General features: G+C 61.9%; 61 protein-coding genes and 1 tRNA gene. 43 read left to right on the forward strand and 19 right to left on the reverse strand.

What is annotated here, in order from left to right; all coding sequences use genetic code 11:
• A partial coding sequence (locus tag AC07ZH_RS02920) for a transposase (protein ID WP_495198487.1) occupies positions 1–269 on the reverse strand: 269 nt, incomplete at its 3' end.
• 96 nt (positions 270–365) lie between these two features.
• On the reverse strand, positions 366–593 hold the full coding sequence (locus AC07ZH_RS02925; RefSeq protein ID WP_495198667.1) for a hypothetical protein: 228 nt from the start codon (positions 591–593) through the stop codon (positions 366–368).
• Between AC07ZH_RS02925 and AC07ZH_RS02930 the strand changes: the two genes are divergently transcribed.
• From AC07ZH_RS02930 to nudB, 11 genes are all read left to right on the forward strand, one after another.
• Positions 575–769 carry a hypothetical protein gene (locus tag AC07ZH_RS02930; RefSeq protein WP_495198488.1) on the forward strand — a complete coding sequence of 65 codons (195 nt, stop codon included), beginning with the start codon at positions 575–577 and terminating at the stop codon, positions 767–769. The two genes, AC07ZH_RS02925 and AC07ZH_RS02930, sit on opposite strands and share 19 nt — an antisense overlap.
• A gap of 180 nt (positions 770–949) precedes the next feature.
• Complete coding sequence (locus tag AC07ZH_RS02935) at positions 950–1,399, forward strand: gamma-butyrobetaine hydroxylase family protein (protein ID WP_495198489.1); 450 nt, start codon at positions 950–952, stop codon at positions 1,397–1,399.
• A gap of 154 nt (positions 1,400–1,553) precedes the next feature.
• On the forward strand, positions 1,554–2,285 hold the full coding sequence (gene ubiE / locus AC07ZH_RS02940; protein ID WP_119109098.1) for a bifunctional demethylmenaquinone methyltransferase/2-methoxy-6-polyprenyl-1,4-benzoquinol methylase UbiE: 732 nt from the start codon (positions 1,554–1,556) through the stop codon (positions 2,283–2,285).
• 14 nt (positions 2,286–2,299) lie between these two features.
• On the forward strand, positions 2,300–3,292 hold the full coding sequence (locus tag AC07ZH_RS02945; protein ID WP_495198490.1) for a Tim44 domain-containing protein: 993 nt from the start codon (positions 2,300–2,302) through the stop codon (positions 3,290–3,292).
• Positions 3,293–3,355: 63 nt separating this feature from the next.
• Positions 3,356–3,928, forward strand: a complete 573-nt coding sequence (locus AC07ZH_RS02950) for a hypothetical protein (RefSeq protein ID WP_119109096.1) — start codon at positions 3,356–3,358, stop codon at positions 3,926–3,928.
• Positions 3,925–5,496, forward strand: coding sequence for a ubiquinone biosynthesis regulatory protein kinase UbiB (gene ubiB, locus AC07ZH_RS02955; RefSeq protein ID WP_495198491.1), 1,572 nt, complete (start codon positions 3,925–3,927; stop codon positions 5,494–5,496). Before AC07ZH_RS02950 ends, ubiB begins: the two co-directional genes overlap by 4 nt.
• Positions 5,497–5,589: 93 nt before the next feature.
• On the forward strand, positions 5,590–7,044 hold the full coding sequence (locus AC07ZH_RS02960; RefSeq protein WP_495198492.1) for a high affinity choline transporter 1: 1,455 nt from the start codon (positions 5,590–5,592) through the stop codon (positions 7,042–7,044).
• A 110-nt stretch (positions 7,045–7,154) separates the two neighbouring features.
• A complete protein-coding gene (locus AC07ZH_RS02965; RefSeq protein ID WP_495198493.1) occupies positions 7,155–7,478 on the forward strand; it encodes an FmdB family zinc ribbon protein in 324 nt (107 codons plus the stop codon).
• An 11-nt stretch (positions 7,479–7,489) separates the two neighbouring features.
• On the forward strand, positions 7,490–8,110 hold the full coding sequence (locus AC07ZH_RS02970; protein ID WP_119109092.1) for a DUF502 domain-containing protein: 621 nt from the start codon (positions 7,490–7,492) through the stop codon (positions 8,108–8,110).
• 40 nt (positions 8,111–8,150) lie between these two features.
• Complete coding sequence (aspS, locus tag AC07ZH_RS02975; protein WP_495198494.1) at positions 8,151–9,965, forward strand: aspartate--tRNA ligase; 1,815 nt, start codon at positions 8,151–8,153, stop codon at positions 9,963–9,965.
• Positions 9,966–10,034: 69 nt separating this feature from the next.
• Complete coding sequence (gene nudB / locus AC07ZH_RS02980) at positions 10,035–10,520, forward strand: dihydroneopterin triphosphate diphosphatase (protein ID WP_495198495.1); 486 nt, start codon at positions 10,035–10,037, stop codon at positions 10,518–10,520.
• Here nudB and AC07ZH_RS02985 read toward each other — a convergent pair.
• Positions 10,489–12,213 carry a response regulator gene (locus tag AC07ZH_RS02985; protein WP_495198496.1) on the reverse strand — a complete coding sequence of 575 codons (1,725 nt, stop codon included), beginning with the start codon at positions 12,211–12,213 and terminating at the stop codon, positions 10,489–10,491. The genes nudB and AC07ZH_RS02985 overlap by 32 nt on opposite strands.
• A 116-nt stretch (positions 12,214–12,329) precedes the next feature.
• On the opposite strand from AC07ZH_RS02985, the gene AC07ZH_RS02990 reads away from it, so the two are divergent.
• The 8 genes from AC07ZH_RS02990 to AC07ZH_RS03025 all read left to right on the forward strand — a co-directional run bounded on the left by AC07ZH_RS02990 (position 12,330) and on the right by AC07ZH_RS03025 (position 18,349).
• Positions 12,330–13,064, forward strand: coding sequence for an endonuclease/exonuclease/phosphatase family protein (locus AC07ZH_RS02990; RefSeq protein ID WP_495198497.1), 735 nt, complete (start codon positions 12,330–12,332; stop codon positions 13,062–13,064).
• Entirely contained in the window at positions 13,065–14,282 is a 1,218-nt protein-coding gene (gene clsB, locus AC07ZH_RS02995; RefSeq protein WP_495198498.1) for a cardiolipin synthase ClsB, read from the forward strand.
• Positions 14,283–14,395: 113 nt separating this feature from the next.
• Complete coding sequence (gene folE, locus AC07ZH_RS03000) at positions 14,396–15,118, forward strand: GTP cyclohydrolase I (RefSeq protein ID WP_495198499.1); 723 nt, start codon at positions 14,396–14,398, stop codon at positions 15,116–15,118.
• Between the two features lie 7 nt (positions 15,119–15,125).
• Positions 15,126–15,548 (forward strand): BLUF domain-containing protein, encoded by a 423-nt coding sequence (locus AC07ZH_RS03005; RefSeq protein WP_119109085.1) that lies wholly within the window; start codon positions 15,126–15,128, stop codon positions 15,546–15,548.
• Positions 15,549–15,556: 8 nt separating this feature from the next.
• Positions 15,557–16,375 carry a DUF429 domain-containing protein gene (locus AC07ZH_RS03010; protein WP_495198500.1) on the forward strand — a complete coding sequence of 273 codons (819 nt, stop codon included), beginning with the start codon at positions 15,557–15,559 and terminating at the stop codon, positions 16,373–16,375.
• 67 nt (positions 16,376–16,442) lie between these two features.
• On the forward strand, positions 16,443–17,405 hold the full coding sequence (locus AC07ZH_RS03015) for an alpha/beta hydrolase (RefSeq protein WP_495198501.1): 963 nt from the start codon (positions 16,443–16,445) through the stop codon (positions 17,403–17,405).
• Positions 17,402–17,620, forward strand: coding sequence for a hypothetical protein (locus tag AC07ZH_RS03020; protein WP_495198502.1), 219 nt, complete (start codon positions 17,402–17,404; stop codon positions 17,618–17,620). The genes AC07ZH_RS03015 and AC07ZH_RS03020 overlap by 4 nt, the downstream gene beginning before the upstream one ends.
• Before the next feature lie 63 nt (positions 17,621–17,683).
• A complete protein-coding gene (locus tag AC07ZH_RS03025; RefSeq protein ID WP_495198503.1) occupies positions 17,684–18,349 on the forward strand; it encodes a LysE family translocator in 666 nt (221 codons plus the stop codon).
• 67 nt (positions 18,350–18,416) lie between these two features.
• Here AC07ZH_RS03025 and AC07ZH_RS03030 read toward each other — a convergent pair whose 3' ends face one another.
• The 6 genes from AC07ZH_RS03030 to AC07ZH_RS03055 are packed head-to-tail and all read right to left on the reverse strand — an operon-like array spanning position 18,417 to position 25,237.
• Positions 18,417–19,820, reverse strand: a complete 1,404-nt coding sequence (locus AC07ZH_RS03030; RefSeq protein ID WP_495198504.1) for an amidase — start codon at positions 19,818–19,820, stop codon at positions 18,417–18,419.
• Positions 19,817–21,304: an ABC transporter substrate-binding protein gene (locus tag AC07ZH_RS03035; RefSeq protein ID WP_495198505.1), complete on the reverse strand. Its 1,488-nt coding sequence runs from the start codon at positions 21,302–21,304 to the stop codon at positions 19,817–19,819. Before AC07ZH_RS03035 ends, AC07ZH_RS03030 begins: the two co-directional genes overlap by 4 nt.
• On the reverse strand, positions 21,301–22,215 hold the full coding sequence (locus AC07ZH_RS03040; protein ID WP_495198506.1) for an ATP-binding cassette domain-containing protein: 915 nt from the start codon (positions 22,213–22,215) through the stop codon (positions 21,301–21,303). The genes AC07ZH_RS03035 and AC07ZH_RS03040 overlap by 4 nt, the downstream gene beginning before the upstream one ends.
• A complete protein-coding gene (locus AC07ZH_RS03045; RefSeq protein ID WP_495198507.1) occupies positions 22,212–23,414 on the reverse strand; it encodes an ABC transporter ATP-binding protein in 1,203 nt (400 codons plus the stop codon). Before AC07ZH_RS03045 ends, AC07ZH_RS03040 begins: the two co-directional genes overlap by 4 nt.
• A gap of 9 nt (positions 23,415–23,423) precedes the next feature.
• Complete coding sequence (locus AC07ZH_RS03050; RefSeq protein ID WP_495198508.1) at positions 23,424–24,278, reverse strand: ABC transporter permease; 855 nt, start codon at positions 24,276–24,278, stop codon at positions 23,424–23,426.
• Entirely contained in the window at positions 24,275–25,237 is a 963-nt protein-coding gene (locus AC07ZH_RS03055; RefSeq protein WP_495198509.1) for an ABC transporter permease, read from the reverse strand. The genes AC07ZH_RS03050 and AC07ZH_RS03055 overlap by 4 nt, the downstream gene beginning before the upstream one ends.
• 142 nt (positions 25,238–25,379) lie before the next feature.
• On the opposite strand from AC07ZH_RS03055, the gene AC07ZH_RS03060 reads away from it, so the two are divergent.
• Complete coding sequence (locus tag AC07ZH_RS03060; RefSeq protein WP_495198510.1) at positions 25,380–25,640, forward strand: YfhL family 4Fe-4S dicluster ferredoxin; 261 nt, start codon at positions 25,380–25,382, stop codon at positions 25,638–25,640.
• 335 nt (positions 25,641–25,975) lie between these two features.
• Here the strand turns inward: AC07ZH_RS03060 and pth are convergent, their stop codons facing one another.
• From pth to AC07ZH_RS03095, 7 genes are all read right to left on the reverse strand, one after another.
• Positions 25,976–26,587 carry an aminoacyl-tRNA hydrolase gene (pth, locus tag AC07ZH_RS03065; protein WP_495198511.1) on the reverse strand — a complete coding sequence of 204 codons (612 nt, stop codon included), beginning with the start codon at positions 26,585–26,587 and terminating at the stop codon, positions 25,976–25,978.
• Between the two features lie 123 nt (positions 26,588–26,710).
• A complete protein-coding gene (locus AC07ZH_RS03070; RefSeq protein WP_495198512.1) occupies positions 26,711–27,349 on the reverse strand; it encodes a 50S ribosomal protein L25/general stress protein Ctc in 639 nt (212 codons plus the stop codon).
• A 113-nt stretch (positions 27,350–27,462) separates the two neighbouring features.
• The gene (locus AC07ZH_RS03075; RefSeq protein ID WP_119109072.1) at positions 27,463–28,437 is read right to left on the reverse strand and encodes a ribose-phosphate pyrophosphokinase; all 975 of its coding nucleotides are present in this window, start codon (positions 28,435–28,437) and stop codon (positions 27,463–27,465) included.
• Between the two features lie 48 nt (positions 28,438–28,485).
• Positions 28,486–28,562 (reverse strand) — tRNA-Gln (locus tag AC07ZH_RS03080).
• Positions 28,563–28,601: 39 nt separating this feature from the next.
• Positions 28,602–29,453 carry a 4-(cytidine 5'-diphospho)-2-C-methyl-D-erythritol kinase gene (ispE, locus tag AC07ZH_RS03085; protein WP_495198513.1) on the reverse strand — a complete coding sequence of 284 codons (852 nt, stop codon included), beginning with the start codon at positions 29,451–29,453 and terminating at the stop codon, positions 28,602–28,604.
• Between the two features lie 7 nt (positions 29,454–29,460).
• Positions 29,461–29,835 carry a lipoprotein insertase outer membrane protein LolB gene (locus AC07ZH_RS03090; protein WP_495198514.1) on the reverse strand — a complete coding sequence of 125 codons (375 nt, stop codon included), beginning with the start codon at positions 29,833–29,835 and terminating at the stop codon, positions 29,461–29,463.
• 140 nt (positions 29,836–29,975) lie between these two features.
• Entirely contained in the window at positions 29,976–31,739 is a 1,764-nt protein-coding gene (locus AC07ZH_RS03095; protein WP_495198515.1) for a heme biosynthesis protein HemY, read from the reverse strand.
• A 47-nt stretch (positions 31,740–31,786) separates the two neighbouring features.
• Between AC07ZH_RS03095 and mutM the strand changes: the two genes are divergently transcribed.
• The 3 genes from mutM to mutY all read left to right on the forward strand — a co-directional run bounded on the left by mutM (position 31,787) and on the right by mutY (position 35,721).
• Positions 31,787–32,602, forward strand: a complete 816-nt coding sequence (gene mutM / locus AC07ZH_RS03100; RefSeq protein ID WP_495198516.1) for a bifunctional DNA-formamidopyrimidine glycosylase/DNA-(apurinic or apyrimidinic site) lyase — start codon at positions 31,787–31,789, stop codon at positions 32,600–32,602.
• Positions 32,603–32,704: 102 nt separating this feature from the next.
• Positions 32,705–34,681: a dynamin family protein gene (locus AC07ZH_RS03105; protein WP_495198517.1), complete on the forward strand. Its 1,977-nt coding sequence runs from the start codon at positions 32,705–32,707 to the stop codon at positions 34,679–34,681.
• Positions 34,678–35,721 carry an A/G-specific adenine glycosylase gene (gene mutY / locus AC07ZH_RS03110; RefSeq protein WP_495198518.1) on the forward strand — a complete coding sequence of 348 codons (1,044 nt, stop codon included), beginning with the start codon at positions 34,678–34,680 and terminating at the stop codon, positions 35,719–35,721. Before AC07ZH_RS03105 ends, mutY begins: the two co-directional genes overlap by 4 nt.
• Before the next feature lie 16 nt (positions 35,722–35,737).
• Here mutY and rapZ read toward each other — a convergent pair whose 3' ends face one another.
• From rapZ to AC07ZH_RS03125, 3 genes are read right to left on the reverse strand one after another with little or no spacing between them, the layout of a single operon-like run.
• The gene (gene rapZ / locus AC07ZH_RS03115; protein ID WP_495198519.1) at positions 35,738–36,607 is read right to left on the reverse strand and encodes an RNase adapter RapZ; all 870 of its coding nucleotides are present in this window, start codon (positions 36,605–36,607) and stop codon (positions 35,738–35,740) included.
• A gap of 4 nt (positions 36,608–36,611) precedes the next feature.
• Positions 36,612–38,279, reverse strand: coding sequence for a DNA repair protein RecN (gene recN, locus AC07ZH_RS03120; RefSeq protein ID WP_495198520.1), 1,668 nt, complete (start codon positions 38,277–38,279; stop codon positions 36,612–36,614).
• A gap of 2 nt (positions 38,280–38,281) precedes the next feature.
• Positions 38,282–39,178 (reverse strand): NAD kinase, encoded by an 897-nt coding sequence (locus AC07ZH_RS03125; protein WP_119109064.1) that lies wholly within the window; start codon positions 39,176–39,178, stop codon positions 38,282–38,284.
• A gap of 395 nt (positions 39,179–39,573) precedes the next feature.
• Between AC07ZH_RS03125 and AC07ZH_RS03130 the strand changes: the two genes are divergently transcribed.
• From AC07ZH_RS03130 to AC07ZH_RS03225, 20 genes are all read left to right on the forward strand, one after another.
• On the forward strand, positions 39,574–39,876 hold the full coding sequence (locus tag AC07ZH_RS03130; protein WP_495198521.1) for a hypothetical protein: 303 nt from the start codon (positions 39,574–39,576) through the stop codon (positions 39,874–39,876).
• A 382-nt stretch (positions 39,877–40,258) separates the two neighbouring features.
• Complete coding sequence (locus AC07ZH_RS03135; protein ID WP_495198522.1) at positions 40,259–41,389, forward strand: replication initiation factor domain-containing protein; 1,131 nt, start codon at positions 40,259–40,261, stop codon at positions 41,387–41,389.
• Between the two features lie 26 nt (positions 41,390–41,415).
• Positions 41,416–41,730 carry a hypothetical protein gene (locus AC07ZH_RS03140; RefSeq protein ID WP_495198523.1) on the forward strand — a complete coding sequence of 105 codons (315 nt, stop codon included), beginning with the start codon at positions 41,416–41,418 and terminating at the stop codon, positions 41,728–41,730.
• The gene (locus AC07ZH_RS03145) at positions 41,730–41,969 is read left to right on the forward strand and encodes a hypothetical protein (protein WP_495198524.1); all 240 of its coding nucleotides are present in this window, start codon (positions 41,730–41,732) and stop codon (positions 41,967–41,969) included. The genes AC07ZH_RS03140 and AC07ZH_RS03145 overlap by 1 nt, the downstream gene beginning before the upstream one ends.
• Positions 41,962–42,165, forward strand: a complete 204-nt coding sequence (locus AC07ZH_RS03150; RefSeq protein ID WP_495198525.1) for a hypothetical protein — start codon at positions 41,962–41,964, stop codon at positions 42,163–42,165. The genes AC07ZH_RS03145 and AC07ZH_RS03150 overlap by 8 nt, the downstream gene beginning before the upstream one ends.
• Positions 42,166–42,167: 2 nt before the next feature.
• The gene (locus AC07ZH_RS03155; RefSeq protein WP_495198526.1) at positions 42,168–42,395 is read left to right on the forward strand and encodes a major capsid protein; all 228 of its coding nucleotides are present in this window, start codon (positions 42,168–42,170) and stop codon (positions 42,393–42,395) included.
• A 123-nt stretch (positions 42,396–42,518) separates the two neighbouring features.
• The gene (locus AC07ZH_RS03160) at positions 42,519–44,078 is read left to right on the forward strand and encodes a hypothetical protein (RefSeq protein ID WP_495198527.1); all 1,560 of its coding nucleotides are present in this window, start codon (positions 42,519–42,521) and stop codon (positions 44,076–44,078) included.
• A gap of 1 nt (position 44,079) precedes the next feature.
• Positions 44,080–44,379, forward strand: a complete 300-nt coding sequence (locus AC07ZH_RS03165) for a DUF2523 domain-containing protein (protein WP_495198528.1) — start codon at positions 44,080–44,082, stop codon at positions 44,377–44,379.
• Entirely contained in the window at positions 44,379–45,569 is a 1,191-nt protein-coding gene (locus AC07ZH_RS03170) for a zonular occludens toxin domain-containing protein (RefSeq protein ID WP_495198529.1), read from the forward strand. The genes AC07ZH_RS03165 and AC07ZH_RS03170 overlap by 1 nt, the downstream gene beginning before the upstream one ends.
• 412 nt (positions 45,570–45,981) lie before the next feature.
• Positions 45,982–46,422, forward strand: a complete 441-nt coding sequence (locus AC07ZH_RS03175; protein WP_495198530.1) for a hypothetical protein — start codon at positions 45,982–45,984, stop codon at positions 46,420–46,422.
• Entirely contained in the window at positions 46,419–47,012 is a 594-nt protein-coding gene (locus AC07ZH_RS03180) for a recombinase family protein (protein WP_495198531.1), read from the forward strand. The genes AC07ZH_RS03175 and AC07ZH_RS03180 overlap by 4 nt, the downstream gene beginning before the upstream one ends.
• Positions 47,013–47,382: 370 nt before the next feature.
• Positions 47,383–47,685, forward strand: coding sequence for a hypothetical protein (locus AC07ZH_RS03185; protein WP_495198521.1), 303 nt, complete (start codon positions 47,383–47,385; stop codon positions 47,683–47,685).
• A 382-nt stretch (positions 47,686–48,067) separates the two neighbouring features.
• Positions 48,068–49,198: a replication initiation factor domain-containing protein gene (locus AC07ZH_RS03190; RefSeq protein ID WP_495198522.1), complete on the forward strand. Its 1,131-nt coding sequence runs from the start codon at positions 48,068–48,070 to the stop codon at positions 49,196–49,198.
• Positions 49,199–49,224: 26 nt separating this feature from the next.
• The gene (locus AC07ZH_RS03195) at positions 49,225–49,539 is read left to right on the forward strand and encodes a hypothetical protein (RefSeq protein WP_495198523.1); all 315 of its coding nucleotides are present in this window, start codon (positions 49,225–49,227) and stop codon (positions 49,537–49,539) included.
• Entirely contained in the window at positions 49,539–49,778 is a 240-nt protein-coding gene (locus tag AC07ZH_RS03200; protein ID WP_495198524.1) for a hypothetical protein, read from the forward strand. Before AC07ZH_RS03195 ends, AC07ZH_RS03200 begins: the two co-directional genes overlap by 1 nt.
• The gene (locus AC07ZH_RS03205; RefSeq protein WP_495198525.1) at positions 49,771–49,974 is read left to right on the forward strand and encodes a hypothetical protein; all 204 of its coding nucleotides are present in this window, start codon (positions 49,771–49,773) and stop codon (positions 49,972–49,974) included. Before AC07ZH_RS03200 ends, AC07ZH_RS03205 begins: the two co-directional genes overlap by 8 nt.
• A gap of 2 nt (positions 49,975–49,976) precedes the next feature.
• On the forward strand, positions 49,977–50,204 hold the full coding sequence (locus tag AC07ZH_RS03210; RefSeq protein ID WP_495198526.1) for a major capsid protein: 228 nt from the start codon (positions 49,977–49,979) through the stop codon (positions 50,202–50,204).
• Between the two features lie 123 nt (positions 50,205–50,327).
• On the forward strand, positions 50,328–51,887 hold the full coding sequence (locus tag AC07ZH_RS03215) for a hypothetical protein (RefSeq protein WP_495198527.1): 1,560 nt from the start codon (positions 50,328–50,330) through the stop codon (positions 51,885–51,887).
• A 1-nt stretch (position 51,888) separates the two neighbouring features.
• Positions 51,889–52,188 carry a DUF2523 domain-containing protein gene (locus AC07ZH_RS03220; protein WP_495198528.1) on the forward strand — a complete coding sequence of 100 codons (300 nt, stop codon included), beginning with the start codon at positions 51,889–51,891 and terminating at the stop codon, positions 52,186–52,188.
• Complete coding sequence (locus tag AC07ZH_RS03225; protein WP_495198529.1) at positions 52,188–53,378, forward strand: zonular occludens toxin domain-containing protein; 1,191 nt, start codon at positions 52,188–52,190, stop codon at positions 53,376–53,378. The genes AC07ZH_RS03220 and AC07ZH_RS03225 overlap by 1 nt, the downstream gene beginning before the upstream one ends.
• Positions 53,379–53,733 lie beyond the last annotated feature (355 nt).

Consider the following 53,733-nt stretch of genomic DNA (forward strand, 5'->3'; position numbering starts at 1 on the left):
GTCAGGCCAGCGAATTCACGGAACAACGGCACGTCGTGCAGTGCCTCTTCCATGGCCGGATCGCTCAGCGTAAACCATTGCTGCATGAAGTGCACCCGCAGCATGGTCTCCACAGCAAACGGCGGGCGTCCGCGATTGCCTTGCGGTGCGTACGGCGTGATCAGAGCAACCAGTTCCGCCCACGGCACCACGCGCTCCATCTCCCCCAGGAACTCACGCTTGCGCGTGCGCTTGGTTGTCAGGTTCAGGCCAAGGTCCGCTTGCTTCATGCCTCAGATTTTCTCAGCTCATCGGCTCGCCGAGCACATCGGAAGCCGATTTATGCAGACTTTCCCTAATGCTAAAAGTAAGCGGCTAGCCGTAGGCTAGTTCGCTTGACCGGGGTTAGATATTTTCATTTTGCGGATTTCTCGTAAATTCCAGGCGGCTTTCAGATTTTTGTTCGAATGCCAAGCTGAGACAAGACCGAACACTGCAATAAGCGAATATACAAAAATAAAACCAACAAGATTTTCGCTCGGATTATGTCGATTGTGCACGGCTGAAGTAGAGGCGGTTTTTAACGCATCTGGCGGTGGGCCGTTACGTTTCACCTTCTACCCAGAATCATGCCAAGGCGGCGATCTTGTATTTGTATAAACAGGTGCTGGGTGTGGATTTGCCTTGGCTAGACGATGTGGTGCGGGCCAAAACACCTAGGCGATTACCCGTTGGGTTGACGGCTACAACATCCGCACGGTGCAGGAGTTGCTGGGGCACTCGGACGTGAGCACCACCATGGTCTAGACCCATGTGCTCAACAAAGGCAGGCGCGGGATTTTGAACCCGTTGGATGCCCTGTAACCACCGGGGCACAAGGGTTCCTGTGGGCCGAAGGGGTGGGCAGCCACGGGACCGATGGGACAATGGCGGCCCGTTTTGACAATTGTTTTCCCATAAGGAAATCTCCATGGCAGGCCTCAAACCCGGCGCCCCCACACCCGATTCCATCACCGTCCACAGCCAGTCCCGCGTGTTGGAAGTGGAGTTTTCCGACGGCGCGCACTTTCGCCTGCCGTTTGAGCTGCTGCGCGTGTACTCGCCCTCGGCCGAGGTCATGGGCCATGGCCATGGGCAGGAGGTGTTGCAGACCGGCAAGCGCGATGTCGTGGTGTTGGAGCTGGCTCCGGTGGGCAATTACGCCGTGCAGCCGAGCTTTTCCGATGGTCACGCCAGTGGCATTTTTTCGTGGGATTACCTCTATGAACTTGGCGCGCGCCAGGCCGAACTGTGGGCCGATTACGAGGCCCGGCTGGCAGCGGCAGGGGTGGACCGCGATGCCCCCATGGCGCCCAAAAGCGCGTCCAAGGGCGTGAGCAAGACGAAAACCAAGAGCGCCCAGGGCTGCGGCGGGCACTGATTCGCGCTCGGTTGGTGGCAGATTTGCCACTTTTTTGCTATCGTTTTAGAAGCTGCTTGCGCAATACCCATAAGCGCTAGAGCGTGGTTTGGCTTAAATATCCGATATCCCACGCATTTAGAGGGTTGCCCTGCAAGCGGCTAGCATTCCCACCATGAGCACTACACATTTTGGTTTCGAGTCGGTGGACGAGCGCGACAAGGCGCGCCGCGTGCGCGGTGTGTTCGATTCGGTGGCGTCCAAATACGACGTGATGAACGACTTGATGTCGGGTGGCCTGCACCGCGCCTGGAAGGCCTACACGGTGTTGGTCGCCAACCTGCAAGAGGGCCAGCGCGTGCTGGATATTGCCGGCGGCACGGGCGATCTGGCGCTGGCTTTTTCCAAGAAGGTGGGCGAGCGCGGCCAGGTGGTGCACACCGACATCAACGAAGCCATGCTGCGCACCGGGCGCGACCGGCTGATCGACGCCGGCGTGGTGCTGCCCACGGTGGTCTGCGATGCGGAGCAACTGCCGTTCCCCGACGCGCATTTCGATCTGGTCAGCGTGGCCTTTGGCCTGCGCAACATGACGCACAAGGACATTGCGCTGGCCGAGATGTGCCGCGTGCTCAAGCCTGGCGGCAAGCTGCTGGTGCTCGAATTTTCCAAGGTGGCCAAGCCGCTGGCCAAGGTGTACGACTGGTATTCGTTCAATGTGCTGCCGCGCATCGGCCAGTTGGTGGCGGGCGATGCCGACAGTTACCGCTATCTGGCCGAATCCATCCGCATGCACCCGGACCAGCAGGCGCTCAAGGCGCTGATGAAGCAGGCCGGGTTCGGCCATGTCGATTGCCACAACATGACGGGCGGCGTCGTCGCCCTGCATGTTGGTATCAAGTGTTGAGCCAAGGAAAAACCATGAAAAGACTCTTCCCGGCCCTGTTGGCCCTGATGTTGGTCGTGGTGCATTTCGAAGCCGAGGCCAAGCGCATGGGCGGTGGCAAGTCTTTTGGCCGCCAGTCCAGCAACGTGACGCAGCGCCAGGCCGCGCCACCTGCCGCCCCGGCAGCGCCTGCGCAGAGCGCCAATGCCGCTCGCCCCGGTACGCCAGCGGGCGCTGTGCCCGCGGCGGCTCCCAAGCGCCCATGGGGCGCCATGCTGGGCGGCTTGGCGGCTGGTCTGGGCCTGGCCTGGCTGGCCAGCTCGCTCGGCCTTGGAGCCGGGTTTGGCCAAGTCCTGATGCTGCTGCTGTTCGGCTTGGTGGCTTTGGCGCTGTTTCGCATGCTGCGCTCGCGCGGCAAGGCGGCGGCCTCGCCCGCATCGCCCTTCGCCTTCCAGGGGGCGGGCGGTGGTGCCCCTGCCAGCGTCCCGGTCGCGCAGCAGTACAGCCCCGACAAGGTGGGCAATGACGCCTCCGCACGCCCCTGGGAGCGCAGTAGCCTGGCTTTTGATGCACAGCGCAGCGCGGGAAATGAGGAGGGCTCCATCATCGGGTCGGCGCTTTCGGGCTCGCAGAACTGGGGCGTGCCCCAGGGGTTCGATACGGCGGGTTTTCTGGAGGCGGCCAAACGCAACTTCATCACCCTGCAGTCGGCCTGGGACCGCTCCGACATCGCCACGCTGCGCTCCATGATGACGGACGCCATGGTTGAAGAGATTCAGAGCCAGCTCACCGAACGCGAATCGCACCGTGGGGACCAGCCCAACCACACCGACGTGGTCATGATCGAAGCCCAATTGCTGGGCATCGAAGAGTTGGGCGATGCCTACATGGCCAGCGTGGAATTCTCCGGGATGATTCGTGAGGAACCCTCGGCCGGCCCGAGCCCCTTCCGCGAGGTCTGGAACATGACCAAACCCCGCAGCGGCGGGAGCGGCTGGCTGGTGGCGGGCGTGCAGGCGCTGCAATAAAGACCGCGCCGCAGCGTGCGGCTGCGCGTTGCGGCCGCTGTCGGCTTGCCATAATCCACCGCTATGGCCACACAGTCTCCCTTCCCCTTTCTCGACGGTCTCTTTGAACGTATCGCACAGGGCCCGCGCCCGCCCGACTGGCTGGTGAACGAGGCGCAGCAGCGCCTGGTGCTCCTTATCAACCACGTGCTGATGCAGGAGCGCGCGGCGACCGAGCGCTTGATCCCGCGCAAGGGCCGCGTGGTGCGGGTTCAATGGCGCCAGTTCTTCGTCGCCTTGCAGGTGACCCCCGCCGGGTTGTTTGATCTGGCAGCGCAAGGGGGTACCCCTGACCTGCGTTTCGAAGTGACCGAAACCTCGCCGCTCGGGCTGGCGCAGGCCGCTCTGCGGGGGGACCGCCCGCCCGTGCGCATCGACGGCGCGGTGGATTTCGCTGGTGATCTGCAGTGGCTGGCCGACAACCTGCGCTGGGACATCGAGGACGACATGGCGCGCGTCATCGGTGACGTGCCGGCGCACACCATTGCCAGCGTAGCGCGCAGCGCGGCGCAGGCGCTGCGCGGCTTTGTGCGCAAAAGCGGCGCGGCCGCCGGCGGCGCGGTGGCGCCCTGGTCGGGCAACGGCCCCTTGCCATGAAGCGCATTTTTCGTGGTGCCACCATTGTCTGGGTGGCGCTGCGCTATGGGCTCGATGGCCTGGTGCTGACGAGCTTCCAGAAACCCTGGCTGCGCTTGTTGGCACGCATGGTTTCGGTGGGGCGCGACCTGCGCGCGCCGCGCGGCCAGCGCCTGCGCGAGGCACTGGAGCGCCTGGGGCCCATTTTCGTCAAGTTTGGCCAGGTGCTCTCCACGCGGCGCGACCTGATGCCACCCGACATTGCCGACGAGCTCGCCCTGCTGCAAGACCGCGTACCACCGTTCAATAGCGCCATCGCCATCGCGACCATAGAGCGTGCCTTTCGCCGCCCTGTGGAAGAGGTCTTTGTCAGCTTTGACCGCGTGCCCGTGGCCAGCGCCTCGATTGCGCAGGTGCACTTCGCCACGCTGCGCGATCGCCAGGGTGCGTTGCACGAGGTGGCGGTCAAGGTGCTGCGCCCCGGCATGCTGGAGGTCATTGAGAAGGACCTAAGCCTGATGCGCATGATGGCCGGCTGGGTCGATGGTTTGTCGGCCGATGGCAAGCGCCTGAAACCACGCGAGGTGGTGGCCGAGTTCGACAACTACCTGCACGACGAGCTCGACCTGGTGCGCGAGGCGGCCAACGCCGCGCAACTGCGGCGCAACATGGAAGGCCTGGGTCTGGTCGAAATCCCGGCCATTTTTTGGGACTTCTGCCACCCGGAAGTCATGGTGATGGAGCGCATGAACGGTGTGCCCATCAGCCAGGTGCAGCGCCTGCGCGATGCGGGGGTCGACATCCCCAAATTGGCGCGCGACGGCGTGACCATTTTTTTCACCCAGGTGTTTCGTGACGGCTTCTTTCACGCCGACATGCACCCGGGCAACATCCAGGTCAGCCTGGAACCGGCCACCTTCGGGCGCTACATCTCGCTCGATTTCGGTATCGTCGGCACGCTGACCGAATCCGACAAGGAATACCTGGCGCAGAATTTCGCCGCCTTCTTCCGGCGCGACTACAAACGTGTGGCCGAATTGCACGTAGAGAGCGGCTGGGTGCCGGCGAACACGCGCGTCAACGAGCTCGAAGGGGCCATTCGCACCGTGTGCGAGCCGTATTTCGACCGGCCGCTCAAGGAAATCTCGCTGGGCATGGTGCTGATGCGGCTGTTTCAGACCTCGCGGCGGTTTCAGGTGGAAATCCAGCCCCAGCTCGTGCTGCTGCAGAAAACGCTGCTCAACATCGAAGGCCTGGGCCGCCAGCTCGACCCCGAGCTTGACCTGTGGAGTACCGCCAAGCCGTTTCTGGAAACCTGGATGCTCGAACAGGTCGGGCCGCAGCGCTTCCTGCGTGAGTTGCGCGCCGAGGCGCCGCACTATGCGCAGTTGCTGCCGGCATTGCCGCGCCTGCTGCACGACTATCTCAAGCGTGCCCCCAACGATGCGCGCGAGCGCGAACTGATGGCACTGCTCAAGGAGCAACGCCACACCAACCGGCTGCTGCAGACCATCGTCTATTGCGGCATCGGCTTCGTGCTCGGGCTGGTGGTGGTGCAGGCGATCGTGCGCGTTTCGCTGTTGCATTGACGCTGTAGCGCGCATTCGGTTGACCGGCATGGGGGTTTGGCACGGATAATGCGCGGCGTTTTCCTGCCAACCGCCCCCTCTTCGGAGCCGCGCATGCTGCTGACCTTCATCGCTTTCTATCTGCTGGTATCCATCGGCATTGGCCTGTACGCAGCCACCCGCGTGCACAACACAGCCGATTACGCCGTGGCCGGTCGCAGCCTGCCGTTGCCGGTGGTGATCGCCACCACCTTTGCCACCTGGTTTGGCTCCGAGACGGTGCTGGGCGTGCCGGCCCGGTTCATTGACGGGGGGCTGGGCGCCGTGGTGGAAGACCCGTTTGGCGCATCAATGTGCCTGGTACTGGTGGGCCTTTTCTTTGCTTACCGGCTGTACCAGAAGAACCTGATTACCTTGGGCGACTACTACCGCCAGCGCTTTGGCCGCACCCTCGAAGTGCTGTGCTCGGCCATCATCATTTTCAGCTACCTGGGCTGGGTGGCGGCGCAGATCACGGCGCTTGGGCTGGTGTTCAACCTGCTGACGCAGGGTGCGGTATCGGTGACCGCAGGCACGGTGCTGGGAACCGCCATCGTGCTGGTGTACACGCTCTACGGCGGCATGTGGTCGGTGGCGCTCACTGACTTCGTGCAGATGATCGTCATTGTTGCCGGCCTGCTCGCAATTGCCTGGTTTGCCGCCGATCTGGCGGGCGGCACCGGGCGGGTGGTGGAATTTGCGGCGCGCGAAGGGCGGTTTTCGCTGTTTCCCAAGGATGCCGGCCTGAAGGAATGGACGTTCTTTGGCGCCGCCGCCATCACCATGATGCTGGGTTCGATTCCGCAGCAGGACGTGTTCCAGCGCGTCATGTCGTCCAACAGCGCTTCCACGGCGCGGCGCGGCCCGGTGATTGGCGGCGTGCTGTACCTGCTGTTTGCGTTTGTTCCCATGTTTGTCGTCGCCGCCGCGGTGCTGGTCATGGGCGATTCGGCAACCGCGCTGCTCAAGGACGACCCACAGAAGCTCTTACCCACGCTGGTGATGGAGCGCATGCCGATCGGTCTGCAGGTGGCGTTTTTTGGCGCGCTGCTTTCGGCCATCATGTCCACGGCCTCGGCCACGCTGCTGGCCCCCTCGACCACGTTCGTCGAGAACATTTTGCGCAATATGCGGCCTGGCATGAGCGATGCGCTCACGCTCAAGGCGATGCGTATTTCGGTGTTTGTGTTCACCTTGTGCGTGCTGGCCTATGCCATCTCTGCGCAGGGAACCTCCATCTATGACATGGTGTCCGGCGCGTACCAGGTGCCGCTGGTGGGTGCGTTTGTGCCGCTCGCGTTTGGCCTGTACTGGCACCGGGCCACCAGCCAGGGCGCTTTGCTGGCGGTGGCGCTGGGCATGGGAGTGTGGCTGCTGTTTGCCGCCAGCCCGGCACTGAACCAGGCGTTTCCGCAACAACTCGCCGGGCTGCTGGCGGCGATCGTGGGCATGCTGGTCGGCTCCCTGGTGCCCCAGTTCCTGCGCGACCAGAAGGGCCACGTGGTGCATTACACCGCCACCCCGGGTTGAGGGGCCATGGTTTGCAGCCCCACGCCGCTGCGCCAGCGCATCGGCAGAAGCGGGGATTGAAAAACAGGCCGCTGCCTATAATTGAAGGCTTTGCAGCTCACGCCGAACCCATGCCTATCTACGCCTACAAATGCAGTGCCTGCGGCCATGCGCGCGACGTGCTGCAGAAAATGTCCGATCCTTTGCTGACGGTCTGCCCGCAGTGCGGCGCAGAGACGTTCACCAAACAGGTGACGGCCGCAGGCTTCCAATTGAAGGGCTCGGGCTGGTACGCGACGGACTTTCGCGGTGGTGCGGTGCCAGCATCGGCTGTGGGCGCCAGCGCCGACAAACCCGCTGGCGGCTCAGCGGATGCAGGTGCTGCGGCGCCTGTGCCGGCTCCGACGGCATCGCCTGCGCCTGCAGCGTCGGCTTCAAGCACAAAGGCCGATTGAGCTTGCCGTCCATGCCTTCTCTGCGCAAATGGTTCTTCACCGGGCTGCTGGTCATCGTGCCGGTGGTCATCACGCTGGCCGTGCTGAACTGGATGGTGGGTTTGCTGGACCAGACACTGCTGATCCTCCCCGGCACCTGGCAGCCTGACCGGGTCCTTGGTTTCCACGTGCCCGGTTTCGGCGCACTGCTGGCGCTGGCGATTCTGCTGGTGGTGGGCGCCGTGGCGAGCAACTTTGCCGGGCGCAAGCTGGTGCAATGGGGCGACCGCCTGGTCAGCCGCATTCCGGTGGTGCGCTCGATCTACTCCAGCGTCAAACAGGTGTCCGATACGCTGTTTTCTGAAGGCGGCAATGCGTTTCGCACGGCCGTGCTGGTCCAGTGGCCGCGCGAAGGGGTATGGACGGTGGCGTTTGTCACTGGCGCGCCAGCCGGGGAAGTCGCCGCACTGCTGCAGGACGAATTCGTCAGCGTGTACGTGCCCACCACGCCCAACCCCACGGGCGGTTATTTTGTGATGCTGCGCAAGAGTGACTGCATCGAACTCGACATGGGGGTCGATGCGGCACTGCGCTACATCGTCTCCATGGGCGTTGTTGTGCCGCACGAAGCGGCTGCGACTTTGCCCTCCTGATTTTTCTCAATGCGCCCCTGACGGCGCCGGAAGTTTTGCCATGGCCATGCGTTCCCACTATTGCGGTCTTGTGACCGAAGCCCTGCTGGGCCAAACCGTCACCCTCTCTGGCTGGGTGAATCGCCGCCGCGACCATGGCGGCGTGATCTTCATCGACCTGCGCGACCGCGAGGGTTCGGTGCAGGTGGTCTGCGACCCCGATCGCGCTGACATGTTCGCCACCGCCGAAGACGTGCGCAGCGAGTTCTGCGTGCAAGTGGTAGGCCTGGTGCGCGAGCGCCCAGCCGGTACCACCAACGACAACTTGAAGAGCGGCAAGATCGAGGTGCTGTGCCATTCCCTGGTGGTGCTCAACCCCTCGGTGACGCCACCCTTCCAGATCGACGAAGAGAACCTGTCGGAAACCACGCGCCTGACGCACCGCGTGCTGGACCTGCGCCGCCCCTACATGCAGAACAACCTCATGCTGCGCTACCGCGTGAGCATGGAAGTGCGCAAGTTCCTCGATACACATGGTTTTGTGGATATCGAAACCCCGATGCTCACCAAGAGCACGCCGGAGGGTGCGCGGGATTATCTGGTGCCCAGTCGCGTGCACGACGGCCAGTTCTTCGCACTGCCCCAATCACCCCAGCTCTTCAAGCAACTGCTGATGGTGGCGGGGTTCGACCGCTATTACCAGATCACCAAGTGCTTCCGCGATGAAGACTTGCGCGCCGACCGCCAGCCTGAGTTCACCCAGATCGATATTGAAACCTCGTTCATGGAAGAGCAGGAGATCCGCGACCTGACGCAGGAGATGATCAAGACGGTGTTCCAGAACACGCTGGGCGTGGACTTGGGCGAGTTCCCGGTCATGACCTACCAGGACGCGGCCTACCGCTTCGGCTCGGACAAGCCAGATCTGCGCGTCAAGCTCGAATTCACCGAGCTCACCGACGTGATGAAGGACGTGGACTTCAAGGTGTTCTCGGGCGCCGCCAACATGAAGAACGGCCGCGTCGTGGCCCTGCGCGTGCCCGGCGGCGCGCGTGAGACCGGCGGCCTCTCGCGTGGCGAGATCGACGGCTATGCCGAGTTCGTCAAGATTTATGGTGCCAAGGGCCTGGCCTATATCAAGGTCAACGAGCTGGCCAAGGGCCGTGATGGCTTGCAGAGCCCCATCGTCAAGAATATTCACGACGCGGCGATTGCCGAAATCCTCAAGCGCACTGGCGCGCAGGATGGCGATTTGCTGTTCTTTGGGGCCGACAAGGAAAAGATCGTCAACGACGCCATCGGCGCGCTGCGCATCAAGATCGGCCACAGTGAATTTGGCAAGAAGAACGGCCTGTTCGACGACCGCTGGGCGCCGCTGTGGGTGGTGGATTTCCCAATGTTCGAGCACGACGAGGAAAACAACCGCTGGGTCGCGGTGCACCACCCCTTCACGGCGCCCAAGGACGGCCACGAAGACTACATGGTCACCGCGCCCGAGAAGTGCATCTCCAAGGGCTACGACATGGTCCTGAACGGCTGGGAAATGGGCGGCGGCTCGGTGCGTATCCATCGCGCCGACGTGCAGCGCAAAGTGTTCGACGCGCTCAAGATCACCCCCGAGGAAGCGCAGCAGAAGTTCGGCTTCCTGCTCGACGCGCTGCAATACGGTGCGCCCCCGCACGGCGGCCTGGCCTTTGGCCTGGACCGCATCGTCACGCTGATGACGGGTGCTGAATCGATCCGCGATGTGATCGCCTTCCCCAAGACACAGCGCGCCCAGTGCCTGCTGACACAAGCGCCCTCGCCGGTGGACGAAAAGCAGCTGCGCGAGCTGCATATCCGCCTGCGCAATGTGGATGCGGTGAAGGTGGGTTGAGAGGTCTCCGGTCTTGCGTTAGAAAATCAGGGCGCCTCGCGGCGCCCTTTTTTATTATTTGCCCACCTCATGCCTGAATTCAAGATCCCGGAGTCTGTGCTGGTGGTGATCCATACCCCGGCGCTGGAGGTGTTGCTGCTCGCGCGCGCAGACTGGCCGGACCACTGGCAATCGGTTACCGGTTCGAAGGATTTCGCCACCGAATCGTTCGAAGCCGCGGCCATCCGCGAGGTACGCGAAGAAACCGGCATTGGTGCACGGCTTCCTGGCCATGTGCTGACCGATTGGCAGTACGAAAACGACTACGCCATCTGGCCGCGCTGGCGCCACCGCTACGCACCCGGCGTGCTGCGCAACCGGGAGCACGTGTTTGGTCTGTGCGTACCGGTGGGGACACCGGCCATTCTTAGCCCGAGGGAACATCTGGCGGCACGCTGGCTGCCTTGGCGCGAGGCGGCAGCCACCTGTTTTTCGCAAAGCAACGCGCAGGCCTGCCTGGATTTGCCGCAGCGCGCGGCGGGAGTCAGTCCGGCTGCGCAGGTGCGGCGCTGGTAAACGGTATGGGCGTTTCGACGAGACCTGCGACTACAGTGGGGGTGGCCGCCGCCGCAGGGATCGGCATGCGCAGCGAAACGCCCCCCGCGGCGCGCTCGCTCTCGCCGGTGATCAGCGTGCGCGGCTGTGTGCCCACACACTGGGGGCGCAGGGTATCGATGGCCGCTTGCAGTTCGGCGGCACCGTCTACCTTGCTGCGGTGGCGCTGGAGAACTTGCTGCGCGAGCTCCAGCAGCTTGGTGTTGCGCGTGGCGCCCGCTTGTTCCAGCAGCAGATCGATGGCCGCTCGCGGATGGCCTGCCAGGCTTTGGGCAATGGCTTTTTCAGCCACTGTGTTGATGACCGGCAGGCAGGCACGGAGGCGATCAGCAAACTGCTGGTGTGCGCCGCAGGCGCTGGCGAGCATTTGTGCCAAGCCGCGCGTGTGGGCGTAGCGCATGCCCAGCGCCTGAATCCAGCCTTCGGCCTGGTCCAGGCTGATCGATGTGGTGGCCAGCGCGGCAATCAGGCCGGTCAGGTTGCAGGCGGCTTCAAAATCGAGTTCCGGGTCGGTAATCTCGCCAGCCATGCTGCGCACCGCGTCCACAGCGTCGGAAAACTGCCGCTGCCCGATGGAGCGCAAGGTGCGCACGACGCGCGCAAAGCGCTTCAGACGCAGGCTCTCACCGTAACGCTCCAGGACGCGGGTGAAGTCGGCACTGCAGCGCTCCAGGCCTTTGCTGTCACCGGTTTCGAAGCAGGTGAAGGCATACAACACCAGCGATTGGTAGTCGAACAGCTTGGAGTCCAGGCCCATGTGCACGGCCCGGCCGAGGGCCTTGTGCGCTTCCTTGCGCTGGCCCAGGTAGTACGACATGACCCCCAGCTTTTGCACCCGCGCCAGGGATTCGGGGGTCAGGCTGACCGCCAGGCGGTAAGTCTCCAGCGCTGCGTCGAACTGGCCCTGCTCGACCTGCGCGCGGCCGAGCACGTCGTAGGCGTCCGCGTAGCCGGCGTCTTCCTGGATCAGGCCTTGCAGGGTGGTGGCGGCATGCGCAAATTTTCCGCCTTCGATCTGGGCGCGCGCTACGCCGAGCTTGGCCCAGGGGAGGGCCTTGGTGGCGATCACGGCTTCGAACAGTTTTTGCGCATCGTCGTGGCGGCCCAGGCGCAGCAGCAGCTCGGTGCCGATGCGTGCGGCGTACAGCCAGTAGGGGGCACGCTCTTCAAAACGTTTGGTGCACAGGCGTGCGGCGGCTTCGAAGTCCTCGACCTCGATCGCCTCGAAGATGGGGCTCAGGTGTTCCTTGCGCTGGCGTGCCTGGCGCAGGCGTTCGAACAGTACTGAGGGCGTGAAGGGCTTGAGCAAATAGCCGTCAAGTGCCGATTCCGCTGCCTCGGCCACCTTGGCGTAGGTGGCTTCGCCCGTGACCATGAAAAATACCGTGGAAAACGGCAGCAGCCGGGCGCGGCGCAAGTCGTCCAGCAGCGTTTGGCCAGAGGTGTCGTGCTCGTGAAACGACTGCTCGCACAGCACGTAGTCGAAGGTCATGTGCTCAAGGCGGTTGCGCGCGTCGCGGATGCGGTTGCACTGCACCACCTTGCCAATGCCGTAGGCACGCAGCTGCGCAGCAAGAATGCTGCGCGACGTTGCGTTGCCATCCACGACCAGCGCGACGTAGGCGCGTGGGGGTTTGGGCAGAGGTTCGGCCATGTGAAAGCTTGGTTGGGCAGTGCAGGGAGTTGCGGCGCCAGGCAGTGTAAGCAGGCGCACGCAAACCGGCGATAGGGCAGACCCCCAGGAGAGGCATCTGCGCCACAATGGGCGGTATGGAATCCCCATCGCTGCTGCGCGTCGCCACCTACAACATCCACAAAGGCGTACAGGGTTTTGGCCCGGCGCGCCGGCTGGAGATCCACAACCTGGGCCATGCGGTGGAGCAGCTCGACGCCGATATCGTCTGCCTGCAGGAGGTGCGCAGCCTGAACCGCAGCGAAGCGGCCTATTTCGAGCGCTGGCCGGCGCTTCCCCAGGCGCAGTACCTGGCGCCCGAGGGCTACGAGGCTGTCTACCGCACCAACGCTTACACCAAGCATGGCGAGCACGGCAATGCGTTGCTGACGCGCTGGCCGGTGTTGGGCCACCAGCACGAAGACATCTCGGACCACCGCTTCGAGCAGCGCGGCTTGCTGCACGTGGAGATCGATCTCGCGGGCAGATCGGTGCATTCCATCGTCGTGCACCTGGGGCTGATCCCCGGCAGCCGGTTGCGCCAGGTGCAGCGCCTGCGCGCCTTCATCGAGCGCGAGGTTCCGGCGGACGCGCCGCTGGTGGTGGCGGGCGATTTCAACGACTGGGGCTTGCAGGTCAAGAAGGCGCTGGCGCAGATTGGCATGGTGGAGTTTGAGCAAAGCGCGTTCACGTACCCGGCGCGTCTGCCCATCGTGCAGCTCGACCACATTTATGTGCGCGGCCTGATGCCCATGGGGACGTACGTGCCCAAAGGCCGCATCTGGTGGCGCATGTCGGACCATTTGCCGCTGGTGGCGGAGTTTCGACTGTAGATGCGCAATGTCGAGCTGATTCCCGGCCACAGCGTGGCGCTTCTGCAGGGGGCTCAGGAGCTGTTTCCCGCGCTGGTGCGAGCCATGGATGGCGCGGCGCAAAGCGTGTGGTTCGAAACCTATATCTGCGACTTCACCGACAGCGGGGCCAGCATTGGCGCGGCACTGGAGCGCGCGGCACGGCGTGGCGTGCAGGTGCAGTTGCTGGTCGATGGCTTTGGCACGGGCGGCCTGGATGCTGGTTGGCTGGAGCGCCTGCGCGCCGCCGGCGTGCAGTACCAGGCGTTCGCGCCGCTTGGGCCGCTGGGGCTGCTCTTGCCGCAGCGCTGGCGCCGGCTGCACCGCAAGCTGTGTGTGGTGGATGGTGCGGTGCTGTTTTGCGGCGGCATCAACCTGCTCGACGACTTTTATGACCCGAATTACGGGCGGCTCGAAGCGCCCCGGTTCGACTTCGCGGTTGAGGTGCGCGGCCCCATCACGGTGCAGGCGAATGCCGCGATGCAGATCGCCTGGTGGCGTATGCAGGCGGTCAGCGCCGCGCGCTTGCGCCACCTGGGCGAGGCGCGGCGCGATTTCTTCGCGGCGCGGCAGGTGGCGCGAACCAAGGCGGTTGCGCCGCAGGAGCGCAGCGGCGTGCGCGCTGCCCTGCTGCTGCGCGACAACGTCCTGCACCGCGCGGTGATCGAGCGCGCCTACCTGCGCGCGATTGCCCAGGCGCGGGAGGAAATCATCATTGCCAATGCCTATTTCGTGCCCGGCCGGCGGCTTCGCCGCGCGCTGGTGCACGCGGCCCGGCGCGGGGTGCGCGTGCGCCTGCTGTTGCAGGGGCGCTACGAGTATTTTTTGCAGTACCACGCAGCCCGGCCGGTGTACGGCCTGCTATTGAAGGCAGGTGTTGAAATTCACGAATACGCGCCGAGCTTTTTGCACGCCAAGGTGGCCGTGATCGATGCCGAAGGATCGCACCCCTGGGCGACGGTGGGCTCGTCCAACCTCGACCCCCTGAGCCTGCTGCTGGCCCGCGAGGCGAACGTGGCGGTGGCCGATGCCGAGTTCGCCAAGAATTTGCGCAAGCGCCTGGTGGACGCCATGGAGCACGCAGGTCGGCAGATCGACAGCGCTGCCTACGCCGCGCGGCCGTGGCGGGCGCGTGTGCTTGACCGTTTGGCCCTTGTACTGGTGCGCAGCGCCTTGTGGCTCACGGGCAAGACCTACTGAGCCATTTCGCACTGATGCTATGCTTTAAATAGCTGGAAGCGCATGCTGAATAAGCGCTAGAGGCCAAAAAACCTTCATAAGCAAAGGCGCCGCGCGGCTGTTACCATTCGCCCATGCAGCGCTCCGAACCCTTTGAGACCCGCCCCGAAGCCCAGGATGAGGGCGTTCCCGTCTCCGTGAAGATTCGCGAGCGCATCGTCGCGGCCCGCAAGCGCTTCAACGCCAACGACAACATCGCCCAGTTCATCGAGCCCGGCGAGCTGGAAGCCTTGCTCGACGAGGTCGAGATCAAGATGCAGGGCGTGCTCGACAGCATGGTGATCGACACCCACGGTGACCACAACACGCAGGCCACCGCGCGCCGGGTGGCCAAGATGTACTTGAGCGAAGTCTTCAAGGGCCGCTACATCGAGTCGCCCTCGATCACCGAATTCCCCAATGCCGAGCACTTGAATGAGCTGATGATCGTCGGCCCGCTCACGGTGCGCAGCGCCTGCAGCCACCACCTGTGCCCGGTGATCGGCAAGATCTGGATCGGCGTCATGCCCAACGAGCACACCAACGTGATCGGCTTGTCGAAGTACGCGCGCCTGGTCGACTGGGTCATGGGCCGCCCGCAAATCCAGGAGGAAGCCGTGGTGCAGCTGGCCGATCTGATCATGGAAAAAACCCAGCCCGACGGCCTGGCCATCGTCATGGAGGCCAGCCACTTCTGCATGTCCTGGCGCGGCGTGAAAGAGATGGACAGCAAGATGCTCAACTCGGTGATGCGCGGCGTGTTCCTGAAAGACGCCTCGCTGCGCCGCGAATTCCTCTCGCTCATCCCTGGAAAGTGAACCGACCATGCTCGTACGCCTGCTCTACGCCAGCCGCGCCGTCGACAATTCGCCAGAAGCCATCGACGCCATCCTCACGCAATCGCGCGAGCACAACCCGGGTTGCGGCATCACCGGCATCCTCTGCTACGGCGGCGGCGTGTTTCTGCAGGCCATCGAGGGCGGGCGCTCGGCGGTGAACGAACTGTACGGCCACATCCAGCGCGACGTACGCCACAAGGACGTGGAGCTGCTGCACTACGAGGAGATCTCTGAGCGGCGCTTTGGCGGCTGGACCATGGGCAAGGTCAACCTCAGCAAAATCAACCACTCCATCTTGCTGAAGTATTCCGAAAAGCCCGAGCTCGATCCCTACAGCGTCTCGGGCGCCGTGTCGTTTGCCCTGCTCGAAGAGCTGATGGCCACCGCCTCCATCATCGGCCGGGTGTAGAGCAACTGGTGCTGCTGATCGGCTGCGATTTCAGCAGCAGCCCGAGCCGCCGCAAGCGCATCGTGCTGGCCCTGGGCGAGCGCCGCGGCGCGGCCGTGCGGCTGCATGCGCTTGAATCTTTCGATCACTTGTCGGCCTGGGCCGACTGGCTGGCCGAACCCCGCGCCTGGGTGGGTGGCTTTGATTTGCCTTTTGGCCTGCCGCGCGAACTGGTCTCGCATCTGGGCTGGCCGACAGGCTGGCAGGCCTGCATGCAGCACTATGCCCGCCTTGAGCGGGAAGACATCCGCGCGCGGTTTTCCGCCTTTTGCGCTGCGCGGCCTGTGGGCGGCAAGTTCGCCCACCGCGCCACCGATGGCCCCGCAGGCTCGAGCCCGAGCATGAAATGGGTGAACCCACCCGTCGCCTTCATGCTGCACGCCGGCGTGCCGCTGCTGCTGCAAGCGGGGGTGCACCTGCCGGGTCTGCACGCGGGCGACCCGGCACGCGTGGCGCTGGAGGCCTACCCCGGTCTGCTGGCGCGCGAGCTGATTGGCCGGCGCAGCTACAAGAGCGACAGCCGCACTGCGCAAACGCCCGAGCGCTTGATTGCGCGCAAAGACCTGCTCACTGCGCTGGAGGCAGGCCGTACGCGCCTGGGCCTGCGCCTGCAGCTGCGCCCCGTGCAGGCCGAGACGCTGGTGCAGGACGCCAGCGGCGACAGCCTGGACGCCGTGCTGTGCCTGCTGCAAGCCGCCTGGGGCGAGCGCCGCCATGCCGAAGGCGACGCGCTCTACGGCCTGCCGCCCGCCATGGACCCCTTGGAAGGGTGGATTGTTACGGCTTGAAACTTCGGCACGGCACAGCGTTCATGGGCGCTGCGCACAATCGGCAGACTTTTTTTCGAGGTTCAGCATGAACTCCCTGCCAAAGAATCGTGGTGTCCAGTGCCTGGCGGCGCTGCTCTTTACCGCCATCGCCGGATTCGTACCTGCCGCCCATGGCGGCCCGCTGCGCGAACGCCTGCAGCAGCGCGCGCTGCAGGCGCAGCTCTGGGACGATGAGGCGGATAGCAGCCGCTCGCAGCCGGCGCCGGTTCTGCCTGCCGGCACCCGCGTGCTGCGCGACCTCGCCTATGGGCCGGATCGGCTGCAGCGCATGGATGTGTACCTGCCCGCGCACGCCCAGGCAGCGCCGGTGCTGTTCCTGGTGCACGGCGGCGGCTGGCGGCGGGGCGACAAGACGCACGACCGGCTGATCGACCAGAAGCTCGCGCACTGGCTGCCGCGCGGCGTGGTGGTGGTCTCCATCAACTACCGGATGCTGCCGCAGGCCGCGCCGGACCTGCAGGCCCAGGACGTGGCCCAGGCCTTGGCCTGGGCGCAGCAGCAAGCGCCCGGCTGGGGAGCGGACGCCGGGCGATTCGTGCTCATGGGCCATTCGGCCGGCGCGCATCTGGCGGCATTGGTGGCAGGCGATCCGCAGTGGTTGCGCGCTGCAGGCGCGCGTGCGCCGCAGGCCCTGGTGCTGCTCGACAGCGGCGCGCTGGACGTGCCGGAAATCATGAACGAGCGCCATGCGCGCCTGTTCGATCAGGCGTTTGGCAGCGACCCGGCGTACTGGCTGCGGGTCTCGCCCCTGCAGCAGTTGCACGCCGCCTTGCCGCCCACGCTGCTGGTGTGTTCGTCGCCGCGCCGCGATTCCTGTACGCAAGCGCAGGCGTATGCGCGCAAAAGCCAGGCGCAGGGCGGGCAGGCCGAGGTGTTGCCGCAGCCCCTCTCGCATGGGCAAATCAATGCACAACTGGGCCAAGCCGGTGCGTATACGCAGGCGGTAGATGGGTTTCTGAGCCGCTTTGCCGCCTGGGCGCCGCGATGAACCTTGCTGCGCGCCTGGCCACGATCGGCGCCTTGCTGCTGGCGCAATTGGCCTGGGCTGCGCCCGCGCCCTGGTACTGGTGGCGCAGCAAGGTCGATGGCGCACGCCTCTGCGCCCAGATCTCACCGGGTACGGGCTGGGAGCGCGATGGCGGGCCCTACCAAGGCCCGGGCTGCGCACCGAAACCGCGTGTCTTTGTCGTTCCCATGCGCTGATGCACGCTTCAACCAACCGGCTGCGCTGCTCCACAATGGCATTTTTGCGCTGCCCGTTCTGCCATGCCCACCCTCGACACTCTGCTTGCCTTTTTTGGCGTCTCCCTGCTGCTGGGCATCACGCCCGGCCCCGACAACCTGTTTGTGTTGGTGCAATCGGCCCAGCGCGGCTGGCGCGCCGGCATGGCGGTGGTCGTGGGGCTGTGCGCGGGGCTGGTGGTGCACACGGCGGCCGTGGCGCTGGGGCTGGCAGCGCTGTTTGCCGCTTCGGCCACGGCGTTCACGGTGCTCAAGTACCTGGGTGCGGCGTATCTGGCATGGCTGGCCTGGCAGTCGCTGCGCCCGCGCGCACAGGCATCGCAGGACGGGGTGGACCCCGACAGGACACCCAGCCCCTCCGAGCGGCCTGCCGCCAGCGCCTGGCGCATGGTCGGGCGTGGCATGGTGATGAACCTGACCAACCCCAAGGTGGTGATCTTTTTCCTTGCCTTCCTGCCCCAGTTTGCCAACCCGGCGCTGGGCAGCGTGGCGCCGCAGATCATGCTGCTGGGCATCGTCTTCATGCTGGCCACGCTGCTGGTGTTTGGCGCCATTGCCGTGTTCTCGGGCACTTTTGGCACGCTGTTGCTGCGCTCCGAGCGCGCGCAGCGCTGGCTCAACCGGGCGGCGGGCCTGGTGTTTCTGGGCTTGGCCGTGCGCCTGGCGACGATTAGCCGCGCTGCGACCTGATGCTATTGGGTTGATAGCTACTAGCGCTTATGAGATAAGCGCTAGAGGCTGTTTTGATCAATATTTTCTACCCTGGTGGCTCGGGCCAGGGGCGCTGCGGCCCGCGCAACTGCTCGAAGGCGCGCGCCACCCGCAGCACGCCCAGGTCGTCAAAGCGGGCGCCGGCAATCTGCAAGCCAATGGGCAAGCCCTCGTCGCTGTAGCCGCAGTTGATGGAGGCTGCCGGCTGCTCCGACATGTTGAACGGCACGGTGAACGCAATGTGCTCCAGCGCGCGCAGCGGGTCGTCGGTCGGGCTGGCCAGCTCGGCGGCAAAGGCGGTGATCGGCGCGACGGGCGAGAGCACATAGTCGAATGCGCTGCAGGCCGCCACGGTGGCCACGCGTGTCGCGTGGAACTGATGGGCAGCGTGGAACACCTCGGTGCCCGAGAGGCCCGCAGCGCTGTCGGCCCAGGCCTGAATGAAGGGCAGCACGCGCGCCTTGCGCTCGGGCGGCAGCGCGGCCATGTCGAGGTGCGAGCGCATGCGCCAGAACTGGTCCATGCCGGCGAGCATCTCGGGCGCGAGGAACGGCTGCATGGGCGTGACGGTGGCACCGGCGCTCTCGAACAGCCGGGCCGCCTGCGCGATGGCTGCGTGCACCTGCGGGTCCACGGGCAGGCCGCAGCCGGCGTCCAGCAACAAACCGATGCGCAGGCCGCGCAAATGCTCGGGGCTGCGCTCGAAGTCGTGCCAGGCAATGTCCTGCGGCGGGAGTTGCATGCTGTCGCGCGCGTCGGGCCGTGAGAGCACCGCCATCATCAGCGCCGCGTCTTCCACGCTGCGCGTCATGGGGCCGGCGGCGCGGCCGGTGTAGGGCGGGTCGATGGGAATGCGCCCCAGGCTGGGTTTGAGCGAGAAGATGCCGCACCACGAAGCCGGCAGGCGCAGCGAACCGCCAATGTCGGTGCCGACATGCAAGGGCCCGTAGCCGGCGGCCGCAGCGGCGCCCGCACCCGCGCTGGAGCCGCCCGGGCCTTTGCGGAGGTCCCAGGGGTTGCGGGCGAGCGCGTGAAAGCTCGACAGGCCGGAGGAGAGCATGCCGTAGTCGGGCATGGTGGTCTTGGACACCAGCACCGCGCCGGCTTCGCGCAGGCGCGCGGCGGGCGGCGCGTCGGCCAGTGCCGGGAACAGCGGCGCGGCGGCGGTGCCCAGCGGCGTCGGATCGCCCTGCGTGGCAAGGTTGTCCTTGAGCGTCATGGGCACGCCGTCCAGCGGCGAGAGCGGGGCGCCGCGCTGCCAGCGCGCTTCGCTCGCGCGTGCCTGGGCCAACGCCAGCTCGGGCCGCAACAGCCAGGTGGCGTGCAGGTGCGGCTCCCAGCGGTCGATGCGGGCGAGCACCGCCTTGGCTACGTCGACTGGCGAAAACGCGGCAGAGGCGTAGCCCTGCTGCAAGGTGCGCGCACCGAGATTGTGCAGAGCGTCGGTCATGCCCAGGAAAGCCCGGAAAGGTCGTTGACGAAAATCGGCATGTCCTTCCACAAGCCGCGCACGCGCTGGTTGGCCACCGTGACCCACTGCGGCTGGTACAAAAAGGCATGCACGCAGTCGGTGGCGATCAGGCGCTGCGCCTCGCCCAGCAGGCGGGCGCGCTCGGCGGGGCGGGCGGTGTGCTGGATTTTGTCGAACAGCGCGTTGAATGCGTCCGAGTGGTACTGCCAGTAGTAGTCCGGCTTGGCGAAGTTGCCCAGGTCAAAGGGCTCGACGTGCGAAATGAGCGTCAGGTCGTAGTTCTTGTTGCCGTAGGTGCCGGAGAGCCACTGCGCCCATTCCACGTTCTGCAGTTTGGCGACGATGCCCACTTGCGCCAGCTGTGCGGCGATGATTTCGCCGCCCTGGCGCGCGTAGGGCGGCGGCGGCAGCGTCATGGTGAGTTCAAGGGGTGTGCGGATGCCGGCTTCTTCCAGCAGGCTTTTCGCCTTGGCGGGGTCGTAGGGGTTGATGCCGGTGGTGTCCACGTAGCCAAACGCTCCCGGCACGTAGTGGCTGCCAATCGGCACGCCATAGCCCTCGGCCGCGCCCTGGATCACGGCCTTGCGGTCGATGGCGGCGGCGATGGCGCGGCGCACGCGCACATCGGTGAGGGGCTTGCGCCCGTTGTTCATGGCCAGGATGGTCTTGGCGCGCGAGCCGCTCACCACCACCTGGTAGCGCGGCTGGCCCTTGAACTGCGCCACGCTGCGCGGCGTGACGCGGGCAAACACGTCCACGTCGCCAGCCAGCAGGGCGGCCACCTGCGCGGCCGGGTCGGAGATGAAGCGGAAGGTGGCGCGGGCAATCTGCACCTTCTTGGCATCGCGGTGCCCGGGCCAGCGCTCGAGTGTCACCGAGGCGCCGCGCCGCCACTGCACGAGCTGGTACGGCCCCGTGCCGACCGGCTGGGTGGCGTTGCTGGCGGCGCTTTTGGGCTCGACCATGATGGCCGTGGCCTGGCCCAGCACGAAGAGGAAATCGGGGTCGATGTCTTCGTTGATCAGCACCACGGTGTGCTTATCAACCACATGCGTGCGCACCTTGGCAAAGCTGCGCTTGTCCTTGTTGGTGCTTTTGTCGCCGCCGGCGCGGTCGAGCGAAAACTTCACGCTCTCGGCGGTGAAGGGCTCGCCGTTGTGGAACTTGACGCCCTTGCGCAGCCTGAAGGTGGTGGTCTTGAGGTCGGGCGAGACCTCCCAGCTCTCGGCCAGCAGGGGGGAGACGCTGCCGTCGGCGTTGATCTTGGTGAGCGACTCGAAAACGTTGTAGTGCACCACTTCGCCAATCGACGAGGCGGCGTTGGCCGTCGGGTCCAGCCCCGGGGGTTCGAGCGTGAGGGCGAGCACCATGCGCGCGCCACCGTCCTTGGCCCAGGCGGACAGCGGGCTGGCGAGCGGTGCAGCGGCCAGCGTGGCGGCCAGGGCGGTGCGGCGGTTCATCATGGGGCGATCTCCGAGGGCGGAAAAAAGGGCTTTTGTACACCAGTTGGCGCCAGCGGCATCGCTGCCACCAGAGCGCGGGTGTACGGGTGTGTGGGCGATTGAAAGAGCTGCGCGGGCGGCCCCTGCTCGACGATGCGGCCCTGGTGCAGCACAGCCACCTCGTCGCACAGGTGGTTCACCACGGCCAGGTCGTGGCTGATGAGCAAATAGGTCACGCCGAAGTCGCGCGCCAGCTGCTGCATCAGGTTGAGCACCTGGGCCTGCACCGAGACATCCAGCGCGCTGACGGGCTCGTCGGCCACGATGACGCGCGGCCGCGTGATCAGCGCGCGTGCAATGGCGATGCGCTGGCGCTGGCCGCCGGAAAATTCGTGCGGGTACTGGTCCAGCGCCTCGGCGCGCAGGCCCACTTGCTCCAGCACCTCGGCGGCGCGGCGGCGCTGTTCGGTGCGGGTCGTGTCGCCTTGCGCAGCCAGGGGTTCGGCGACGGTGCGGGCAATGCGCTGGCGTGGGTCCAGTGCGCCGAAGGGGTCCTGGAACACCATCTGGATATGGCGGCGTGCGCGGCGCAGTTCGCCCGCGCCCATCTGTTGGGGGTTCTGGCCGGCCCACAGCACGCGGCCGCTGCTGGGCATGTCGAGCGCCATCACCAGCCGCGCCAGCGTGGACTTGCCCGAGCCCGAGGCGCCGACGATGCCCAGGCTCTGCCCCGCATGCAGCGTGAGGTTGATATCTTGCAGCGCCGTGACCTGTGGACGCGGCCCCCACAGCTGCGTACGCGGCAGGGCGTAGTGGTGCGCCAGGTTGCGTACCTGGAGCAGCGGCACGCCGCCATTTTCGTGCTCAAAATGGCCTCTAGCGCTTACTGCATAAGCGCTAGAAGCTATTGTTTCAGGAGTAATCACGTTCATGGTGCATGGCCCGCGATGGCTTCTGGCCGGATGCAGCGCACGCGGTGGCCATGGCCTACATCCACCGCCGGCGGCGGCGCGGCGTGGCAGGCTTCGATGGTGAAGGCGCAGCGCCCGGCAAAGGGGCAGCCCGGCGGCAGCGCCTGCAGGGATGGCACGCTGCCGGCAATGGTGGGCAGGGGCGGGCGCAGCGCAGCGCGGGTGCTCGCGTTGCTGCCTAGGAGCCTGTCGGACTTGGAAATCGTCGGCTGCAAATCTGCCGCAGCGGTCCATTTTTGGCTTCGCCGCTCTTCGAGAACACCGTCTTTTTGCCCCATAGCCTGGCTATGGGGCTGCAAATCCGGCAAAAACTGCCCTCGCTGGGGCTGATTTTGGTGAAACCTCCGGTTTTCGCTTTCGACGCTCCAAGTCCGACAGACTCCTAGCACCGGGCGGGCCGCGAGCAGGCCGCGCGTGTACGGGTGGGCCATGCGGGCGAAGACCTCTTGCGTCGGGCCGGCCTCGACGACGGTGCCGCCGTACATCACCAGCATGTTGGCCGTGTGCCGTGCTACCACGGCCAGGTCGTGCGAAATCAGCAGCAGCGCCATGCCGCGCTCGGCCACCAGTTCAGCCAGCAGGGCGAGAATTTGCGCCTGCACTTCGGTGTCCAGCGCGGTGGTGGGTTCGTCGGCCACCAGCAGATCCGGCCCGCAGGCGAGCGCCATGGCAATGCAGATGCGCTGGCGCTGGCCGCCGGAAAACTCGTGCGGGTAGCCGTCCATGCGGCGTGCGGCGTCGGCAATGCCGACGCGCTCCAACAAGATTTTCGCCTCCTTGCGCGCCTGGCTGCGCGCAAGGCCTTGGTGGATGCGCAGCGGCTCGGCCACCTGGTCGCCCACGCGGTGCAGCGGGTTGAGCGCGGCCATGGGCTCCTGGAACACCATGGCGATGCGGTTGCCGCGCAGGGCGCACAGGGCGCTCTCGCCAAGCCCCACCAGTTCCTGCCCGCCCAGGCGCATGCTGCCGCTCACACTGGCGCCCTCGGGCAGCAGGCCCATCAGCGCCAGCGCGGTCAGCGATTTGCCGCAGCCCGATTCGCCAATCAGGCCCAGGGTGCCGCCGGCAGGCAGCGAGAAGTCGATGCCGCGCACGGCGTCCACCATGCCGTACGGCGTGGCGAGTGCGATGCGCAGGTTCAAGACGGTGAGGAGCGACATCGAGTTTTCTCAGCGGGAACGGGCCAGGCGCGGATCAAGTAAGTCGCGCAGGCCGTCGCCCAGCAGGTTCAAGCCCAGTACCGCACAGGCAATGGCCGCACCGGGCCACACGGCCAGCAGCGGCGCCTGGTACATCAATGTTTGCGCATCGGCCAGCATGCGGCCCCAGGAGGGCTGCGGCGGCTGCGTGCCCAGGCCCAGGTAAGACAGCGCCGCCTCGGCCAGAATCGCCAGCGCAAACTGCACCGTGGCCTGCACGATGAGTGCGGAGGCGATGTTGGGCAGCACATGCTCCAGTGTGATGCGGAATATCCCCTTGCCGCAGGCGCGCGCCGCCAGCACGTAGTCGCGCGACCACACACCGAGCGCCCCCGCGCGCGCCACGCGGGCAAACACCGGGATGTTGAAAATGCCAATGGCCGCGATGGCATTGACCAAGCCAGCGCCCCAGGCGGCGGTGAACAAGATGGCCGAAAGCACCGCCGGGAAGGCGAAGCTGAAATCGGCCAGGCGCATCACCAGTTCTTCCACCCAGCCACGCCTGGCAGCGGCCAGCAGGCCGAGCGCCGTGCCCACCACCAGCCCGATGCCCACGGCCACCACGCCGGCCAGCAGGCTGCTGCGCGCGCCCACCAGCAGCAGCGAGGCCACATCGCGGCCAAAGGCATCGGTGCCCAGCCAGTGCGCGCCGCCAGGCGGTGCCAGGCGCTGCGCCATGTCCATGGCGTAGGGCGACCAGGGCGTCCACCATAGCGATAAGAGCGCTGCACCCAGCACCAGAAGTGCCAGCAGGCTGCCCGCCAGAAAGCTCGGGTGGCGCAGCGCGCGCTGCCAGGGGCGGCGGGGAAGGGCGCGGCCGCTCATGCGGCGCGGCGGGCGAGCCGCGGATCAATGAACGCGGCCAGCGCGTCCACCGCAAAATTGACGACAACCACCATGCCGGCCAGCAGCAGAACGCAGTTGCGCACCACGATCACGTCGCGGTTGGCGATCGACTGGAACACCAGCCGCCCCAGGCCCGGCAGAGCAAACACGTTCTCGACCACGATGGTGCCCGCCAGCAGCCCGGCAAATTGCAGGCCCATCACGGTGAGCACGGGCACCAGGGCGTTCCTCAGCACATGGCGCCACAGCGCGGCGCGGCGGGAGAGTCCCTTGGCGCGCGCGGTGCGCACGAAATCCTCGCTCAGCACTTCGAGCAGGGCCGAGCGCGTGATGCGCGCCAGGATCGCTCCCTGCACCACGGCCAGCGCCACAGCGGGCAGCAGCAGGGCCTGCAGCGCCGGCCAGAAGCCGCCGCCCTCCTGGGCGTGCCAGCCCGGGAAGCCTCCCGCCGGCAGCCATTGCAGGCGCACCGCAAACAGCAAAATCAAAAGAATAGCCAGCCAGAAATTGGGCACTGCAATGCCGAGCTGCACCAGCGCCATCACGCCGGTGTCGCCCGCGCGGTTGTGGTGCGCGGCGGCAAACATGCCCGCGGCAAGTGCCATGGCCACGGCCAGCGCCATCGCGATCAGCGCCAGCGGCACGGTGACCGCCAGCCGCTCGGCCACCAATTCGCCCACGGGGCTGCCGTAGGCATAGCTCTCGCCCATGTCGCCGTGCAGCAGGCCTTGCACCCATGTGCCATAGCGCTTCCAGGCGGGTTGGTCGAGCCCCAACTGGCGCGCCAGCTCGGCAACGGCCTCGGGTGCGGCGTCCGGCCCCATCATGGTTTGCGCGGCGTTGCCCGGCAGCACATCGAGCACGACGAACACCACGGCGGACGCGGCGGCGAGCGTGAGCAGCAAGGTGACAAAGCGACGCAGAAGGAACAGGCGCATGGGAAAGGTTGGGTGGGGGCAAAAACCTCCACGCCGGTCAGCTTAACGGCAAAGCCAGTACGTGCGGTAGTGCGTTGGCCTGCGCAGGATAATCAAGGTTTTGCGGGCAGCGCGATGCCCGGCATCACCCACGGAGTGCGCAATGGCCTTGAGGATCACCGACGAATGCATCAACTGTGACGTCTGCGAGCCCGAATGCCCGAACGAGGCGATCACCATGGGCGAGGAAATTTACGAGATCGATCCGCACAAGTGCACCGAGTGCGTGGGCCATTTCGACCAGCCGCAGTGCGTCGAAGTTTGCCCGGTGGCCTGCATTCCGGTGGACCCGCAGCATGTGGAGAGCCGGGAAACGCTGTGGCAAAAATTTCAGCGATTACAGGAGGCACAGACATCCCCCTGAGGCGCTGTGCGATTCGGGAAGGGGGACGCAGCCCGTGCGGCGGGGCGGCCCTTGCACGGCTGCCGCTGGTTGGGACCGCGCTCGTTGCAAGCAGCAAGCCCGAGAATTTCGGGGCTTTGCCCATGGGCCATGGCCCATCGACCACGGTGATGAAACGCACGCGGCGCAGGCATTGGGGTCGGATCACGATTTCGCAAAGCGAAACTCGTGCTCCGACCCCAATCCCGGAATACCAGGCGCGGCGTTGACCGGCACCGACCACCGCGCAGAATTTTTGGAGAAAATAGCATCTAGCGCTTATTCCGTAAGCGTTAGCAGCTATCAAAATCATAGTTTCAAGCGGGCTCGACCGGCCGGGGCGGTTTGGGCCTGGGCGGCTTGGTGGTGTGGATCTGCTGCGCCGCCTTGTCCATGTCGGCGGCGAGCAGCGCCGGCCAGGCCTTGAGCGAGTGGGCGATGCTGTCTTCGATCAGCGTGCGCTGCTCCTGTGGCGGGCGTTTGAGCACCCAGCCGGCCACCTCGGCACGATCACCCGGGTGCCCAATGCCGATGCGCAGCCGCCAGTAGTCGGGCGTGCCGAGCTGCGCGTGGATGTCGCGCAGCCCGTTGTGGCCCGCATGCCCGCCGCCGCGCTTGAGCTTGGCCTGGCCGGGCTGCAAGTCCAGTTCGTCGTGCACGACCAGCACCTCGTTCGGCGCAATCTTGAAAAAACGCGCCAGTGCCGCAACCGCCTTGCCCGAGAGGTTCATGAAGGTCTGTGGCTCCAGCAGCCATACCGGCTGGCCATCGACTGTGGCACGCGCGGCCAGACCCCAGTAGCTGCGTTCGGGCACCAGTTGCACCTTGAGTTCGCGCGCGAGCGCGTCTACCCACCAGAAGCCCGCGTTGTGCCGCGTGGCCTCGTATTCCGGGCCTGGGTTGCCCAGGCCCACCACCAGTTTGATCATGGCAAGGATTATCCGCAGCGAGAGGTGTGCTGGCGGTGTGTGCCAGCACAATGACAAACGGCCCACGCGGGGTGGGCCGTTGCGGGCCAGCCGCATGCTGCGACTGGCAAGGCGAAGAAGCGATTACTTCTTCTTGCCCTTGCCCTTGGCAGGAGCCGCATCGGCAGCCGCTGCGTCGGCGGCAGGCGCTTCCTCGATGACCAGAGGCGGAATGGCCGTCACCACGACTGGGTTGTTGGCAGAACCCTTGGTCACGGCGCTCACGCCCTTGGGCAGCTTGATGTCCTTCAAGTGCAGCGACGAGCCTTTCTTCAGCTCGCTCAGGTCCACGGTGATGAACTCGGGCAGTTCGGAGGGCATGCAGGCCACGTCCAGCTCGGTCACCACGTGGTTGACCGTGCAGTGGTCTACCTTCACGGCAGGCGATTCTTCCGCATTGGTGAAGTGCAGTGGCACCTTCATGTGCAAACGGGTCTTGGCGTCCACGCGCTGGAAGTCCACGTGCAGCACGAGCTGTTTGTAGGGGTGGTACTGCACGTCGCGCAGCAGGACCTTGCTCGTGGCGCCGGCAATTTCCATTTCGAGCACGCTCGAATGAAAGGCTTCCTTCTTGAGGGCGTGCCACAAAGCGTTGTGGTCCAGCTCAATGGCTTGGGGTTCAGCAGCACCGCCGTAGACGATGCCGGGCGTGCGGCCCGAATTGCGCAGACGGCGGCTCGCACCCGTACCTTGCTTGGCGCGCTCAAAAGCGACGAAGTTCATAGTTCTCTCCGAAATGAAGTGCACCGCGACCAGTGTCACTTCCGGTTGGTTGGTGGGCCGCCTGATAGGCGGCCCGGCTTCTTGTCACGAATCAGAAAAGGTTTTGTAGAAATCTAAAAAAGATTTTCCTGATCCGAGAACAAACTCATGACCGAGTCGCCGCGGGCAATGCGCTGGATCGTCTCGGCGAACAGCGGAGCCACGGAAACCTGGCGAATCTTGGGGCAGGCGCGTGCCGCCTCGCTCAAGGGAATGGTGTTGGTGACGACGACTTCGTCGAGTGCGGCGCCTTGCGTGATGCGCTCGATGGCCGGACCTGAAAAAATCGGGTGCGTGCAATAGGCGTAGACCTTCTTGGCGCCGCGCTCCTTGAGCACTTCGGCCGCTTTGACCAAGGTGCCCGCGGTGTCGATCATGTCGTCCATGACGACGCAGTTGCGGCCTTCGATTTCGCCGATGACGTGCATCACCTCGGACACGTTGGCCTTGGGACGGCGCTTGTCGATGATGGCCAGATCGCAATTGAGCTGCTTGGCCAGTGCCCGGGCGCGCACCACGCCGCCGACGTCGGGCGAGACGACGATGAGGTCGTGGTAGTCCTTCTGGCGCAGATCGCCCAACAGCACGGGCGAGGCGTAAATGTTGTCGACCGGGATGTCGAAGAAACCCTGAATCTGGTCGGCATGCAAATCCATGGTCAGCACGCGGGCTACACCGACGGCTTGCAGCATGTTGGCCACGACCTTGGCGCTGATCGGCACGCGGGTCGAGCGCGGCCTGCGGTCTTGCCGGGCGTAGCCGAAATAGGGAATGACGGCGCTGATGCGCTCGGCCGACGCGCGCTTGAGCGCATCGACCATGATGAGCAGTTCCATCAGGCTGTCGTTGGTCGGCGCGCAGGTGGACTGCACGACGAACACATCCCGTGCGCGCACGTTCTGCTTGATTTCCACGGTCACTTCGCCGTCGGAGAAGCGTCCTACATGGGCGGCGCCGAGGCCGATGCCGAGATGCTGTGCGATTTCAGCGGCAAGCTGCGGATTGGCGTTGCCGGTGAAGACCATGAAATCGGGGTGGTTGGCCTGCATGAGCGTCCCAGCTTTTAGAAAATATTGTCCGTATTCGGGACAAGCATTTGGCAGGGGAGAAAGGATTCGAACCTTTGCATGCTGGAATCAAAATCCAGTGCCTTAACCAGCTTGGCGACTCCCCTACACAGGTGCACAACCATAGGTGGCTGTGTACCCAAAACTCATTCCGTTGCCCAACCTGCCAGAGGGTGAACCAACAGATTATCGCAAACCTTCACCTGCCATACACCGGGTGGTGCGGGTAGATGAGCAGCATGCGATGCGGCTGCAAACACCGCACTTCCAGAGCCTGTCATTCTGCCATGTAATCCCTGAGCCATCAGCCAATCAAGGGCTTGAGTAAGCTCGGGGCACAGCATCTCGGCGATGCCCTGCAAGTCGTTTCGGCCAAAGCCAAATGGGTCTGCAGCAAAGCCTGAGATTCTAGCATTGCCAGAATAATCTTTTGCCGTTATTTGAGAAAAAATTCTTGATGTGGGTAGTCCGGCTTCGGGTTTTACGACCACAAAGCGCTGCGGCGGGAGGGCCAGGGGGCCTTCAAGAGGGGTTAGCTGCTCGCCAATCCCTTCGACCCAGGCGTTGGATCCGCAGAGAAAAAAAGGGACGTCGGCACCCAGTGGGGCCGCCAGGGTCATCAGCTCCCGGCGACTGAGACCCAGGTTCCAGAGACGGTTGAGCGCCAGCAGGGTGGTTGCCGCATCCGAAGAGCCGCCGCCCATACCCGCCTGTGCAGGGATGCGTTTGAGCACGCCAATGTGCACGCCAAGGGGGCAATGGCAGGCCTGTTGCAGGGCCCGCGCCGCGCGCACGCTCAGATCGTCTTCAGGCAGTTCGCCCGCCAGGTCTTCGCGCGTGATGCGGCCGCCCGGCTGCAGCTCGAAGTGCAAGGTGTCGCACCAGTCGATCAGCATGAACGCCGATTGCAGCAGGTGGTAGCCGTCCGGGCGCTTGCCCGTGATGTGCAGAAAGAGATTGAGCTTGGCAGGAGCGGGAACGTCGTACAGGCGTTGCATACCGGGCTCAGTGGTCGAGCGCAATGCGCAAAGTGGCGCGGGGCAGGGGCTGGGCGCGCACCGCAGTGAGGCGACCGTCATTGATCTGGCTCAGGTCGGCCTGCCAGTCGGCGGCTGTGGCTGCATCGCCACGCAGCCAGGCGAACAAGGCTTGGACAGGAATCGCGCTGCCCAGGGTGTCGCGGAGCAGTGCATCGAGGGAATCGGCCGTTTGCACGCCGTGGGATGATCGGAGTTCGGCATGTCCCGGTGCCCAGCGCAACGCTGCCAGCACCGTGCCAAGCGGGGTGCTGAGGGTCAAATTGCCGTGCTCAGGCCCGCCTTCGAGAACAAATAGGCCGGAAAACGATTGCCCCGCATCTCCTTCCACGGTCAGGGCCATGCGGCCGCTCCATAGGTCGGGTGCGTGAGGGCTCACGGCGCTGTGCGGGGGCTGGGCACATGCTGCCAGCAGCAGTGCGATCAGCAAAGTGCCGACCCAGCGTGGCCACGGCAGGGGCCGCGTTGAAGCCGCTTGTGGCGTCAAAGTGCAACGCCCAGTCGCTTGAGCGTCTCGAGCAGCGTGGCATTTTTGGCGTCGCTGCGCAGGCCTTCGCGCCAGATGGCCTGCGCGCGCTCATGATCGCCTGCAGCCCAAAGCACTTCACCAAAATGGGCCGCTATTTCTGGGTCTTTGCGGGCGGCAAAAGCACTTTCGAGAAGTTCCAGTGCGCGCTGTTTGTTGCCTGAGCGAAACTCCACCCAGGCCAGGCTGTCGGTGATGAAAGGATCCCCCGGGGCCAGGCGCAGAGCGGTTTCCACCAGCTTGCGCGCCTCGGCCAGATGAATGCCGCGTTCGGCAAAAGAGTAGCCCAGCGCGTTGTACGCATGGTGAAAGTCGGGTCTGGCGGCAATGAGCTTGCGCAGCAGGCGTTCCATGGTGGCGTGGTCCCCCGCCTTTTCCGCCAACATGGCCTGGTCATAAAGCAGATCGGGGTCACTAGGCGCTTGCTTGACCAATTCACCCTGCAGGGCATAGGCGTCGGCATATTGCCCGTTGTCGCGCAGCAACTGCACTTCGGCCACCAGCTTGCGCCGTTTTTCTTCGGGGGAGTTGTCGGGCAAGCTTTGGATCAGCGCGCGAGCATACGAGAGCTTGCCGCGCCGCGCCAACAGCGAGGCACGGCGAACCTGAACGTCAAAGCGCGAGTCGGCGTCGCTGATTTTCGCCAACCACGCCTCTGCCTCGTCCAATTGGCCCCGTTTTTCGGCGATTTCGGATTGCAGCAGATAGGTTTGCGATTTTGCGGCATCTTTCTCTGGTGAATCTGCCATGCTGCTCGCCGCTTGTGCAAAGCGGGCCAGCGAGGCTTCTGCTCCGTCGGTCTCTCCGTTCTGCACTTGCAGGGCCGCAAGTGCCAGCCAGGGCTGGGAGAGTTCGGGATGCTCCTTGGTCACCGTTTCAATCTGGGCTTGGGCAAGCGAATAGCGCTGCAGTTCGAGCAGCACCCGTGCGTAGGTCATGTGAAGCTGCGCCGAGCGGCTGCTGGAGAACGCTCTTTGCACCAGTGCGTCGGCACCCACTACTTTGGCTTCCAGCAAATCCAGTGCAAATGAGGCCAGCTCGTCTGAATCAGGGGCAAGTGCGGCGGCTTGTTCTGCCGCCGCTAGTGCCCCGGCGGCGTCGCCCGCAACCAGCAATGTGCGGCCGCTGGAGACCAGGGCCGCAGGACCGAGAGCAGGATCGGCGAAATAAGGCTTCAGTGCTTCGGATACGACCGTTGCCGCCAGCGCCTTGTCGCTCGCCCGCCGGTACAAGAGTGGCAGCGAAAGCACCAATCCTTGTCGCGCCGAGGGCTCAGCGGTGCTCAGGAACTGTGCCAGCGGCGCAGCCGTCTCTGCCGTACGGTTCAATGCCAGCAAGATCTGCAACAGATAGCGCTGTGCCGTATGCGATGTCGGCCAGGCGTCTACCCAGGCGTGCGCTGCCGCAAGCGCAGCCTCTCCGGAGCGCGATTGCAGTGCGATGTCCGTGGCGCGCTGAAACAGTTTTTCATCCTGATTGCGGCGTGCAGCTTCGAGCAGCAGCGAGTAGCCTGCACCCGGGTCCCCTGAACGGGCGGAGAGCTCGCCAGTGAAGATTTCATAAAACAGTTCGGCGTCGAGTTCTGCGCCGTTCTCTTGTGCCGTGGGAGCGCTGGCGGTAGGCAGAGAAGTAGCCGGTGGTGTGTTCTGCGCCTGAACGGCGCACGCCGCCAGGGAGCAGGCCAGCAGCGGGGCCGCCAGAAGACGTAAGGAGGAAGGCATCAAGCCATAATAATCCATGCGAAACCCTTGTCTGTACACGCGTTCCTATGCCCGAGTTGCCTGAGGTCGAAGTCACCCGGCGCAGCTTTGCGGACCGCATTGCAGGCGCCCGGATTGTGGACGCAACGCTTGGAAAGCCGCTGCGCTGGCCTCTGGGCTGCAGCCTCGAATCCTTGGTGGGGCGACGTGTTACCTGTGTGGACCGACGCGGCAAATACCTTCTCCTGCGCCTGGATCAAGGGCTCCTGCTCGTGCACCTGGGCATGTCGGGCAGTCTGTCGTTCGCGCCGAATCTGCCGCCCGGTGGGCCGCACGACCATTTTGATTTGCAGACCGATCGCGGGCATCTGCGTTTGCATGACCCACGCCGCTTTGGTGCAGTAGTCTGGGCGCCGGACGATGATGCTCCCGTGCTGCGCAAATTGCTGGGCCACCTCGGTGTAGAGCCGCTTTTAGAGGTTTTTTCTCTGGCGGACTTCAGTGCCGGACTGAAGTCCAGCCGGGCGCCCATCAAGCAAGTACTGTTGTCGGGAAAGCTGGTTGTCGGAGTTGGGAACATTTATGCCTCAGAGGCACTTTTCCTAGCCGGCATTCGGCCCACCACGCAGGCCAGACGTATTGGACCGCTGCGCGCCAAGCGCTTGCATGCGGCTATCCGCTCGGTTTTGGCCGAGGCCGTTGCGGCGGGCGGAAGCACCTTGCGGGATTTCCAGTCGGCCGATGGCAGCGTGGGTCACTTCCAGCTCAGCGCCCATGTGTATGGTCGGGCAGGCGCGCCCTGTCATACTTGCGCCGCGCCCATCAAAATGGTACGGCAGGGGCAGCGCAGCAGTTTTTATTGCCCCGTTTGCCAAAGGTCGTGATGCGAGGATGCAACGTCTGCAGCAGACGAATGCGTGCCATGGCAACGATGCACTATATTTTGACGACGCGTCTTGCGTTGCACTGACAACCCGAAAGCCACCGTGGGACCTTCTTTCAACGAGCAATTCGAGCAACACGACGTATGGCGGCGCGATTTTTCGCGTCGGCTGCGCCAGTTGGCCGACTGGTTGTCGTCTCACGATCTGATGGACGAGTCGGTGCGCGAGAGGATGCAGCGGCTCGAAGCGCAGGTTCGCACCGACAAAGTCATGGTGGCTTTTGTCGCGGAATTCTCACGCGGTAAATCTGAGCTCATCAATGCGATTTTCTTTGCCGGCTATGGGCGGCGCATCATGCCGGCAAGTGCTGGGCGCACCACCATGTGTCCGACCGAATTGGGATATGACGCGGCCCTGGCGCCCACCCTGCGGCTGTTGCCGATAGAGACACGCCTGTCGCCCAGAGGGCTGGCCGATTGGCGCGCCTTGCCTGACAGCTGGCGGGAGATCGCCCTGGATGCCAATGATGGCGCGCAAATTGCTGCCGCCATCGCAAAGGTGGCGGAAGTGCGTGCTGTCAGCGTAGACGAAGCGCGCTCCCTCGGGTTCTGGCACGATGAATTGCCACAGGAAAACCCACCGCAAACGGCAGAGGGCCTGGTGGAAGTTCCGAGGTGGCGCCATGCCATCGTTAATCTGCCCCATCCCTTGCTGCAGCACGGCTTGGTGATTCTTGATACGCCAGGCCTGAATGCAATCGGCGCCGAGCCGGAATTGACCGTCAACCTGATTCCGCAAGCCCACGCGGTAGTCTTTATTCTTGCGGCGGACACCGGAGTCACCCGATCCGATCTCGCCATCTGGCGCGAGCATCTTGCAGGCACTTCCGACAGCGCGGAAGCACGTCTGGTGGTTCTCAACAAGATTGACACCCTGTGGGACACACTGAGTTCGGCCGAACAAGTGCGGGCGCAACTCCAGCGTCAGCGCCTAAGCTCGGCGGAAACTCTTGGAGTTGCTCCCGAGCAGGTGCTGCTGGTTTCGGCACAGAAAGGATTGGTAGCAAAAATCTCCTGCGACGACGTAATGCTGGAGTCGAGTGGCTTGCCCGAACTCGAAGATGCGCTGGCCCAGGGCATCATGGGTCAGCGGCAGAGCATTTTGCGCTCTGCTATTGGCGTTGCCCTGGCGGGGGTACGCAGTGAGACAGCGCGCGTGCTCAATATCCGCCGCCGCGATCTGGATGACCAAATGATCGAATTGGGCAGTCTGCGGGGAAAGAATGCGGCCGTCATTGCGGCGATGCGCCAGCGCATCGAGCATGAGCGTGACGAATTTGGGCAATGTGCCGCCAAAATACAGGCGGTTCGCGCCGTGCACCTCAAGTTGTTGCGAGACATCTTTGATCGCTTGAGCGCCAAGGCTCTGAAAGGGCTGCTTGCAGATCTGGTGCACGCGCTGCGGCAAAAGGGCCTCAAGCTAGGTGTCAAGAAACACTATGCGGATACCTTCGATCGCTTGCGTGGTGTGCTTGACGAGGCACAGGCCAACGCCACGGAAGTCCAGGCCATGCTGGCGGGCACTTTTCGGCAATTGAACGCGGAGTTCGGGTTTTCTCTGCAGGTTCCGCAACCAATTCAGTTGGATCAGTTTGTGCTCGATCTGGTTCGCATTGAACGCAGTCATGTGCAATACCTCAATGTGGGCAATGTCTTGAAGCTGGTGCAGTCGGAATTTGCCGAGCGGCTTGCCCGTGCGCTCTCGACGAGGTTGCGTGCCATCTACGAGTCTGCAGCCAACGACCTGGAGCTGTGGAGCAATGCGGCGATGGCGCAGCTGGATGCTCAGTTGCGCGAGCGCAAGCGAAGTTTCAGCAGACGGATCGATGCGGTGGATCGCATACAGGCTGCCGCTTCTGGCTTGGAAGAACGCATTGCGGAAATTGAAGAGGGCCAACAGGCTCTGGACAGTCTGAGTGAGCAGTTGGAATCCCTTACGCTGTCCCTGCGGTCGTTCTCCGAGCCTTTGAGTGACGACTCATCGGCTTCAACGCCGTTGCCGCTTCCAGTGCAGGCATGACGCTTGGCCAGGGGTTTGCGCAGGCTGTCGTGAGTTGGCAGCAACAGCATGGGCGTCGTGCGCTACCTTGGCAAAACACGCGCGACCCGTACCGCGTATGGCTCTCGGAAATCATGCTGCAACAAACGCAGGTGGTTACGGTGCTTGGCTACTACAGCCGGTTTCTGGAGCATTTTCCCGATGTGGGCACCTTGGCTGCTGCGCCTGAGGATGCGGTGCTTGCGCTGTGGAGCGGGTTGGGCTACTACAGCCGGGCGCGCAACCTCCACAAGGCCGCGCAGAGGGTAGTTTTGAAGCACGGCGGGAAATTTCCGGACACTGCGGCACAGTTGGCGCAGCTGCCGGGCGTAGGGCGTTCCACTGCGGCCGCCATTGCAGCTTTCTGCTTCGATGAACGGGTGCCAATTCTGGATGCCAACGTCCGACGCGTCCTCACCCGTTTTCTTGCGTTCGAGCACGATCTCGCTCGCCCTGCCAATGAACGGGCCCTTTGGGCGCTGGCCGCCGAGATGGTTCCCCAGGCTGCCAGTGATATGCCGGCTTACACGCAAGGCATGATGGATTTGGGAGCCTCGGTCTGCACGTCACGTCGGCCGTCTTGCGGTACCTGTCCCTTGGCGATGGCGTGTGCTGCCCGGCGCAGCGGCGACGTACAGCAGTTTCCTGTGCGCTCACGCAAGGTGCTGCGCAAGCAGGAAAGCTGGTGGCTTTTGGTTTTGCGCGATGCGAGCGGGCGCATCTGGTTGCAGCGGCGGCCTGCGCCTGGCATATGGGCTGGGCTTTACTGCACGCCTGTGTTTGCTGACGAGATGGCCTTGCGCGCGCATGCCGCACGCTGGGGCGCCGCCGAAATCGAAAATATGGTGCCATTTCGGCATGCACTTACGCACCGCGAACTGGTGCTGCACCCGGTGCGGTTAGGCTTGTTCGAAGGCCGGTGTACCGCGCAAGAGGCAGAAGGTGCCTGGTTCACACCCGAAGAATGGCCGGTGTTAGGCCTGCCCGCCCCTGTACGCATTTTGTTGGAAAACGGTGCATGAGGTACTGCACGGAGCTTTATGCGTTCTGCGTATCGAGTTCCCGGTGGCGCGTCACAGTGGGCCAGCGGCTGGCAAAGCGCTTCGACAGATGTTCGACCAGGTACACGGAGCGGTGTTGCCCGCCTGTGCAGCCAATGGCAACGGTCACGTAGCTGCGATGGTTTTGCGCAAGGGCATCCAGCCATTCGGACAGAAACCGCGCAATGTCGGTTTCCATGCGCGCGACCTCGGTATGCGCGGCCAGAAAATCAATGACGGGCCCATCTCGACCCGTCAGGTCGCGCAGGGCGGCTTCGTAATGTGGGTTGGGAAGCATGCGCACGTCGAATACGTAGTCCGCATCCAGGGGAATGCCGCGTTTGAAAGCAAACGACTGGAAGACCAGGGACAGCGGATTGGGCGGCTTCGCCATCAGGCTCTTGATGTAGCTTTGCAGCTGCGATGCGCGGATCGTGCTGGTATCGACCACCTGCGCGCTTTCGCGCAAATCGGCCAGCAGCTCGCGCTCAAGTTCAATGACCTGCATCAGTCCGCGCGGCCCCTGGGGAGACATGCTGTCCGTCAATGGATGGCGCCTGCGTGTTTCTGAAAAACGGCGCACCAGCGTATCGGTATTGGCATCTAGAAAGACGGAGTGCACCGTGCAGCCCTGCGCGCGCAACTCACGCAGTTTCTCGGGCACCATCGGCAAGGAGGTGCGGCTGCGCACATCCATGGCAATGGCGAAACGATTGCCATGGTGGGCGTGTTCCAGCGCAACGAAACTCAAAAGCAGCTCGGGTGGCAGGTTGTCCACGCAGTAATAACCTGCATCCTCGTAGGCGCGCAGGGCCACCGATTTGCCCGAACCGGACATGCCCGTAATCAAGACGATTTCAATGGCCACTGACCTACTCCAGTGCGTTTTCCCGGGCGCCATCGCCCAGCATTTCCTGGGCATGTGCGATGCTCGCCCGTGAGACTTTTTCTCCTCCCATCATGCGTGCCACTTCCGCAACCCGCTGCGTCCCTTTGGCGGGCACGACGGTGCTGTTCGCTCCTTGCAGGGTCTGGTTTTTTGATACGACAAGGTGGTGGTCGGCACAGGCTGCGACCTGAGGCAGGTGGGTCACGGCCAGCACTTGGCGCTCGCGCCCCAGTTGCTGCATCAACCGCCCCAAGGTTTCTGCTACTGCGCCTCCAACCCCTGCGTCCACCTCGTCAAAAATGAGCGTCCCAGCGCTTCCTCTGGCGCTGGTGGTCACGGCGATAGCGAGCGCAATGCGTGAGAGTTCTCCGCCAGAAGCCACCTTGCCGAGCAATTTTGGCGTCTGCCCAGCATGGCCAGCAATGTGGAACTCGATATCGTCCAGGCCCGCTGAGCCAGGCTGCGCCGCCGCAGTGAGCTGCACGGCGAACTGCCCACCGACCATGCCCAGATCCTGCATCATCGAGGTGACGGCTTCTGCCAGGCGCGGTGCTGCCGCGCTGCGCTGGCGCGTCAGCGCTTTCGCTGCTGCTTGGTAGCGGCTGGCGGCGTCGTGCTCTGCAGCGGCCAGGGCCTGCAAATCGTGGCCTGCTTCCAATTGGGCCAGTGCGGTTTTCCAGCCCTTGTGCACTTGCGCCAGATCTCCTGGCGGCTGCTTGAAGCGGCGCGCCAGGCTGAGCCAGAGGGCAACGCGTTCATCCAAGGTCTGCATCTGCGCGGCATCGAGGGCATCGCGGCGCAGGTACGTATGCAGGCCGCGCAGGGCTTCCTCTGTCTGGGCGACGCTGTCCGCCAACAGGAGCACCGTTTCGCGGAATTGCGGTTCGAGGTGCTCTTGCGCAGTTAAAGCGGCGAGGGCCTGTGCCAATGCTGAGCATGCCCCACCATCTTCATGGTCCAGATGGTGGGCCGCAGCCAGTGCGGCTTCCATCAAGGACTGTGCATGTCCGAGTCGGGTGTGTTCCTCGTTCAGAGCGTCCCATTCGTTAAGTTGCGGGGCGAGCTTGTCGAGTTCCGCAATCTGCCATTGCAGCCGTTCGCGTTCTGCACCTGCAGACTCCTGGGCTTCGCGAGCCGCGGACAGTGCTTCAGCGGTAGCGCGCCAGGTGGTCCAGGCCTGTTGCACGCGCCCGGTGTCGGTATGGGCATAGGCGTCGAGCAACTCGCGCACCGCTCCGTGCCGTGTGAGCTGCTGCCAGGCGTGCTGGCCATGGATATCCAGCAAGGCTGAAGCCAGTTCGCGCAATTGCGCCGCTGTTGCCGGTGTGCCATTGATCCAGCCGCGGCTTTTACCGCTGCTGTCGACGGTGCGGCGCAGCAGTAGCTCGCCATCTGCCTCAAATCCCCCACGCTGGAGCCATGGCACCACCTCCTGCGGCAGGTCAAACTCCGCGCTCAGTTCCGCACGCGCCGCACCTTCGCGCACGATGCCAGCGTCGGCGCGTGCGCCCAGCACCAGCTGCAGTGCGTCGATGAGGATCGATTTGCCTGCGCCCGTCTCGCCCGTCAGGGCCGTGAAGCCAGGCTCAAAATCGATTTCCAAGGATTCGACGATGACGAAATCACGCAAGCTCATGTGCCGCAGCGACATGATCAGGAACCTCCTTCGTTCCAGCGCAGCTTGCGTCGCAAGGTATCGAAATAGTTCCAGCCGCGCGGGTGTAGAAAACGAACGCAATATTCAGAGCGGCGCACCAGAATGCGGTCGCCTTTGTGCAATGCGGCAAGCGACTGCATATCGAAGCTGGCACTAGCGTCGCGGCCATTGACGAGTTCGATGGCAATTTCAGCACTGTCCGAAAGAACGATCGGGCGGTTGGACAGCGTGTGTGGTGCAATCGGCACCAGCACCCAGCCGGGAATGGATGGATGCAGCATGGGGCCGCCGGCCGACAGTGCGTAGGCCGTGGAGCCCGTAGGCGAGGCCACGATCAAGCCGTCGGCGCGCTGGTTGGCGACGAAATGCCCGTCCACCTCGACACGCAGCTCCACCATGCCCGAAGTCGCCCCGCGGTTGACGACCACATCGTTCATCGCCAGCGCGTCGAAAACGCATTCGCCGTTGCGCAGCACCTGCCCGTGCATCAACTGCCGGCGGTCTTCCTCGAACTCCCCATGCAGCATGGGCGTCAGCGTTGTCTTGAGTTCTTCTAGAGGGATGTCGGTTACAAACCCCAGCCGCCCCTGGTTGATGCCGATGAGCGGCGTACTGAATCGCGCCAGCTTGCGGCCGATGCTCAGCATCGTGCCGTCGCCCCCCACAACCAGGCCGAGATCACATTGCTCGCCGATCTCCTGTGGTGTCAGCGCGGCGTGCCCCGAGAAGCCACCGTTGTCCGCGGTTTGCATTTCCATTGACACGCGGCACCCCTGTCCAACCAGAAAGGCAGCAATGTGCTCTAGCACTTCACGCGAACCCGGCGCTACCGTGCCAGTCTCGGCATGGTGGTACTTGCCTATTAACGCCACATGGTGAAACGAGGGGGTCATGATTGAAATTACATCACTAAGCTGATGTGATCTTTGCGATCTTGCCCAACATTCGTGTTTTGCATGCGCTGTCTCGTTCGGATTCAAGCGCTGCCAGGACTATCCAATTCTTCACGTCCTGGCCCAATTCTTCGGCCAGTGCTCCCGCAATAGCGGGGCTTATGTGGCCGCGCATTCTTGCGTTGTGGAGTGCGTTTCGATTTAGCTTCAGCTTCTCATGCCAGTAGGGTGCGGGCTGTGTCGCGAGGGCCGCATCTAGCAGATTCATCGTGTTTTGCATAGAGCCTCCGTTAGGTGTTGGAAAAGTGCAATCATTGTGATTGCACATTGCAATCAACACGGGTGCAGTGTAGTCTCCGCTTCGCAATCAATGTGATTGCGTCACAGGAGCCGGCATGCACCCCCATTCAAACCCCGTTTTCCCTCTCAATGATGGCAGCACCGGGAACGAAATTAGCAAAGGTCGGCCAGCGAAGCATGCCAGCGCAGCCGCTCGCAAGGCTGCATATCGCGCTGTAAAAGCGCGGGTTGATTACACCGACAAGCCGGAAATTGTCGAGAAGCTCCGCGAGACTGCGGCGCATCTTGATTGCAGCGTGAATGAGCTTCTTCAATCGATGGTGCGTTTTGCGGAAACCAATCGGAACTGGAAGCAAGTTGGCTTGTATGGCTCGCGTCGTGGTGGGGTGCTGCAATGAGCTTCGTTTCCCGCCAATACATCGATTGCACCCCCCAGGCGCACCAAAGCGCGGCGGACAGCTTGCCGGCTTCATCTGCCCGCGCGCCTGGGCGGTGCACCAATCGCGGCGCTTGGCTCCACATCGCCGCCTTCCTTGATCGTTTCCCCACGCGGCCACTTGAATTTCATGCTCGGGCAGTTGGCCTTCTCGCTGGCACCGCAGACGCCGCGCACGGGGAGCGGAGCGCGGGCGCGGCGGCGGCGGGGCTGTCGAGCATCCCCGATGGTAATCACGGGGATAACAGGATTTCGTCATGACCCGCGCCGCTCGCTCAACCCTTGTCCTGGATGGTTCGGAAGTCAAGGCCCGATTGTTGGCTGAACGCATGGCGTCCAAGTCGGTGGTGCATGTCGATTGGGTCCGCTTCACCTGCCTGCTGCGCAATGTGCCTGCGCCTTCTGTTGATGATCTGTTCCCCTCGGCGCCTCCTGGTGGCGGTCGTTGGGCGCCCAACATTTGGGATGACCGGGCTATTGAAGTTCGCCGCATCCTGGCGGGCCTTCCTGACGCCGATTTCAGCGCGTCAGCGCAAGCCAAAGACCTTGCATTTGCTGTCGCCCAGGCGCTCGGCGATGACTACACCGTTGCCCCTGAAATTCGCAAGGGCCATGACTTCTACCGTTTCCGCTGGAGTATTGAGCGCAACGGCGTCGAGTGCGGTTGGGTGGGCTACCTGTCGAGCGGCGAGAGTCCACGCCAGCAGGCGCAAAGCAGAACCATCCATTGCAATCTCTACGGTGCAGCCTGCACTTTCGCTGCAAGCGGTTGGAACACCCGTCTTGCCGATTTGATTGAAGAGTACGGCGGCGACATGACCCGCTGCGACCTCGCGCTTGATTTTTTCGATGGTGTTCCTGGCCTGCCCGACTACCTCTCGTCGCTGGTCGGCGACTACAAAGCCGGCCTGTGTGATTCGGGCGGAAAACGTCTCAAGTGCAACATGCTCGGCGACTGGGCTAATGGCCATGAGCGCTCGTTTTACCTTGGGAGCAAAGAAGCCGGAAAACAGACGAACGTCTACGAGAAAGGCGATCAGCTTTTCGGTGTCGAAGCTGCATCGGCATGGATTCGTGCAGAGCTTCGTTATGGCAACAAGCTGCGCGAGCTCTCGCCGGAAATGCTGCGCCGTCCTGCCGATTTTTTCGCGGGTGCGAGCGACTGGCATGCGTCCCTGATTCGCATGGCTGACGCCATCGTCACGCCTGAACCTGTCAAGACGGCGGGCCGTCTCGCTGCCGAAACCGTAGAGGCGGAAGTTACCCGCAATGTGCGTTGGTTCCGCGATGTCGCTGCACCCACTGCGGCGGCTGCAATCGAGTTCCTGGGTCTGGATGAACTGTGCGCCATGGTCAGCAATGTGAAGCTGCCCGGTCGCCTTCAGCGCTTCACATTGCCTGAGCTTCGGCGCGCTTTCCAGCCCGCTTTTGAACGTGTTTCCCTGGTCTGCGACGCTGGCCCCGTTGCTGCCTGACCTCAATCTTGGCCATAGGAAAAATCATGCGTATCCCCATGCAAGTTGTCGTTCACGGCATCAAAGAATCTGTCGGCACGTTCGAAGGCAAAGCCTTCTCAAGCACCACGTTTCACTGTGAGGTTGATCTGAAGGAAAACGGTGCAGGCCGCTCGCTCGGTCGTGTTACCCGCCCCTTCAAGATTGGTGACGCAAAGGAATTCGAAAAGTGGCTGGGCCTGTCGCAGTCCTTCCCGATTCAGGCCAATGCGGTCTTTGAAATGGAGGCCACGCGCGACGACGGCACCAAGCTGACCCTGGTTGAAATTACACCCGTTGCACGGGCCGCCAAGGCTGCGTAATGCGTCTCTTGGTCCAGTCCCAAGCAACGGGCCGCTTTTTGGCTCCCTCGCTCTCTGACGGTCAGCCCGAATGGGTTGCCAGTCTGCGCGAAGCGGGCGGCGGCGTCGTGTTCGATGTTGATGCAGCGCATCAGCTTGTTCTCGATTGCTGCGAACCCGAAGACCGTCCGGTGCTGGTGGACCTGGATCGGCTCGGCACCGCTGCCGATTACCCGCCTGGGGAAGATTCCCATGGCTGACTCGGTAATTGAATGCTCTACGGCCTGCACTGTCACGGTCGTACACGAATTAAGTCTCCCTCCGCTGCAATTGGAAACAGCGGACGGTGCATTAATCGCAAGCGCCATCCTTGCGATTTGGGCTATTGGTTGGGCATTTCGCATGCTCATTCGCACGCTCAATACTTCCGATGGAAATCAAAACCTGGAGAATTGAAAATGAAGATGAATCGTTTTGCTGGCCTGCGCACTGCTGTGCAAACCCTTGCCGTCGCTGCTGGCGGTCTGTTGATGGCTGCGAGCTCGCATGCTGCCGCCATCGATGTGACGTCTGTCGTGACGGATATCGAGGCGCAAGCTACTCCCATCGGCCTTGTCGGTTCGGCTGTGCTGGTGATTTACGGCGCCGTCAAGGCGTTCAAGTGGGTGCGCGGCGCCCTGTCCTAAGCCCTGACGGTTTGAGGTTCCCCACTCGGCCGGGTGGGGGCTTTGCCAAAGCGTCAATGTCTGGCGCTTCGTCAAGGGTAGGACCATGGGCCTTTTTGTCATCATCGCAATAGTGGGGGCGGCGTGGCTCATATTCTCCGCCTGATTCTTCTTTCAGTCCTGGTTCTGCTTTCGGGCGTTGCACGGGCATATCCTGCTCCGGTCTGGTATTACACGCTTACGCCGCCCAGTGCCAATTACCCCACTAGTGAGGAAACCTGTAGGCAGCAGTTTGATTTCTTTAACACGTTGGGAGACGGTACATATTCGTTTTCGGGCGTGGGCGTTGATATGCACCCCCAGGGGGATTGCATTGGCACTAAAACGTTCGACGGGTCAACGAGTCCGGTTATTGGGAGTTATTACGGGCGGTATGTTTGCCCGCAGGCTAATAGTCAATTGGTTGGAACTGAGTGCGTTTGCAGTTCGGATTCGCTTGAGGAAGATGGACAATGCAAGCCGCGTGAGGAAGTTTGCGAGCCTGGATTTGAGAAAGTGAATGGTGTTTGTACGTTGAAACCTTGTGCGGCAAATGAGGTGCGTATTAATAATGTTTGTGTAAAAGAGCCTGATTGTCCTGCTGGTAAAGAGCGAGTGAACGGCGTTTGTAAAGAAACTGGCTGCGAGGCCGGTAAAGGCGTCGGTGAGATTAGTGGATTATCAGATAATGAGGTGAAATATTTTTGTTCTGGCGGTTGCCAAGCTAAAGTTAGATCATCTGTTTGTGTAAGTTGGGGTGGAAAAACAGATTGCAGCGGGTCTGGGTATCTTACCGGTGCGCGCTGTACCACGTCAGATTCTGCACCTCCTGCATCTAATCCGCCTCCTACTGATACACCTCCTGGCGATAATCCTGATTCGCCACCCGGTGATGGTGGTAATGGTGGGGATGGTCAGCCTGAAGGCCCTGGTACGGGCGGCGGGACTGGTGGTTCTGGGCCGGGCACGGGTGGAGATGGTAGCGGCGGCGGGTCTACTACGCCCCCGGATGTTACGCCGCCTAATACTGACCCTAGTACGCCTGGGCAACCGTCTGGAAGTGGGTTAGGTACGCCGTCTGCGCCTAAAGACCCTGATGCGGATGGAAAGTGTCCTGAGGGTTATCACAAGCAAGGTGCGGTTTGTATATCTGATCCGAAACCACCTGATGCGGATGGTAAATGCCCTTCTGGATTTGTGAAAATCGGGACAATATGTTATGCGGTTTATCAGTCGGGTGACCCTAATGGTACCGGTGATGGTGGTGACGATAGTGATAAACCGAGCTTCGGCGGCACATGTGAAGCCGGTTTTACGTGCAAGGGCGATGCCGTGCAATGCGCTATTGCTCAAGAGCAGCACAAAAGAGATTGCCAACTGTATGTACAGAAAACAGAAGAATCCAAATTGTATTATTTGGAGTCGGCGAAAATAGGGAATCGAACTCTTGATTTGCCGGGTAATGAGTCGATTGATTTAAATGGGCGTATTGATAGCGTTGATGCTCTTGGGGGTGGGTCTGGTGTTCATGACCTCAGTATTACGGTAATGGGTCAATCTGTCGTTTTGCCATTTTCGAATTTGAATAGTTCGTTGATGATGTTTGGGAATATTTTGGTCGTTGTGTCGTTTCTGCTGGCTTATAGAATAGTGGGGAGAGGTTGATATGCCTATTTTTATTGCGGCGCTCGGTGGCATGCTTATTAATGTTGCCGGAACTCTTGTTGGCCGTGTTTTGATTGCCCTAGGTATTGGGGTAGTTTCTTACACTGGTATCAATACATCGCTTGGCTGGATTAAAGCGCAGGCGATAGGCAGTTTTGGACTCCTTCCATCGGAAATGATGGCGATTGTCGGCATGATGAAAGTTGGAGTGTGTATTAGTATTGTTTCGAGTGCGATTACGGCGCGGCTTGTATTAAATGGATTGACTGGCGACACATTCAAAAAGTGGGTGATTAAGTAATGCTTTACCTTATTACGGGTGCCAATGGAGCAGGAAAGACCCTCAACACCCTCAAATGGGTGCGCGAAAGGTCTTTAAAGGAAAATCGGCCTGTATGCCATAACGGGCGATTTGAGCCGGTCCCAGGCGGCGAATTGTCTAGTTGGAAAACGGTCGATTTTGAAAAGTGGCAAGACGAACCGGACGGCACGATATTTGTTATTGACGAGTGTCACAATGATCTCCCACTGCGGCCACCAAGTGCGGTGCCTCCTGAGCATGTGCGCATGCTTGCTGAGCATCGGCGGCGTGGTTTTGACTTTTACCTTGTCACTCAGCACCCGCAAAACATTGATGCTTTCGTTAGGCGCCTGATTGGTGCTCCTGGCTGGCATCGGCACCTAAAACGCACTTTCGGTGCCGATCTTGTAAGCGTTTTGGAGTGGCCTGCGGTTAATCCGCAGTGCGAAAAAAACGGGGCTGGCAAGTCGGGGACCGTCACAATGCAGGCTTTCCCGAAAAACGTTTTTTCGTGGTATCGCTCTGCGAGTTTGCACACGGGAAAAAAGCGCGTCCCAAAAACAGTTTGGGCTTTGGCCGCATCAGTTGTCCTGATTCCGGCGCTGTTGTGGGGCGCATATCACAGCATGGCGAAGCGGTTGGAGCCGGGGCAGAAGCCTGAGGTTTCGTCGCCTGTCCCTGGCGTTCCTGGCGTGCCTGCGGCGCTGCAAGTGTCGGCGTCTGAGGAATCTTTAGCTGCATACGTGCAAGCTCGGGCGCCTCGCCTCGCCAGCTTGCCGCATACGGCTCCGATTTATGACGAAGTGACTAAACCTAAGTCGGCTCCTTACCCTGCTGCGTGCGTTCAAATGGGCAAGGTCTGCAAGTGCTACAGCCAGCAGGCGACCATCCTTAACGTCGATTTTTCAGTGTGCGTTCAGATTGTGCAGCGTGGGTTTTTCGTTGATTGGCAAGACGATCACCAGGTGCGTGATGCGCGTGATGTGCCTGATCGTGTCGTGGCGTCTGCCGATGATCCTGGCCAGGGTCATTTGCGTACGGTGCCAGCGCCTGAGCCGGTGCAACATCAGGCGGGAGAAGTGGCCTTGCGTGATGTGCCAAGGGTGGTTCGTCGGGGCACGCGTAGTGAGTGGGTTGAACAGCTTGCTGCGCGCAATGCTTCTGTGCATTCGGTGACTGAAAAACAATAAAGTGCAATAGGTGTTTAAACCTATTGACAAAAAAATAAATACAGAAAAATGCAAAAAAAGATTGACAAATAAAAAGTCAATAGAATTTAGAATTTATTTTGTGTTTTTTGTTTCGCCACCTCGGCGCCTTTGTTCGCGTTTTGGGGTATGGGGCATCGCCCCATGTTCAACCTGTCACGCGCCACGTTCCCCACGTCAAGGGGCACCATGTAACCAGCGCGCCTGCCTTTGCTTCCTGCTGCACTTGATTCATTACCGCTTTGTCGTTGCCGTCGAACATGCTCCGGCCAATGCCGCGAAGCGCTGCGCTTGAACTTCAGCCGGCCTTTGCTCGCCGCCATAAAAAACCGGTATTCATGGCCTCCGCTGCGTTCCTGGTGTGACAATTCCTCACGAATTGAGAGGCGAGAAAATGACCATGGAACGAAACAGATTCCCTCGTGAAGATACCTTTTTTGCCGACATAGGCAATATTGCCGCAGGCGTTTTCATCGGTGCCCTGGCCGCAATGTTTGCCTATGAGGGTGTGTCGGCTCTTCGCGCTGAGTACGCGCTGAATCAGCTTGCGCAGCAGGCACAGCAGGCCATGCGTGCTGATCGTGAACGTGTGAGAGTCGAGCAGGAAAACAGGGCTGTGCAGCAGCAGCAACAGCAGGCCCGGGCCCAGGCATTGCAGGATGCCCGCGATTTTGCCCAGACCCTGCAACGGGACCGCGAACAGCGCCGCGTGAATGCTTGGGCCGACTACTACCATCCGTCGCCGCCTTGCTTGGTCGATTCGGCCACCATGGCCTGTGCGAACGCGTACATGGCCGCCCGTAAACGCTTTGATGCACAGTACAAAGATCGGTGACCATCTTCGGTTACGCGCGTGTCTCCACGACTGAACAGAACACTGCTGCGCAGCTTGCCGCGTTCAAGCGTGCGGGCGTTGAAATAATCGTTGAGGAAAAACGCTCGGCCATAAAAGACCGACCACAGCTTGACGCGTTGCTATTGAAAATGCAGCGCGGCGATACGCTGACGGTCTACAAACTAGACCGGCTTGCGCGCTCCGTTGCGCATTTCGTCAAGGTCTTTGATCTGCTGCGCTCCAAGGGCTGCGGCTTCCGCTCGCTCACTGAATCCATCGAAACTGAGACGCCCCAAGGCCGCATGTTCCTGCACATGCTCAGTGCCTTCGCTGAGTTTGAACGCGAGCTAATCCGCGAAAGGTGCCACGCCGGGCAAGTGGCTGCGCGGGCGGCTGGAAAAACATGGGGGAGAAAACGAGCGCTGGATGATGAAACTACAGCGCAAATCGTGGCTGCGTGGCGCTCGGGCTGGTATGACCAGCGAACGCTGGCCGAAATGGCGGGCTGCTCAGTATCCTGCCTGCGGGACCATATACACCGGCATGAGGGTCGGGGCCGATGGTCCAAGAAACTTACGCCAGTAAGCTGATGTGATCTTTGCGATCTTGCCCAACATTCGTGTTTTGCATGCGCTGTCTCGTTCGGATTCAAGCGCTGCCAGGACTATCCAATTCTTCACGTCCTGGCCCAATTCTTCGGCCAGTGCTCCCGCAATAGCGGGGCTTATGTGGCCGCGCATTCTTGCGTTGTGGAGTGCGTTTCGATTTAGCTTCAGCTTCTCATGCCAGTAGGGTGCGGGCTGTGTCGCGAGGGCCGCATCTAGCAGATTCATCGTGTTTTGCATAGAGCCTCCGTTAGGTGTTGGAAAAGTGCAATCATTGTGATTGCACATTGCAATCAACACGGGTGCAGTGTAGTCTCCGCTTCGCAATCAATGTGATTGCGTCACAGGAGCCGGCATGCACCCCCATTCAAACCCCGTTTTCCCTCTCAATGATGGCAGCACCGGGAACGAAATTAGCAAAGGTCGGCCAGCGAAGCATGCCAGCGCAGCCGCTCGCAAGGCTGCATATCGCGCTGTAAAAGCGCGGGTTGATTACACCGACAAGCCGGAAATTGTCGAGAAGCTCCGCGAGACTGCGGCGCATCTTGATTGCAGCGTGAATGAGCTTCTTCAATCGATGGTGCGTTTTGCGGAAACCAATCGGAACTGGAAGCAAGTTGGCTTGTATGGCTCGCGTCGTGGTGGGGTGCTGCAATGAGCTTCGTTTCCCGCCAATACATCGATTGCACCCCCCAGGCGCACCAAAGCGCGGCGGACAGCTTGCCGGCTTCATCTGCCCGCGCGCCTGGGCGGTGCACCAATCGCGGCGCTTGGCTCCACATCGCCGCCTTCCTTGATCGTTTCCCCACGCGGCCACTTGAATTTCATGCTCGGGCAGTTGGCCTTCTCGCTGGCACCGCAGACGCCGCGCACGGGGAGCGGAGCGCGGGCGCGGCGGCGGCGGGGCTGTCGAGCATCCCCGATGGTAATCACGGGGATAACAGGATTTCGTCATGACCCGCGCCGCTCGCTCAACCCTTGTCCTGGATGGTTCGGAAGTCAAGGCCCGATTGTTGGCTGAACGCATGGCGTCCAAGTCGGTGGTGCATGTCGATTGGGTCCGCTTCACCTGCCTGCTGCGCAATGTGCCTGCGCCTTCTGTTGATGATCTGTTCCCCTCGGCGCCTCCTGGTGGCGGTCGTTGGGCGCCCAACATTTGGGATGACCGGGCTATTGAAGTTCGCCGCATCCTGGCGGGCCTTCCTGACGCCGATTTCAGCGCGTCAGCGCAAGCCAAAGACCTTGCATTTGCTGTCGCCCAGGCGCTCGGCGATGACTACACCGTTGCCCCTGAAATTCGCAAGGGCCATGACTTCTACCGTTTCCGCTGGAGTATTGAGCGCAACGGCGTCGAGTGCGGTTGGGTGGGCTACCTGTCGAGCGGCGAGAGTCCACGCCAGCAGGCGCAAAGCAGAACCATCCATTGCAATCTCTACGGTGCAGCCTGCACTTTCGCTGCAAGCGGTTGGAACACCCGTCTTGCCGATTTGATTGAAGAGTACGGCGGCGACATGACCCGCTGCGACCTCGCGCTTGATTTTTTCGATGGTGTTCCTGGCCTGCCCGACTACCTCTCGTCGCTGGTCGGCGACTACAAAGCCGGCCTGTGTGATTCGGGCGGAAAACGTCTCAAGTGCAACATGCTCGGCGACTGGGCTAATGGCCATGAGCGCTCGTTTTACCTTGGGAGCAAAGAAGCCGGAAAACAGACGAACGTCTACGAGAAAGGCGATCAGCTTTTCGGTGTCGAAGCTGCATCGGCATGGATTCGTGCAGAGCTTCGTTATGGCAACAAGCTGCGCGAGCTCTCGCCGGAAATGCTGCGCCGTCCTGCCGATTTTTTCGCGGGTGCGAGCGACTGGCATGCGTCCCTGATTCGCATGGCTGACGCCATCGTCACGCCTGAACCTGTCAAGACGGCGGGCCGTCTCGCTGCCGAAACCGTAGAGGCGGAAGTTACCCGCAATGTGCGTTGGTTCCGCGATGTCGCTGCACCCACTGCGGCGGCTGCAATCGAGTTCCTGGGTCTGGATGAACTGTGCGCCATGGTCAGCAATGTGAAGCTGCCCGGTCGCCTTCAGCGCTTCACATTGCCTGAGCTTCGGCGCGCTTTCCAGCCCGCTTTTGAACGTGTTTCCCTGGTCTGCGACGCTGGCCCCGTTGCTGCCTGACCTCAATCTTGGCCATAGGAAAAATCATGCGTATCCCCATGCAAGTTGTCGTTCACGGCATCAAAGAATCTGTCGGCACGTTCGAAGGCAAAGCCTTCTCAAGCACCACGTTTCACTGTGAGGTTGATCTGAAGGAAAACGGTGCAGGCCGCTCGCTCGGTCGTGTTACCCGCCCCTTCAAGATTGGTGACGCAAAGGAATTCGAAAAGTGGCTGGGCCTGTCGCAGTCCTTCCCGATTCAGGCCAATGCGGTCTTTGAAATGGAGGCCACGCGCGACGACGGCACCAAGCTGACCCTGGTTGAAATTACACCCGTTGCACGGGCCGCCAAGGCTGCGTAATGCGTCTCTTGGTCCAGTCCCAAGCAACGGGCCGCTTTTTGGCTCCCTCGCTCTCTGACGGTCAGCCCGAATGGGTTGCCAGTCTGCGCGAAGCGGGCGGCGGCGTCGTGTTCGATGTTGATGCAGCGCATCAGCTTGTTCTCGATTGCTGCGAACCCGAAGACCGTCCGGTGCTGGTGGACCTGGATCGGCTCGGCACCGCTGCCGATTACCCGCCTGGGGAAGATTCCCATGGCTGACTCGGTAATTGAATGCTCTACGGCCTGCACTGTCACGGTCGTACACGAATTAAGTCTCCCTCCGCTGCAATTGGAAACAGCGGACGGTGCATTAATCGCAAGCGCCATCCTTGCGATTTGGGCTATTGGTTGGGCATTTCGCATGCTCATTCGCACGCTCAATACTTCCGATGGAAATCAAAACCTGGAGAATTGAAAATGAAGATGAATCGTTTTGCTGGCCTGCGCACTGCTGTGCAAACCCTTGCCGTCGCTGCTGGCGGTCTGTTGATGGCTGCGAGCTCGCATGCTGCCGCCATCGATGTGACGTCTGTCGTGACGGATATCGAGGCGCAAGCTACTCCCATCGGCCTTGTCGGTTCGGCTGTGCTGGTGATTTACGGCGCCGTCAAGGCGTTCAAGTGGGTGCGCGGCGCCCTGTCCTAAGCCCTGACGGTTTGAGGTTCCCCACTCGGCCGGGTGGGGGCTTTGCCAAAGCGTCAATGTCTGGCGCTTCGTCAAGGGTAGGACCATGGGCCTTTTTGTCATCATCGCAATAGTGGGGGCGGCGTGGCTCATATTCTCCGCCTGATTCTTCTTTCAGTCCTGGTTCTGCTTTCGGGCGTTGCACGGGCATATCCTGCTCCGGTCTGGTATTACACGCTTACGCCGCCCAGTGCCAATTACCCCACTAGTGAGGAAACCTGTAGGCAGCAGTTTGATTTCTTTAACACGTTGGGAGACGGTACATATTCGTTTTCGGGCGTGGGCGTTGATATGCACCCCCAGGGGGATTGCATTGGCACTAAAACGTTCGACGGGTCAACGAGTCCGGTTATTGGGAGTTATTACGGGCGGTATGTTTGCCCGCAGGCTAATAGTCAATTGGTTGGAACTGAGTGCGTTTGCAGTTCGGATTCGCTTGAGGAAGATGGACAATGCAAGCCGCGTGAGGAAGTTTGCGAGCCTGGATTTGAGAAAGTGAATGGTGTTTGTACGTTGAAACCTTGTGCGGCAAATGAGGTGCGTATTAATAATGTTTGTGTAAAAGAGCCTGATTGTCCTGCTGGTAAAGAGCGAGTGAACGGCGTTTGTAAAGAAACTGGCTGCGAGGCCGGTAAAGGCGTCGGTGAGATTAGTGGATTATCAGATAATGAGGTGAAATATTTTTGTTCTGGCGGTTGCCAAGCTAAAGTTAGATCATCTGTTTGTGTAAGTTGGGGTGGAAAAACAGATTGCAGCGGGTCTGGGTATCTTACCGGTGCGCGCTGTACCACGTCAGATTCTGCACCTCCTGCATCTAATCCGCCTCCTACTGATACACCTCCTGGCGATAATCCTGATTCGCCACCCGGTGATGGTGGTAATGGTGGGGATGGTCAGCCTGAAGGCCCTGGTACGGGCGGCGGGACTGGTGGTTCTGGGCCGGGCACGGGTGGAGATGGTAGCGGCGGCGGGTCTACTACGCCCCCGGATGTTACGCCGCCTAATACTGACCCTAGTACGCCTGGGCAACCGTCTGGAAGTGGGTTAGGTACGCCGTCTGCGCCTAAAGACCCTGATGCGGATGGAAAGTGTCCTGAGGGTTATCACAAGCAAGGTGCGGTTTGTATATCTGATCCGAAACCACCTGATGCGGATGGTAAATGCCCTTCTGGATTTGTGAAAATCGGGACAATATGTTATGCGGTTTATCAGTCGGGTGACCCTAATGGTACCGGTGATGGTGGTGACGATAGTGATAAACCGAGCTTCGGCGGCACATGTGAAGCCGGTTTTACGTGCAAGGGCGATGCCGTGCAATGCGCTATTGCTCAAGAGCAGCACAAAAGAGATTGCCAACTGTATGTACAGAAAACAGAAGAATCCAAATTGTATTATTTGGAGTCGGCGAAAATAGGGAATCGAACTCTTGATTTGCCGGGTAATGAGTCGATTGATTTAAATGGGCGTATTGATAGCGTTGATGCTCTTGGGGGTGGGTCTGGTGTTCATGACCTCAGTATTACGGTAATGGGTCAATCTGTCGTTTTGCCATTTTCGAATTTGAATAGTTCGTTGATGATGTTTGGGAATATTTTGGTCGTTGTGTCGTTTCTGCTGGCTTATAGAATAGTGGGGAGAGGTTGATATGCCTATTTTTATTGCGGCGCTCGGTGGCATGCTTATTAATGTTGCCGGAACTCTTGTTGGCCGTGTTTTGATTGCCCTAGGTATTGGGGTAGTTTCTTACACTGGTATCAATACATCGCTTGGCTGGATTAAAGCGCAGGCGATAGGCAGTTTTGGACTCCTTCCATCGGAAATGATGGCGATTGTCGGCATGATGAAAGTTGGAGTGTGTATTAGTATTGTTTCGAGTGCGATTACGGCGCGGCTTGTATTAAATGGATTGACTGGCGACACATTCAAAAAGTGGGTGATTAAGTAATGCTTTACCTTATTACGGGTGCCAATGGAGCAGGAAAGACCCTCAACACCCTCAAATGGGTGCGCGAAAGGTCTTTAAAGGAAAATCGGCCTGTATGCCATAACGGGCGATTTGAGCCGGTCCCAGGCGGCGAATTGTCTAGTTGGAAAACGGTCGATTTTGAAAAGTGGCAAGACGAACCGGACGGCACGATATTTGTTATTGACGAGTGTCACAATGATCTCCCACTGCGGCCACCAAGTGCGGTGCCTCCTGAGCATGTGCGCATGCTTGCTGAGCATCGGCGGCGTGGTTTTGACTTTTACCTTGTCACTCAGCACCCGCAAAACATTGATGCTTTCGTTAGGCGCCTGATTGGTGCTCCTGGCTGGCATCGGCACCTAAAACGCACTTTCGGTGCCGATCTTGTAAGCGTTTTGGAGTGGCCTGCGGTTAATCCGCAGTGCGAAAAAAACGGGGCTGGCAAGTCGGGGACCGTCACAATGCAGGCTTTCCCGAAAAACGTTTTTTCGTGGTATCGCTCTGCGAGTTTGCACACGGGAAAAAAGCGCGTCCCAAAAACAGTTTGGGCTTTGGCCGCATCAGTTGTCCTGATTCCGGCGCTGTTGTGGGGCGCATATCACAGCATGGCGAAGCGGTTGGAGCCGGGGCAGAAGCCTGAGGTTTCGTCGCCTGTCCCTGGCGTTCCTGGCGTGCCTGCGGCGCTGCAAGTGTCGGCGTCTGAGGAATCTTTAGCTGCATACGTGCAAGCTCGGGCGCCTCGCCTCGCCAGCTTGCCGCATACGGCTCCGATTTATGACGAAGTGACTAAACCTAAGTCGGCTCCTTACCCTGCTGCGTGCGTTCAAATGGGCAAGGTCTGCAAGTGCTACAGCCAGCAGGCGACCATCCTTAACGTCGATTTTTCAGTGTGCGTTCAGATTGTGCAGCGTGGGTTTTTCGTTGATTGGCAAGACGATCACCAGGTGCGTGATGCGCGTGATGTGCCTGATCGTGTCGTGGCGTCTGCCGATGATCCTGGCCAGGGTCATTTGCGTACGGTGCCAGCGCCTGAGCCGGTGCAACATCAGGCGGGAGAAGTGGCCTTGCGTGATGTGCCAAGGGTGGTTCGTCGGGGCACGCGTAGTGAGTGGGTTGAACAGCTTGCTGCGCGCAATGCTTCTGTGCATTCGGTGACTGAAAAACAATAAAGTGCAATAGGTGTTTAAACCTATTGACAAAAAAATAAATACAGAAAAATGCAAAAAAAGATTGACAAATAAAAAGTCAATAGAATTTAGAATTTATTTTGTGTTTTTTGTTTCGCCACCTCGGCGCCTTTGTTCGCGTTTTGGGGTATGGGGCATCGCCCCATGTTCAACCTGTCACGCGCCACGTTCCCCACGTCAAGGGGCACCATGTAACCAGCGCGCCTGCCTTTGCTTCCTGCTGCACTTGATTCATTACCGCTTTGTCGTTGCCGTCGAACATGCTCCGGCCAATGCCGCGAAGCGCTGCGCTTGAACTTCAGCCGGCCTTTGCTCGCCGCCATAAAAAACCGGTATT

It is taken from the genome of Simplicispira sp. GW247-4R2A, from assembly GCF_059424465.1.

Bases quoted from the DNA above. Each gene is read 5' to 3' on its own strand.
- AC07ZH_RS02935 (WP_495198489.1), top strand. From the start codon at position 950: ATGGCAGGCCTCAAACCCGGCGCCCCCACACCCGATTCCATCACCGTC.
- ubiE (WP_119109098.1), top strand. From the start codon at position 1,554: ATGAGCACTACACATTTTGGTTTCGAGTCGGTGGACGAGCGCGACAAG.
- AC07ZH_RS02945 (WP_495198490.1), top strand. From the start codon at position 2,300: ATGAAAAGACTCTTCCCGGCCCTGTTGGCCCTGATGTTGGTCGTGGTG.
- AC07ZH_RS02950 (WP_119109096.1), top strand. From the start codon at position 3,356: ATGGCCACACAGTCTCCCTTCCCCTTTCTCGACGGTCTCTTTGAACGT.
- ubiB (WP_495198491.1), top strand. From the start codon at position 3,925: ATGAAGCGCATTTTTCGTGGTGCCACCATTGTCTGGGTGGCGCTGCGC.
- AC07ZH_RS02960 (WP_495198492.1), top strand. From the start codon at position 5,590: ATGCTGCTGACCTTCATCGCTTTCTATCTGCTGGTATCCATCGGCATT.
- AC07ZH_RS02965 (WP_495198493.1), top strand. From the start codon at position 7,155: ATGCCTATCTACGCCTACAAATGCAGTGCCTGCGGCCATGCGCGCGAC.
- AC07ZH_RS02970 (WP_119109092.1), top strand. From the start codon at position 7,490: ATGCCTTCTCTGCGCAAATGGTTCTTCACCGGGCTGCTGGTCATCGTG.
- aspS (WP_495198494.1), top strand. From the start codon at position 8,151: ATGGCCATGCGTTCCCACTATTGCGGTCTTGTGACCGAAGCCCTGCTG.
- nudB (WP_495198495.1), top strand. From the start codon at position 10,035: ATGCCTGAATTCAAGATCCCGGAGTCTGTGCTGGTGGTGATCCATACC.
- AC07ZH_RS02985 (WP_495198496.1), bottom strand. From the start codon at position 12,213: ATGGCCGAACCTCTGCCCAAACCCCCACGCGCCTACGTCGCGCTGGTC.
- AC07ZH_RS02990 (WP_495198497.1), top strand. From the start codon at position 12,330: ATGGAATCCCCATCGCTGCTGCGCGTCGCCACCTACAACATCCACAAA.
- clsB (WP_495198498.1), top strand. From the start codon at position 13,065: ATGCGCAATGTCGAGCTGATTCCCGGCCACAGCGTGGCGCTTCTGCAG.
- folE (WP_495198499.1), top strand. From the start codon at position 14,396: ATGCAGCGCTCCGAACCCTTTGAGACCCGCCCCGAAGCCCAGGATGAG.
- AC07ZH_RS03005 (WP_119109085.1), top strand. From the start codon at position 15,126: ATGCTCGTACGCCTGCTCTACGCCAGCCGCGCCGTCGACAATTCGCCA.
- AC07ZH_RS03015 (WP_495198501.1), top strand. From the start codon at position 16,443: ATGAACTCCCTGCCAAAGAATCGTGGTGTCCAGTGCCTGGCGGCGCTG.
- AC07ZH_RS03020 (WP_495198502.1), top strand. From the start codon at position 17,402: ATGAACCTTGCTGCGCGCCTGGCCACGATCGGCGCCTTGCTGCTGGCG.
- AC07ZH_RS03025 (WP_495198503.1), top strand. From the start codon at position 17,684: ATGCCCACCCTCGACACTCTGCTTGCCTTTTTTGGCGTCTCCCTGCTG.
- AC07ZH_RS03030 (WP_495198504.1), bottom strand. From the start codon at position 19,820: ATGACCGACGCTCTGCACAATCTCGGTGCGCGCACCTTGCAGCAGGGC.
- AC07ZH_RS03035 (WP_495198505.1), bottom strand. From the start codon at position 21,304: ATGATGAACCGCCGCACCGCCCTGGCCGCCACGCTGGCCGCTGCACCG.
- AC07ZH_RS03040 (WP_495198506.1), bottom strand. From the start codon at position 22,215: ATGAACGTGATTACTCCTGAAACAATAGCTTCTAGCGCTTATGCAGTA.
- AC07ZH_RS03045 (WP_495198507.1), bottom strand. From the start codon at position 23,414: ATGTCGCTCCTCACCGTCTTGAACCTGCGCATCGCACTCGCCACGCCG.
- AC07ZH_RS03050 (WP_495198508.1), bottom strand. From the start codon at position 24,278: ATGAGCGGCCGCGCCCTTCCCCGCCGCCCCTGGCAGCGCGCGCTGCGC.
- AC07ZH_RS03055 (WP_495198509.1), bottom strand. From the start codon at position 25,237: ATGCGCCTGTTCCTTCTGCGTCGCTTTGTCACCTTGCTGCTCACGCTC.
- AC07ZH_RS03060 (WP_495198510.1), top strand. From the start codon at position 25,380: ATGGCCTTGAGGATCACCGACGAATGCATCAACTGTGACGTCTGCGAG.
- pth (WP_495198511.1), bottom strand. From the start codon at position 26,587: ATGATCAAACTGGTGGTGGGCCTGGGCAACCCAGGCCCGGAATACGAG.
- AC07ZH_RS03070 (WP_495198512.1), bottom strand. From the start codon at position 27,349: ATGAACTTCGTCGCTTTTGAGCGCGCCAAGCAAGGTACGGGTGCGAGC.
- AC07ZH_RS03075 (WP_119109072.1), bottom strand. From the start codon at position 28,437: ATGCAGGCCAACCACCCCGATTTCATGGTCTTCACCGGCAACGCCAAT.
- ispE (WP_495198513.1), bottom strand. From the start codon at position 29,453: ATGCAACGCCTGTACGACGTTCCCGCTCCTGCCAAGCTCAATCTCTTT.
- AC07ZH_RS03090 (WP_495198514.1), bottom strand. From the start codon at position 29,835: ATGGCCCTGACCGTGGAAGGAGATGCGGGGCAATCGTTTTCCGGCCTA.
- AC07ZH_RS03095 (WP_495198515.1), bottom strand. From the start codon at position 31,739: ATGCCTTCCTCCTTACGTCTTCTGGCGGCCCCGCTGCTGGCCTGCTCC.
- mutM (WP_495198516.1), top strand. From the start codon at position 31,787: ATGCCCGAGTTGCCTGAGGTCGAAGTCACCCGGCGCAGCTTTGCGGAC.
- mutY (WP_495198518.1), top strand. From the start codon at position 34,678: ATGACGCTTGGCCAGGGGTTTGCGCAGGCTGTCGTGAGTTGGCAGCAA.
- recN (WP_495198520.1), bottom strand. From the start codon at position 38,279: ATGTCGCTGCGGCACATGAGCTTGCGTGATTTCGTCATCGTCGAATCC.
- AC07ZH_RS03125 (WP_119109064.1), bottom strand. From the start codon at position 39,178: ATGACCCCCTCGTTTCACCATGTGGCGTTAATAGGCAAGTACCACCAT.
- AC07ZH_RS03130 (WP_495198521.1), top strand. From the start codon at position 39,574: ATGCACCCCCATTCAAACCCCGTTTTCCCTCTCAATGATGGCAGCACC.
- AC07ZH_RS03140 (WP_495198523.1), top strand. From the start codon at position 41,416: ATGCGTATCCCCATGCAAGTTGTCGTTCACGGCATCAAAGAATCTGTC.
- AC07ZH_RS03145 (WP_495198524.1), top strand. From the start codon at position 41,730: ATGCGTCTCTTGGTCCAGTCCCAAGCAACGGGCCGCTTTTTGGCTCCC.
- AC07ZH_RS03150 (WP_495198525.1), top strand. From the start codon at position 41,962: ATGGCTGACTCGGTAATTGAATGCTCTACGGCCTGCACTGTCACGGTC.
- AC07ZH_RS03155 (WP_495198526.1), top strand. From the start codon at position 42,168: ATGAAGATGAATCGTTTTGCTGGCCTGCGCACTGCTGTGCAAACCCTT.
- AC07ZH_RS03165 (WP_495198528.1), top strand. From the start codon at position 44,080: ATGCCTATTTTTATTGCGGCGCTCGGTGGCATGCTTATTAATGTTGCC.
- AC07ZH_RS03170 (WP_495198529.1), top strand. From the start codon at position 44,379: ATGCTTTACCTTATTACGGGTGCCAATGGAGCAGGAAAGACCCTCAAC.
- AC07ZH_RS03175 (WP_495198530.1), top strand. From the start codon at position 45,982: ATGACCATGGAACGAAACAGATTCCCTCGTGAAGATACCTTTTTTGCC.
- AC07ZH_RS03185 (WP_495198521.1), top strand. From the start codon at position 47,383: ATGCACCCCCATTCAAACCCCGTTTTCCCTCTCAATGATGGCAGCACC.
- AC07ZH_RS03195 (WP_495198523.1), top strand. From the start codon at position 49,225: ATGCGTATCCCCATGCAAGTTGTCGTTCACGGCATCAAAGAATCTGTC.
- AC07ZH_RS03200 (WP_495198524.1), top strand. From the start codon at position 49,539: ATGCGTCTCTTGGTCCAGTCCCAAGCAACGGGCCGCTTTTTGGCTCCC.
- AC07ZH_RS03205 (WP_495198525.1), top strand. From the start codon at position 49,771: ATGGCTGACTCGGTAATTGAATGCTCTACGGCCTGCACTGTCACGGTC.
- AC07ZH_RS03210 (WP_495198526.1), top strand. From the start codon at position 49,977: ATGAAGATGAATCGTTTTGCTGGCCTGCGCACTGCTGTGCAAACCCTT.
- AC07ZH_RS03220 (WP_495198528.1), top strand. From the start codon at position 51,889: ATGCCTATTTTTATTGCGGCGCTCGGTGGCATGCTTATTAATGTTGCC.
- AC07ZH_RS03225 (WP_495198529.1), top strand. From the start codon at position 52,188: ATGCTTTACCTTATTACGGGTGCCAATGGAGCAGGAAAGACCCTCAAC.